This window comes from Methanobacterium sp. (assembly GCF_016217785.1).
Classification (GTDB): Archaea; Methanobacteriota; Methanobacteria; order Methanobacteriales; family Methanobacteriaceae; genus Methanobacterium.
On record NZ_JACRGA010000011.1, the window covers coordinates 57,672 to 115,342 of the forward strand.

At 37.8% G+C, this 57,671-nt stretch carries 52 protein-coding genes, 1 tRNA gene, 1 pseudogene and 1 CRISPR repeat array (2 of these 55 cut by a window edge); of the genes and pseudogenes, 31 read left to right on the forward strand and 23 right to left on the reverse strand.

The window, feature by feature from the left end; all coding sequences use genetic code 11:
• The 13 genes and pseudogenes from cas4 to HY987_RS05365 form a co-directional block, all read left to right on the forward strand.
• A protein-coding gene (gene cas4, locus HY987_RS05310; protein ID WP_292756357.1) for a CRISPR-associated protein Cas4 crosses the window boundary here: on the forward strand, positions 1-451 show its 3' portion. 38 nt of this gene lie to the left of the window's left edge; only the last 451 of its 489 coding nucleotides appear in the window; its start codon lies off the left edge, out of view; its stop codon occupies positions 449-451.
• 9 nt (positions 452-460) lie between these two features.
• Positions 461-1,432: a type I-B CRISPR-associated endonuclease Cas1b gene (gene cas1b / locus HY987_RS05315; protein ID WP_292756360.1), complete on the forward strand. Its 972-nt coding sequence runs from the start codon at positions 461-463 to the stop codon at positions 1,430-1,432.
• Positions 1,432-1,695 carry a CRISPR-associated endonuclease Cas2 gene (gene cas2, locus HY987_RS05320; protein ID WP_292756362.1) on the forward strand — a complete coding sequence of 88 codons (264 nt, stop codon included), beginning with the start codon at positions 1,432-1,434 and terminating at the stop codon, positions 1,693-1,695. Before cas1b ends, cas2 begins: the two co-directional genes overlap by 1 nt.
• Before the next feature lie 104 nt (positions 1,696-1,799).
• Positions 1,800-5,500: a CRISPR direct-repeat array (repeat unit 30 nt; unit sequence GCTTTAAAATAGACTCAATAGTCTGGAAAT).
• A 169-nt stretch (positions 5,501-5,669) separates the two neighbouring features.
• Entirely contained in the window at positions 5,670-6,116 is a 447-nt protein-coding gene (locus tag HY987_RS05325; RefSeq protein ID WP_292756364.1) for a pyrimidine dimer DNA glycosylase/endonuclease V, read from the forward strand.
• Between the two features lie 162 nt (positions 6,117-6,278).
• Positions 6,279-6,437 carry a rubredoxin gene (locus HY987_RS05330; protein ID WP_292756366.1) on the forward strand — a complete coding sequence of 53 codons (159 nt, stop codon included), beginning with the start codon at positions 6,279-6,281 and terminating at the stop codon, positions 6,435-6,437.
• A gap of 115 nt (positions 6,438-6,552) precedes the next feature.
• A complete protein-coding gene (rd, locus tag HY987_RS05335) occupies positions 6,553-6,714 on the forward strand; it encodes a rubredoxin (RefSeq protein WP_292756368.1) in 162 nt (53 codons plus the stop codon).
• A 69-nt stretch (positions 6,715-6,783) separates the two neighbouring features.
• Positions 6,784-7,296: a ferritin gene (locus HY987_RS05340; RefSeq protein ID WP_292756369.1), complete on the forward strand. Its 513-nt coding sequence runs from the start codon at positions 6,784-6,786 to the stop codon at positions 7,294-7,296.
• 416 nt (positions 7,297-7,712) lie between these two features.
• The gene (locus tag HY987_RS05345) at positions 7,713-8,399 is read left to right on the forward strand and encodes a peroxiredoxin (protein ID WP_292756371.1); all 687 of its coding nucleotides are present in this window, start codon (positions 7,713-7,715) and stop codon (positions 8,397-8,399) included.
• A 170-nt stretch (positions 8,400-8,569) separates the two neighbouring features.
• Positions 8,570-9,277 (forward strand): superoxide dismutase, encoded by a 708-nt coding sequence (locus HY987_RS05350; RefSeq protein WP_292756373.1) that lies wholly within the window; start codon positions 8,570-8,572, stop codon positions 9,275-9,277.
• A gap of 515 nt (positions 9,278-9,792) precedes the next feature.
• Entirely contained in the window at positions 9,793-11,094 is a 1,302-nt protein-coding gene (locus tag HY987_RS05355) for a phenylacetate--CoA ligase family protein (RefSeq protein ID WP_292756375.1), read from the forward strand.
• Positions 11,095-11,164: 70 nt separating this feature from the next.
• Positions 11,165-11,596: an ACT domain-containing protein gene (locus HY987_RS05360; protein ID WP_292756377.1), complete on the forward strand. Its 432-nt coding sequence runs from the start codon at positions 11,165-11,167 to the stop codon at positions 11,594-11,596.
• A 387-nt stretch (positions 11,597-11,983) separates the two neighbouring features.
• Positions 11,984-12,040: pseudogene (locus HY987_RS12740) on the forward strand (zinc-ribbon domain-containing protein); the annotation flags it as partial.
• Between the two features lie 144 nt (positions 12,041-12,184).
• Positions 12,185-13,153: a trypsin-like peptidase domain-containing protein gene (locus HY987_RS05365; protein ID WP_292756379.1), complete on the forward strand. Its 969-nt coding sequence runs from the start codon at positions 12,185-12,187 to the stop codon at positions 13,151-13,153.
• A 100-nt stretch (positions 13,154-13,253) separates the two neighbouring features.
• On the opposite strand, the gene HY987_RS05370 is transcribed toward HY987_RS05365, so the two are convergent.
• The 5 genes from HY987_RS05370 to proS form a co-directional block, all read right to left on the reverse strand.
• Positions 13,254-14,006 carry a zinc-ribbon domain-containing protein gene (locus HY987_RS05370; protein WP_292756381.1) on the reverse strand — a complete coding sequence of 251 codons (753 nt, stop codon included), beginning with the start codon at positions 14,004-14,006 and terminating at the stop codon, positions 13,254-13,256.
• 192 nt (positions 14,007-14,198) lie between these two features.
• Positions 14,199-14,966 carry a bifunctional hydroxymethylpyrimidine kinase/phosphomethylpyrimidine kinase gene (gene thiD / locus HY987_RS05375; protein ID WP_292756383.1) on the reverse strand — a complete coding sequence of 256 codons (768 nt, stop codon included), beginning with the start codon at positions 14,964-14,966 and terminating at the stop codon, positions 14,199-14,201.
• Positions 14,963-15,634 carry a 2-phospho-L-lactate guanylyltransferase gene (gene cofC / locus HY987_RS05380; protein ID WP_292756385.1) on the reverse strand — a complete coding sequence of 224 codons (672 nt, stop codon included), beginning with the start codon at positions 15,632-15,634 and terminating at the stop codon, positions 14,963-14,965. Before cofC ends, thiD begins: the two co-directional genes overlap by 4 nt.
• 244 nt (positions 15,635-15,878) lie before the next feature.
• A complete protein-coding gene (locus HY987_RS05385; protein ID WP_292756386.1) occupies positions 15,879-16,568 on the reverse strand; it encodes a hypothetical protein in 690 nt (229 codons plus the stop codon).
• A 228-nt stretch (positions 16,569-16,796) separates the two neighbouring features.
• Positions 16,797-18,203, reverse strand: coding sequence for a proline--tRNA ligase (proS, locus tag HY987_RS05390; RefSeq protein ID WP_292756388.1), 1,407 nt, complete (start codon positions 18,201-18,203; stop codon positions 16,797-16,799).
• 616 nt (positions 18,204-18,819) lie between these two features.
• Here proS and HY987_RS05395 point away from each other — a divergent pair.
• The 3 genes from HY987_RS05395 (at position 18,820) to rpiA (ending at position 21,353) form a co-directional block, all read left to right on the forward strand.
• On the forward strand, positions 18,820-19,866 hold the full coding sequence (locus tag HY987_RS05395; RefSeq protein ID WP_292756390.1) for an NAD(P)-dependent glycerol-1-phosphate dehydrogenase: 1,047 nt from the start codon (positions 18,820-18,822) through the stop codon (positions 19,864-19,866).
• Between the two features lie 219 nt (positions 19,867-20,085).
• On the forward strand, positions 20,086-20,517 hold the full coding sequence (locus HY987_RS05400; RefSeq protein ID WP_292756391.1) for a UPF0179 family protein: 432 nt from the start codon (positions 20,086-20,088) through the stop codon (positions 20,515-20,517).
• Between the two features lie 116 nt (positions 20,518-20,633).
• On the forward strand, positions 20,634-21,353 hold the full coding sequence (rpiA, locus tag HY987_RS05405; protein WP_292756393.1) for a ribose-5-phosphate isomerase RpiA: 720 nt from the start codon (positions 20,634-20,636) through the stop codon (positions 21,351-21,353).
• A 170-nt stretch (positions 21,354-21,523) separates the two neighbouring features.
• Here the strand turns inward: rpiA and HY987_RS05410 are convergent, their stop codons facing one another.
• The 5 genes from HY987_RS05410 to HY987_RS05430 all read right to left on the reverse strand — a co-directional run bounded on the left by HY987_RS05410 (position 21,524) and on the right by HY987_RS05430 (position 25,446).
• Positions 21,524-21,826 carry a hypothetical protein gene (locus tag HY987_RS05410; RefSeq protein WP_292756395.1) on the reverse strand — a complete coding sequence of 101 codons (303 nt, stop codon included), beginning with the start codon at positions 21,824-21,826 and terminating at the stop codon, positions 21,524-21,526.
• A 159-nt stretch (positions 21,827-21,985) separates the two neighbouring features.
• Positions 21,986-22,627, reverse strand: a complete 642-nt coding sequence (locus HY987_RS05415; RefSeq protein ID WP_292756397.1) for a hypothetical protein — start codon at positions 22,625-22,627, stop codon at positions 21,986-21,988.
• A gap of 136 nt (positions 22,628-22,763) precedes the next feature.
• On the reverse strand, positions 22,764-23,567 hold the full coding sequence (locus HY987_RS05420; protein WP_292756400.1) for a metal ABC transporter permease: 804 nt from the start codon (positions 23,565-23,567) through the stop codon (positions 22,764-22,766).
• An 82-nt stretch (positions 23,568-23,649) separates the two neighbouring features.
• Positions 23,650-24,396 (reverse strand): ABC transporter ATP-binding protein, encoded by a 747-nt coding sequence (locus tag HY987_RS05425; RefSeq protein WP_292756402.1) that lies wholly within the window; start codon positions 24,394-24,396, stop codon positions 23,650-23,652.
• Positions 24,397-24,561: 165 nt separating this feature from the next.
• On the reverse strand, positions 24,562-25,446 hold the full coding sequence (locus tag HY987_RS05430) for a zinc ABC transporter substrate-binding protein (protein WP_292756404.1): 885 nt from the start codon (positions 25,444-25,446) through the stop codon (positions 24,562-24,564).
• Positions 25,447-25,561: 115 nt separating this feature from the next.
• Here HY987_RS05430 and HY987_RS05435 point away from each other — a divergent pair, with 115 nt between their 5' ends.
• Entirely contained in the window at positions 25,562-25,954 is a 393-nt protein-coding gene (locus HY987_RS05435) for a CopG family ribbon-helix-helix protein (protein ID WP_292756406.1), read from the forward strand.
• 109 nt (positions 25,955-26,063) lie between these two features.
• Here HY987_RS05435 and HY987_RS05440 read toward each other — a convergent pair whose 3' ends face one another.
• Together HY987_RS05440 and dmpI are read right to left on the reverse strand one after the other, a co-directional pair.
• On the reverse strand, positions 26,064-28,172 hold the full coding sequence (locus HY987_RS05440) for a thioredoxin domain-containing protein (RefSeq protein WP_292756408.1): 2,109 nt from the start codon (positions 28,170-28,172) through the stop codon (positions 26,064-26,066).
• A 93-nt stretch (positions 28,173-28,265) separates the two neighbouring features.
• Complete coding sequence (gene dmpI, locus HY987_RS05445; RefSeq protein ID WP_292756410.1) at positions 28,266-28,454, reverse strand: 4-oxalocrotonate tautomerase DmpI; 189 nt, start codon at positions 28,452-28,454, stop codon at positions 28,266-28,268.
• A 653-nt stretch (positions 28,455-29,107) separates the two neighbouring features.
• Between dmpI and HY987_RS05450 the strand changes: the two genes are divergently transcribed.
• From HY987_RS05450 to HY987_RS05460, 3 genes are all read left to right on the forward strand, one after another.
• Entirely contained in the window at positions 29,108-29,602 is a 495-nt protein-coding gene (locus HY987_RS05450; protein ID WP_292756412.1) for a hypothetical protein, read from the forward strand.
• A gap of 561 nt (positions 29,603-30,163) precedes the next feature.
• Entirely contained in the window at positions 30,164-32,521 is a 2,358-nt protein-coding gene (locus HY987_RS05455; protein WP_292756414.1) for a PAS domain S-box protein, read from the forward strand.
• 572 nt (positions 32,522-33,093) lie between these two features.
• The gene (locus HY987_RS05460) at positions 33,094-33,456 is read left to right on the forward strand and encodes a hypothetical protein (protein ID WP_292756416.1); all 363 of its coding nucleotides are present in this window, start codon (positions 33,094-33,096) and stop codon (positions 33,454-33,456) included.
• 393 nt (positions 33,457-33,849) lie between these two features.
• On the opposite strand, the gene HY987_RS05465 is transcribed toward HY987_RS05460, so the two are convergent.
• Positions 33,850-34,494 (reverse strand): tetratricopeptide repeat protein, encoded by a 645-nt coding sequence (locus HY987_RS05465; RefSeq protein WP_292756418.1) that lies wholly within the window; start codon positions 34,492-34,494, stop codon positions 33,850-33,852.
• A gap of 368 nt (positions 34,495-34,862) precedes the next feature.
• Between HY987_RS05465 and HY987_RS05470 the strand changes: the two genes are divergently transcribed.
• Positions 34,863-35,414, forward strand: coding sequence for a manganese efflux pump MntP family protein (locus tag HY987_RS05470; RefSeq protein ID WP_367146880.1), 552 nt, complete (start codon positions 34,863-34,865; stop codon positions 35,412-35,414).
• 122 nt (positions 35,415-35,536) lie between these two features.
• Here the strand turns inward: HY987_RS05470 and HY987_RS05475 are convergent, their stop codons facing one another.
• Positions 35,537-37,033, reverse strand: coding sequence for a PP2C family protein-serine/threonine phosphatase (locus HY987_RS05475; protein WP_292756422.1), 1,497 nt, complete (start codon positions 37,031-37,033; stop codon positions 35,537-35,539).
• A gap of 192 nt (positions 37,034-37,225) precedes the next feature.
• Here HY987_RS05475 and HY987_RS05480 point away from each other — a divergent pair, with 192 nt between their 5' ends.
• Both HY987_RS05480 and HY987_RS05485 read left to right on the forward strand, forming a co-directional pair.
• Positions 37,226-38,968 carry an ABC-ATPase domain-containing protein gene (locus HY987_RS05480; RefSeq protein ID WP_292756423.1) on the forward strand — a complete coding sequence of 581 codons (1,743 nt, stop codon included), beginning with the start codon at positions 37,226-37,228 and terminating at the stop codon, positions 38,966-38,968.
• Between the two features lie 298 nt (positions 38,969-39,266).
• Entirely contained in the window at positions 39,267-39,605 is a 339-nt protein-coding gene (locus HY987_RS05485) for a zinc ribbon domain-containing protein (protein ID WP_292756425.1), read from the forward strand.
• 171 nt (positions 39,606-39,776) lie between these two features.
• Here HY987_RS05485 and HY987_RS05490 read toward each other — a convergent pair whose 3' ends face one another.
• From HY987_RS05490 to HY987_RS05520, 7 genes are all read right to left on the reverse strand, one after another.
• Complete coding sequence (locus HY987_RS05490; RefSeq protein WP_292756427.1) at positions 39,777-40,499, reverse strand: restriction endonuclease; 723 nt, start codon at positions 40,497-40,499, stop codon at positions 39,777-39,779.
• Positions 40,496-41,920 (reverse strand): radical SAM protein, encoded by a 1,425-nt coding sequence (locus HY987_RS05495; protein ID WP_292756429.1) that lies wholly within the window; start codon positions 41,918-41,920, stop codon positions 40,496-40,498. The genes HY987_RS05490 and HY987_RS05495 overlap by 4 nt, the downstream gene beginning before the upstream one ends.
• Before the next feature lie 26 nt (positions 41,921-41,946).
• Positions 41,947-42,660 carry a sulfite oxidase-like oxidoreductase gene (locus HY987_RS05500; RefSeq protein ID WP_292756431.1) on the reverse strand — a complete coding sequence of 238 codons (714 nt, stop codon included), beginning with the start codon at positions 42,658-42,660 and terminating at the stop codon, positions 41,947-41,949.
• Between the two features lie 58 nt (positions 42,661-42,718).
• Positions 42,719-43,294: a hypothetical protein gene (locus HY987_RS05505; protein WP_292756433.1), complete on the reverse strand. Its 576-nt coding sequence runs from the start codon at positions 43,292-43,294 to the stop codon at positions 42,719-42,721.
• A 278-nt stretch (positions 43,295-43,572) separates the two neighbouring features.
• Positions 43,573-43,968: a tRNA (N6-threonylcarbamoyladenosine(37)-N6)-methyltransferase TrmO gene (gene tsaA, locus HY987_RS05510; RefSeq protein ID WP_292756435.1), complete on the reverse strand. Its 396-nt coding sequence runs from the start codon at positions 43,966-43,968 to the stop codon at positions 43,573-43,575.
• Positions 43,969-44,704: 736 nt separating this feature from the next.
• Positions 44,705-45,163 (reverse strand): hypothetical protein, encoded by a 459-nt coding sequence (locus HY987_RS05515; protein WP_292756437.1) that lies wholly within the window; start codon positions 45,161-45,163, stop codon positions 44,705-44,707.
• A 427-nt stretch (positions 45,164-45,590) separates the two neighbouring features.
• Positions 45,591-46,790 (reverse strand): low temperature requirement protein A, encoded by a 1,200-nt coding sequence (locus tag HY987_RS05520; protein ID WP_292756440.1) that lies wholly within the window; start codon positions 46,788-46,790, stop codon positions 45,591-45,593.
• 980 nt (positions 46,791-47,770) lie between these two features.
• Between HY987_RS05520 and HY987_RS05525 the strand changes: the two genes are divergently transcribed.
• The 4 genes from HY987_RS05525 (at position 47,771) to HY987_RS05540 (ending at position 52,517) form a co-directional block, all read left to right on the forward strand.
• The gene (locus tag HY987_RS05525; RefSeq protein WP_292756442.1) at positions 47,771-48,085 is read left to right on the forward strand and encodes a hypothetical protein; all 315 of its coding nucleotides are present in this window, start codon (positions 47,771-47,773) and stop codon (positions 48,083-48,085) included.
• 168 nt (positions 48,086-48,253) lie between these two features.
• Positions 48,254-50,986 (forward strand): PAS domain S-box protein, encoded by a 2,733-nt coding sequence (locus tag HY987_RS05530; protein ID WP_292756444.1) that lies wholly within the window; start codon positions 48,254-48,256, stop codon positions 50,984-50,986.
• Positions 50,983-51,423 carry a response regulator gene (locus tag HY987_RS05535; RefSeq protein ID WP_292756446.1) on the forward strand — a complete coding sequence of 147 codons (441 nt, stop codon included), beginning with the start codon at positions 50,983-50,985 and terminating at the stop codon, positions 51,421-51,423. The genes HY987_RS05530 and HY987_RS05535 overlap by 4 nt, the downstream gene beginning before the upstream one ends.
• A gap of 161 nt (positions 51,424-51,584) precedes the next feature.
• Positions 51,585-52,517, forward strand: a complete 933-nt coding sequence (locus HY987_RS05540) for a PAS domain S-box protein (protein ID WP_292756448.1) — start codon at positions 51,585-51,587, stop codon at positions 52,515-52,517.
• 116 nt (positions 52,518-52,633) lie between these two features.
• On the opposite strand, the gene HY987_RS05545 is transcribed toward HY987_RS05540, so the two are convergent.
• Positions 52,634-53,695, reverse strand: a complete 1,062-nt coding sequence (locus HY987_RS05545) for an NAD(P)/FAD-dependent oxidoreductase (RefSeq protein ID WP_292756450.1) — start codon at positions 53,693-53,695, stop codon at positions 52,634-52,636.
• 211 nt (positions 53,696-53,906) lie between these two features.
• Here HY987_RS05545 and HY987_RS05550 point away from each other — a divergent pair.
• From HY987_RS05550 to HY987_RS05560, 3 genes are all read left to right on the forward strand, one after another.
• Positions 53,907-53,978: transfer RNA gene (locus HY987_RS05550), tRNA-Gln, on the forward strand.
• Positions 53,979-54,621: 643 nt separating this feature from the next.
• The gene (locus tag HY987_RS05555; RefSeq protein ID WP_292756451.1) at positions 54,622-55,002 is read left to right on the forward strand and encodes a metalloregulator ArsR/SmtB family transcription factor; all 381 of its coding nucleotides are present in this window, start codon (positions 54,622-54,624) and stop codon (positions 55,000-55,002) included.
• 306 nt (positions 55,003-55,308) lie between these two features.
• Complete coding sequence (locus HY987_RS05560) at positions 55,309-56,001, forward strand: hypothetical protein (protein ID WP_292756453.1); 693 nt, start codon at positions 55,309-55,311, stop codon at positions 55,999-56,001.
• 153 nt (positions 56,002-56,154) lie between these two features.
• Here HY987_RS05560 and HY987_RS05565 read toward each other — a convergent pair whose 3' ends face one another.
• Positions 56,155-56,925 carry a hypothetical protein gene (locus HY987_RS05565; RefSeq protein WP_292756455.1) on the reverse strand — a complete coding sequence of 257 codons (771 nt, stop codon included), beginning with the start codon at positions 56,923-56,925 and terminating at the stop codon, positions 56,155-56,157.
• A 554-nt stretch (positions 56,926-57,479) separates the two neighbouring features.
• Here HY987_RS05565 and HY987_RS05570 point away from each other — a divergent pair.
• Positions 57,480-57,671: the 5' portion of a roadblock/LC7 domain-containing protein gene (locus tag HY987_RS05570; protein WP_292756457.1), read on the forward strand. Its footprint extends 159 nt past the window's final position; 192 of the gene's 351 nt are visible here — the first part of the coding sequence; it begins with the start codon at positions 57,480-57,482; the stop codon falls past the right edge of the window.

The window sequence follows — 57,671 nt, forward strand, 5'->3', positions numbered from 1 at the left end:
TTGCAAGCGCGAACTCTGGTTTTTTGCTAATCAGATTAATATGAACTATGATAATGATGATATCAGTATTGGACGACATATCCACGAGAAAAGCTTCTCCAGAGAAAAGAAAAATGTAAATCTAGGCGATGTTTCTTTTGATTTTGTTAAAACTGGAGAAAAAAATACTATTTTTGAAATAAAAAAATCAAGCAAATTAGAAGAACCAGTTCGTTATCAACTTTATTATTATCTTTGGAATGCTAAAAAACTTGGTAAAGAAGCTGATGGAGTTTTAGTTTACCCTAAAGAGAAAAAAAGGGAAAAATTAACGTTAACTCCTGAAAAAGAGCATGAAATAGAACATATTATCAAAGATATTGAAAAAATAGTTTCTCAACCGTTACCACCTCCAGTGGTTATCAAACCTTACTGTAAGAGGTGTACTTATTATGAACTTTGTATGGTTTAGGTGTCTATAATGAAGGATCCACTCTACATAACTTCCCATGGTATTTTGCAGCGAAAAGGTAACACTCTTTATTTCGTAAATGAGGAAGGTAAAAAAGCCTTGCCTATCAACAGGATTAATGAGATAAACTGTTATGGTAAAGTTTCCTTAAAATCCGGTGCATCTTCTCTTCTGATGAAAGAGGGGATTCCTGTAAATTTTTTCAACATGTACGGGTACTATGAAGGTTCACTTTACCCACGAGTACAATTAAATTCAGGTTTAGTGGTTGTACAACAGTCCCAGCATTACAGTGATCCTGAAAAAAGGGCTGTGATCGCTGCTGAAATAGTGGAAGGAATTAAAAACAATATCCTTAAAACCCTTCGATATTATCTTAAGAAAGGAAAAGATGTTGAACCATATATCCAAGATATTGAAAAAGAAGTTATAAAGGGAGATGTAGCCCAGATAATGAGTAATGAAGGAAGGATCTGGCATAGTTATTACCAAAGTTTTAATAAAATTCTTAAAAACTTCGAGATGGACAAAAGAGAAATACGACCCCCAACAACTGAAATAAATGCATTGATATCATTTGGTAATTCTTTACTTTATGTCAGCGCTCTTTCAGAGATATATCACACCTATTTACATCCTTCTGTAAGTTACTTGCATGAACCGGCTGAGCGCAGATTTTCCCTTGCTCTGGATATTGCAGATATATTCAAACCAGTTATCGTTGAGAGGGTTATTTTTAAACTGGTTAACAATAATATGCTTACCGAAAAGGATTTTAACCATGATGTTGGTGTTTTACTCAATGAAAAGGGTAAACGCATATTTTTAAAAGAATATCAGGCTAAGCTGGAAACAACTATTAAGCATCCGGAGATTAAAAGAAAAGTTTCCTACAAGTACCTTATGAGATTGGAGTGTTATAAACTAATTAAACACGTACTTGGTGATAAGGAGTACAGAAGCTTCAGGATGTGGTGGTAGTGTACTTGTTAATTGTTTATGATGTAGATGTTAATAGGGTGAATAAAGTAAATAAATTCCTGAAGATGTACCTTCACTGGAGGCAGAATTCAGTTTTTGAGGGTGAAGTCTCAATATCTCAATTCAAAAAATTGAAATCTGGTCTCAAAGACATAACAAATGAAGATAAAGATTCTATTTTGATCTATAATCTTAAAGATCGCAAAAATTTCAAGTTAGAAGTTATCGGGATTGAAAAAAATCCCATCGAACTTATTCTCTAGTCCGCCTTTATAAGTAAACTACATTATTGAGGGTGGACAAATACATCCCTATTATTGGAGAACATTGCGCCAGTTATAGGTAAAATAACCCAAAAATCGGCGCGGCTTTAAAATAGACTCAATAGTCTGGAAATAGAAATTAAGCGTGTACGGGCATCCACATTCCCGTACGCTTTAAAATAGACTCAATAGTCTGGAAATTCCGTTCATCATAGTCCACATCAAGCTGACTGTTGCAGCTTTAAAATAGACTCAATAGTCTGGAAATTTTGGTTTTGATTGCACTGGCAATTTCTTTCTGCATAGCTTTAAAATAGACTCAATAGTCTGGAAATTCGATATTGCTTCCTTTGAAGACACCACTTACACTGAGCTTTAAAATAGACTCAATAGTCTGGAAATGTATCTGGTCCTTTGTGGCTGGGATGCTGTTTCTGGCTTTAAAATAGACTCAATAGTCTGGAAATTGGACCATCTTCACCTGTTTAGGGAATGGTAGTTTTTGCTTTAAAATAGACTCAATAGTCTGGAAATACCAAATATTTCAAGTTCCCATGACAGATTAAATACTGGCTTTAAAATAGACTCAATAGTCTGGAAATAAACCAGACGATGTGTGGGATCCTGACTGCACAGCAAGCTTTAAAATAGACTCAATAGTCTGGAAATAGGATCCCAGTAAAGATCAAACCAGTGTCACTTATGCGCTTTAAAATAGACTCAATAGTCTGGAAATGTGACCATGGCAACCACTGCATGGACAGGAGCAACACGCTTTAAAATAGACTCAATAGTCTGGAAATGCTGAAAACCAGACAAGTAAACCACCCGGTGGTTACAGCTTTAAAATAGACTCAATAGTCTGGAAATCAGTAGTGAGGAAACAAAGAGCCGATACAGGTTAGACTGCTTTAAAATAGACTCAATAGTCTGGAAATGAATATCAGTGGAAAGATGCCGAAGGGAATACTGAGCTTTAAAATAGACTCAATAGTCTGGAAATACAATGGCCTTAGGAGGATATGGTGTATATGAAATAGGCTTTAAAATAGACTCAATAGTCTGGAAATTTTTGTCCTTTATTGAAGGTGCGGCACTAAATTCTGTGCTTTAAAATAGACTCAATAGTCTGGAAATTTGTTTTAAGAAATTCCAGATTGGCTTCTTTTAAGAAGCTTTAAAATAGACTCAATAGTCTGGAAATTTTAGATGACACCAGAGTCATTCTTCAAAAAATATTTAAGCTTTAAAATAGACTCAATAGTCTGGAAATAAACCATAAATGACAATATACAATCTATAAAACAAAGCTTTAAAATAGACTCAATAGTCTGGAAATACAGTTCATCTATTTGGAATGTTAAATTTTTGTTTGTGCTTTAAAATAGACTCAATAGTCTGGAAATTATAAATGGATGAATGGAAAAGAACCAGAATCTAAAAAGCTTTAAAATAGACTCAATAGTCTGGAAATCTATATAACACTTGTGTGTGTGGCCCTTAGAGTGAGCGCTTTAAAATAGACTCAATAGTCTGGAAATATAAAAAATAGGTACATGAAGGCACTGATCCCAACAGCTTTAAAATAGACTCAATAGTCTGGAAATTATTTAACCCCCTTCTTTTTTCAAGTATTATTCTTTGCTTTAAAATAGACTCAATAGTCTGGAAATGAAAAAGATTGTATTTGTGCTGAAGATGTTATGAGCGCTTTAAAATAGACTCAATAGTCTGGAAATAAGAGTTTTTTAAATATAAAGGAAGAATTTATATTGGCTTTAAAATAGACTCAATAGTCTGGAAATATAATATATATGGAACTCATATGGATTATAGGGGGAAGGCTTTAAAATAGACTCAATAGTCTGGAAATTATTCCCCAATATCCAGTAAATCATAGGGAGTCCTATGCTTTAAAATAGACTCAATAGTCTGGAAATACCATGATGTGTGTTTGGGTGATCTAGGGGGGTCTAAGCTTTAAAATAGACTCAATAGTCTGGAAATTATACTAGGCAATCAAAACTTGATTTAAATGTTCCTAAGCTTTAAAATAGACTCAATAGTCTGGAAATTTTGAGGATCCTCAATCACCAATACTTGGGATGCTGTGCTTTAAAATAGACTCAATAGTCTGGAAATAAAATCAAAAATAGTCTACGGTGGAAAAAATGGCGAGCTTTAAAATAGACTCAATAGTCTGGAAATCAATGTCACCGGATTGTACCATCAACCGAGCAACGCGCTTTAAAATAGACTCAATAGTCTGGAAATGCACACCAGACATTTCCAAGGTCATAGAGGGATCCTGGCTTTAAAATAGACTCAATAGTCTGGAAATATGGCTGATATGTTGGACAAGTTGGATTACAAACTTGGCTTTAAAATAGACTCAATAGTCTGGAAATCCTAGTTTTTCAACAGGTAACAATCCATCACCAAGGCTTTAAAATAGACTCAATAGTCTGGAAATCTGTGAGGGTTTCGGTTAGGGTCGTTCCACTGGCCCTGCTTTAAAATAGACTCAATAGTCTGGAAATACAGGTGAAGGGATTGAAGAGGCAGATTGGGCTAAAAGCTTTAAAATAGACTCAATAGTCTGGAAATAAGAAAGAACCACGAGTAGGGAGTGTTGATAATATCGCTTTAAAATAGACTCAATAGTCTGGAAATGAGGTTGTTTGGACTGAAACAAAAACTACCGGTACGAGCTTTAAAATAGACTCAATAGTCTGGAAATTCTTCCTTTCAATGAAATATTGAAACCTATTGATATGCTTTAAAATAGACTCAATAGTCTGGAAATTCTTACAATTCAACGGAGACACTGGAAACAACTACGCAGCTTTAAAATAGACTCAATAGTCTGGAAATATAAAGAATTATATGAAAATGCAGAAGGGGTTGTATTGCTTTAAAATAGACTCAATAGTCTGGAAATACCACAATAGTTTCAGATATGGCACTGGCAGTAATGAGCTTTAAAATAGACTCAATAGTCTGGAAACCTTCCATGTTGAAAGAACATACGGGGCACATATTGAAGCTTTAAAATAGACTCAATAGTCTGGAAATACCACAATAGTTTCAGATATGGCACTGGCAGTAATGAGCTTTAAAATAGACTCAATAGTCTGGAAATTTCTCATAATTTTCAACATGTTCTTTTTTGGAACAAGGCTTTAAAATAGACTCAATAGTCTGGAAATAACGGTGAAGAAGAAATATACGATGTCTGCATAATCGGCTTTAAAATAGACTCAATAGTCTGGAAATTTTTATCAAATAATACTATGCTAAATGTAACATCATAGCTTTAAAATAGACTCAATAGTCTGGAAATTAATCAAATCTGAGATGAAAAAATATGTTTCTCCACGCTTTAAAATAGACTCAATAGTCTGGAAATATGGATGGAAAACCTGCAAATTCAACAGAATTAGAGCTTTAAAATAGACTCAATAGTCTGGAAATGGGACGACTGTCACTACTTGATCAGCAGACACAATGGCTTTAAAATAGACTTAATAGTCTGGAAATCCCATGGACCGTGAAACTGTAACATAGTCGGCAGCAGCGCTTTAAAATAGACTCAATAGTCTGGAAATTGGAAAAGTAGCTAGTGGCACGGCTGATACTGGTGGCTTTAAAATAGACTCAATAGTCTGGAAATCAGTGCTGGCGGGACAGTTTTCACTCCACTATATTCCGCTTTAAAATAGACTCAATAGTCTGGAAATCCACAGGTAACGCCCCTTAACCTCATCAGTTTCCGGCTTTAAAATAGACTCAATAGTCTGAAATATTAGGATCATTAGATAGGTTTTAAGTTCTTCGTTTCTAAAATTATTCAATAAACTATAAAGAAAGTATGACTAGGTGAAAATAGACTTAATAGTAATATATGACAATAATATCTTACAAGTTATTTTAAATTAAAAATATCTACAATAATTAATTAAATGGTGTAAATAATGAGACTCTGGAGTCTCCATCCTGTATACATGGATAGTAAAGGGTTAGTGGCACTCTGGAGAGAGGGTTTACTCGCCAGGGCAGTTTTAAAGGGGGAAACTAAAGGTTACACTAATCATCCCCAGCTTATTCGTTTCCAAAAGCAAGAACATCCCATTGTTTACCTGGATACCTACCTTAACCATGTTTACCTGGAAGCAAATAGAAGGGGATACAATTTTAACCATGAAAAGATAGGAGTTGAACACACTTCTAAACAGATCCCTGTTACTCAGGGACAGATGCTGTATGAAATGGAGCATCTGCAGAGAAAACTCAAAAAAAGGGACCATGATAAATATCAGGAAGTAAAGAAAATCCTGGTTCAAAAGGATTCACCCATCCCCAATCCCATTTTTAATGTGATTCCAGGAGATATTGAGCTTTGGGAGAAAATTACAGAATAAATAACATTAGTAACATCACCCATATGATTATTAACAGAGACGAGTATAAATACTAATGATAATTCAAGGTTAATTTCGTGAATTATTCAAAAGAATTCCTTGAATGATACCTTAATGGTATTGAATGAAATCCTTAATGGTATAATATGTAGGTGGGTAAATATGAGAAGATACAAGTGTAAGGTCTGTAATTATATCTACGATCCTGAAAATGGAGAACCCCGAACCGGGACACCCCCAGGAACAGCTTTTGAGGACTTACCAGATGATTGGCGCTGCCCCAAGTGTGGTGTTGGAAAATTCCGTTTTATTCCTATCTAAAATAAATATATTTTTTCTTGTCCCATGCCCCGATGATTAATTGCCCATACCCCAATGATTAAATGAATTTCATGAATCCATCATGAAGTCTAATAAAAAAAAGAGGTGGAGTATTATGCAAAAATACCTATGCAAACCCTGTGGATACATCTATGACCCTGAAGTAGGAGATGACATGGCCGGAATTGAACCTGGAACCGCCTTTGAGGACCTGCCAGATGACTGGGTCTGTCCCATTTGCGGTGCAGATAAAGACCTGTTTGAACCAATCGATTAAAGAATAGATTTAAAATAATTTTTTTTAATAAGAAATTTTTTTAATAATATGAGAGGGATGTGAAAAGATATGTTAGATGAGAAGATGGAAGAGGCCCTGAACTACCAGTTGAATCGGGAACTCTATTCTGGTTATCTATATCTGGCCATGGGGGCTTACTTTGAAGACCAAGATCTACCAGGCTTTGGTAACTGGATGCGTGTCCAGGCCCAGGAGGAGTTAAGCCACGCCATGAAATTCTATGACTACCTGGTGCAGAGGGGTAGCCGGGTGAGTCTGGCTGAGATCGAAAAACCTCAAAGTGAATGGGATTCACCAGTAGCTGCCTTTGAACATGTATATAAGCATGAACAGATGGTCACTGGCCTCATAAACGGACTAGTGGACCTGGCCCTGGAACTATCAGATCACGCCACCAACAACTTCCTACAGTGGTATGTGGCCGAACAGGTTGAAGAAGAAGAATCCTCCAGTGGAGTTCTCCAGAAAGTAAAATTAGCAGGAGAATCCGGCAGCGGACTCTATATGCTGGACCAGGAACTAGCACAAAGGATATTTAATCCCCCCACAGCTTCTGAGTGAGAAACTCCCTATTTTTTAAACTCACTTATTTTTTTTTATTTTCCAATTTTACCATAAATATCCCTGCATTCTTTATTCTAAATTAATTCTTAACACCAAAATTAATATCTTAAATATTCAAATTATGGTTCAATTACTACTTAACACTAAAATTATATCTTAAATATTTCAAATTACGCATAATATCATTATTGAATTTATATCTAATCATTGAAACTCTTAATATTGGAAATGAAACGTTTATTCTTCTTAATTTTATTATAATTATAATTTACCTGGAATTTATTTTTTATATTCACCCGGAAAATATCAGTAAAAAATCACAAATAGTGATCCCGCGGACTAAATAAAAAAAATTAAATAAAAAAGGGGAGAAAAATAACACTGTATAGTTATTACCTCAAGGGGGTAAACAAATGGGAGAAAAAGTTTACGAACTAAGAAAAATTAAGAAAAAAGGGAAAGGACTGCCACTTATTGGGGATAAGTTCCCCAAAATGGAAGTTCAGACCACACATGGAATGATGAAACTACCCAAAGCATTCAAAGGGAAATGGTTTGTTTTATTCAGCCACCCTGCAGATTTCACACCAGTGTGCACCACTGAATTTGTGTCCTTCCAACTCCGTTATGATCTCTTCCAGGATCTAAACTGCGAACTCATTGGACTTTCTGTGGATCAGGTTTTCTCACACATTAAATGGATCCAGTGGATTGCTGAAAACTTCGACATTGACATAGAATTCCCTGTAATTGCAGACACAGGTAATGTGGCTGATAAGCTGGGTTTAATACACCCCAACAAGGGCACCAACACCGTGAGAGCCGTGTTCATCATTGACCCCGAAGGAATTATCCGCGCCATCCTCTACTACCCTCAAGAGCTGGGTAGGAACTTAGATGAGATATTAAGGATGGTTGAAGGATTCCAAACTGCTGAAGAGAAGGGTGTGGCCATACCAGCCAACTGGCCCTGTAATGAAATCATTGGCAAAGGCCTGATCATTCCTCCAGCAGCGGATATTGAAACAGCACTGGAAAGACCAGGAGAATACAAGTGCTTTGACTGGTGGCTGTGCTACCGGAACTACTATAAATGGTAAATGGATGGCTGTTAGCTTAAAATTTAATAAAAAAATAGAATAAAGGAAAAATAATCAAATAAAGGAGTATTTATGGTATTAACTCCAATAAAGGATAAGTAAGGAATTATTGTGGCTAAAGAATGGTTTTGACATAAGGAATACATAAAGGATATAAAGGTGATGAAAAAATGTCTAAAAAAGTATATGAACTTCCTCCGCTACCCTATGGGTACGGGGACCTGGCTCCATACATATCCGAAGAGCAACTTCAAATACACCATGATAAACACCACCAGGCCTACGTGGATGGTGCAAATGCAATTTTAGCCAAATTTGACAGCCGACCAGGCATGGAATTTGATGTTAAGGCTGTGGCCAAGGAACTCTCATTCCATGTGGGTGGATTCGTACTGCACAAAATGTTCTGGGAAAACATGGCCCCAGCACCAAAAGGTGGAGGTGAACCCACTGGAACCATTGCCAAATACATCGAAAAGGACTTCGGTAGCTTTGAAAGGTTTAAAAAGGAATTCTCTCAAGCAGCCATAAGCACCGAAGGATCAGGATGGGCAGCCCTGACCATATGCAGGAGAACTGACCGATTGTTTATCACACAGATTGAAAAACACAACGTCAATGTCATACCCCACTTCCGGGTTTTAATGGTCCTGGATGTATGGGAACACGCCTACTACCTGGACTACAAGAATGTCCGACCAGACTACGTGGCTGCATTCTGGAACATCGTGAACTGGGAGGAAATAAACCGCCGCCTGGAAATTGAACTCCTTTCAAACAGTTTAAATTTGGTGGATAACCGTAGGGTACTGGACATGAAACTGGAAGAGTTTCGGGAAAACTTCGACGACTGGCTGGAATCATTTGAGAAGAAATAATTTCTTCTTTTTTTTCTCTTTTGAACATATTTTTTATTTTTAAGAGGATTAGTCTTTATAAGAGGCTTAGTCTTTATAAGAGGCTTAGTTTTTATAAAAGGCTTAGTCTTTGCTCAGAATTGAGACAAATTCTTAGGTTTAGGTATAAATTTTTATTATTGATGGCCAATTATATTCGGGATAGGGTTAATTCCTATTTTTGAACAGGGGTAGTTTCATTTTACCAGATTATTCCCTGCTTTCTACTTACCCGGACCCACTCGGAATAGATAAATACCATTTCTTTTATAATGGATTATGAGAATATGGATTTACTGCCTTGATGTTAATTTGAAATTAAGTTTGTAATGATTAGTCTAGTATAAATTTAAGACCAATTAATAATTAAAAGACTTAAATTGTAGGGTTTAAATTAAAAAGGGTTTAAATTAAAAATTAAATCATAGGGTTAAATTATATGAGTACACTAAAAAAGTTATTCATATTCTATTCATTTGTTTTATAGAGGTGTGTAGATGATCTGGAACGAGAAGGCTGAATGCATGTCAGCCCAGGAAAAGGAAGAATTACAGCTTAAAAGATTACAGGATGTAGTTAAAAGGGCTTATGAAAACGTGCCCTATTATCGTCAGAGGCTGGATGAGGCAGGATTAACCCCTGAAGATATCCAAAGTCTTAAAGACATAGAAAAACTGCCATTCACCACTAAAAGCGATTTAAGGGATGCATATCCCTTTGGAATGTTCGCAGTTGATACAGATGATATTGTGGAAGTTCACACCACCTCTGGAACCACTGGAAAACCAACTGTATCTGGATACACCCCAAAAGATATTGAAATATGGGGCGAAGTTGTTGCCCGTGCTCTTTCCATGGCCGGGGCCACTAAAAAAGACATAGTCCAGAACTGTTATGGTTATGGTCTTTTTACTGGGGGACTGGGAGTACACCATGGTGGTCAGAAGGTAGGTTGTACTGTAATACCCATCAGCGCCGGGAACACCCAACGCCAGATCGAAATAATCCAGGACTTTAAAAGCACCATCATCACCTGCACCCCCAGCTACGCCATGTACATAGCCGAAGTACTGGAAAGGGAAAAAGTCCCTAAAAAAGACATAAAACTTAAAGCCGGGGTTTTCGGGGCTGAAATGTGGACTGAAGAGATGAGAAATGAAATTGAAAGAAGATTGGGAGTTGATGCCCTGAATATCTACGGACTCACCGAGATCATTGGCCCGGGTGTGGCCAATGAGTGCATGGAAAAGAATGGACTGCACATCTTCGATGATCATTTCTACCCTGAGATCGTGGACCCCCAGACCCTAGAAACACTGCCTGAAGGTGAGAAAGGAGAACTGGTACTGACCACATTAACCAGAGAAGGCATGCCAGTCCTACGTTTCCGTACCCGTGATATCACTGCCCTGCGTAAGGGTGAATGTGGCTGTGGAAGGACCCATGTTAAAATGGATCGTATAACCGGAAGATCCGATGACATGCTCAAGATCAGGGGTGTTATTGTATTCCCATCCCAGATCGAACGGGCACTCCTCAAGATTCCGGGAATGGAACCAAACTATCAGATCATCGCCAGCAGACCAGAGCATCTGGATGAACTGGAAGTACAAATTGAAAATTCGCCCGCACTCTTCTCAGACGAGGTTAAACACGTGGAAGAAGTGAAAAAATCCATAGAAAAACATATACATGACGAAATAGGCCTCAGGGTGAATGTGACACTGGTAGAACCACTTAGCCTGCCCAGAAGTGAGGGGAAAGCAGTCAGAGTCATTGATAAACGGGAATTAAGTTAAATGAAGACTTAAATTGGGAAAATTTTAAACTTAAGTTTAGAGATGAAGGGATATGTCAGGGGATGAGAAAATGAAATTAAAACAAATATCCGTATTTCTTGAAAATAGAAAAGGAAGACTTTGGAAGGCAATTAACATCCTTTCAGGTGCCGGTGTTAATATAAGGGCTCTTTCAATAGCTGACACCTCTGAATTCGGGATACTGCGTATGATAGTTCCTGATCCAGATGTGGCACAGAAAATATTAGAAGAGAACAACTTCGTGGTAAAAGTCAACGAGGTCATAGCAGTGGAAGTACTAGATGAACCCGGAGGACTAGACGATCTTCTCAGTGTTTTTAACAAAGCCGATATCAATGTGGAATATCTTTACGCCTTTGTGGAGAAAAAAAGTGACAAAGCCATTGTGGTTATACGCACGGAAGATGTTGATGCCGGTATAACTGCCTTGGAAAAAGGTGGGATTACCATATTAAGGGCCAATGAAGTTAATCTCCTTTAAATAAGGGTGTTCTCTTCCACTCTTTTTAATTAAACCTTTTTTATAAATAACTTCATTTTCTAATAATAATTGTTCTCAAAAATTTCTTTTTTTGATTCCAACTAAATTTGTATAATGATTCCTAACTTTGTATAAGATTCTAACTAACTTTTTTTAATTCAATGGTTTTGTTAATAAAATTGTTCAATAATTCTCTTTTTTCATAATAACGAACCGTGTGAGTCTGGTATAGATAGAAAAAATTAATAAGTTACCGAAATAATTTATTTACTAAATGATATTGAAAATTAGAATAGAAGAAGGTCATGGAATGATTTTAGTGTATTACAAATAAAAAAAAGGAATATCTTAAGAGTGATGAACTAAGGAGGGGTTTAAACGAAATGTCCTTATTGCGGTGCTAATAATCCTGAAAATGCTAAATTCTGTGAAGAATGTGGGAGGAGATTAGTTCCTGAAGTTGAAAATCAGGGTAGAAATTCTGGATTTACAACTCCAAGTAATGGGAAGGGTGGAGTTCAAAATCAAAAAGGAAAAATCCCACCTAAAAAATCAAAGTTAGGTAAAAGGGAAATCATTATCATCGCAGTGATAATACTGGGACTTTTGGCAGTTGTGGCCTATATAGTATACCATCCCACAGCTACTTCCCCTCAAAATGCCACAGTTTTCATTGTATCTGCTGTTTCTGGTGCTGCTCAGGTTACTGATCCCACCGATAACAAAACCTACGATGTGACTGTTGATTACTATGGAATTTCTGCGGGTTCTGGTTTTATCATCACCAGTGATGGTTACATTGCCACTGCTGCCCATGTGGTGGGTGATCCATGGGAGATCACCAATAATGGTGTTATCCGGAAAATGACTGATGATGATCTGAAATATTACGTGGATAAGGCAGCCATCTACATTTTCCTGCAAAAGGCACATCCAGAAATGATCAGTAGTTTGAATGAATCACAGTTAGACACCCTTACCAACCAGTTTATGGCAGCAGGTGCTGTTAAAGCCACTAATTACACACACAACATATATATCAGAGGACCCACATTCCCGGAAAGTGCCAGTAACCCTGTAGATGCACAGTTAGTGGACATGGGTAATTCGGACACTGAAATGGACGTGGCTCTCCTAAAGGTTAATAAGGCCAGTAGATTACCTTATCTCCCTATAAATAATCAACAAATAACAGTAGGGGAGAATGTGCGTATTTATGGATATCCCACAGAACAGTTCGCATTTTACGGTGACATGGATACTGAGGGAGGTAGTAAAGAACTCTGGAATAGTATCTACACTGCCAGTCTTACTAGTGGAATTGTAAGTGCTGAAAGGCCCTCATCTAAAGGCACCACCTACTATCAGACTGATGCCGCGGTGGATAGTGGAAGCAGTGGTGGTCCAGTATGCAACTCCAATAACCAGGTTATTGGAATTCTGGTGCAGGGATTTGAAAAACAGGGATTCAACTTTTTCCTACCCTCCAAATACATAACTGAACTATGTAATGAGAATGGGGTTAATGTGGGAGGAGGATCATTCCTCCCCTTTTAATCCAATCAAAAAAAAATCTCTTTTTTTATTCAAAACTTTTTTTAGTAATTCAGTTTCCCGAATTTTTTATTAACCAATTTCTTTTATTAACCAAGTTTCCCTAAATTAGTTCCAGGTACTTGTTCTTAATCCGGTCAAATTCTTCCTGGGTTATGGCACCAATATCCAGAAGTTCTTTGGCTTTTTTGATCTTTAGCACTGGATCTTCAGCAGGTTCAGTGGTTTGTTTTGTTTCCGGTATTTCCTCTGTTTTAACTGCTGCAGGTTGTACTTCAGGAATTACTTCTGCAGGGGCAGTTTCTTCCTTAGATTCAACTTCAACAATCTCCGCAGGGGGCACTTCTGCAGGTTTATCCTCAGATGTGAACTGTTCAGGAACCTTGATTTCAGGTATAACTGATTCCGGAGGAGTTTCTGTCTCAGGGGTTTCAGTTGTGGGGGCTTCTTTTTCCCCTACCATATCAACTAAGGGTTCCAGAGGTTTTTGCCCTGCATCTTTTTCCTCAAATTTATGGCCACATATGATGCAGAACTTGGCATCTAATTTATTTTTCTGATTACATGAAGGGCATAGTTTATAATCCTCTGCAGGGGCAGTTTCAGGGGTTGACACGGGAGTAGTAACTGGAATTTCATTTACAGGTGTAGTGGTACTCTCTCCAGGGGTGGGAGTTAATTCCTTAGATAGTGATGCTCCACATCCCACACAAAACTTGGCACTGTCCGGATTTGGTGTCTGACATTCAGGACAAGTGATTGATGATGATGTAGGGGGTGTCTTCTTTACTTCGGAGAATGTTTCGCCCCTTTTTTTTGCTTCTAATCTTCTTCTTATCTCCTCGCTGGAAACCATAAACACACCTCGATTATTTTAATCATTATTTCATTAAAGTTCAATACTGTATATTTTATCTATTCAATATTAGACTAGTTTTACTATCAATACTTAGACTAGTTTAGTACTAGACTAGTTTTTCACTATCAATACATTAGACCAGATTATTATAGGCCCATATAATGACATGATCATTAGGGGTAATGGATTTTATGGTTGGTTTAATCTCCATATTTGATTCAAAGTACCATGTGAACCGTTTTCTATGGCCTTTTTAGTGAAATATGATGCTTGTTTAAGGGATTCAACCAGTGATAGTCCTTTAACCAAGTAAGCAGTCACTGCTGCGGAGTAAGTGCATCCTGATCCGTGGGTATTGTTACTTTTAAGGATTTCACCATCAATAAAACCTAAAGATTTCTCATTTAAAGAACTTTGATAAAAAATATCCCTACCATTCAAATGACCTCCTGTAACCACGGTAGGGCATAGTTTCCCCAGTTCACAGGCCGCCTTACAGGCATCATCCTCATCCTTTATTTCCAGTCCAGTGAGGGCCTCTGCTTCATGGATATTGGGTGTGGTTAACTCGGCCACCGGTAAAAGATGTTTCTTCAGGGTTTCCACCAGGTTGTCCTGAGATAAAACACCACCAGAACCAGCCACCAGAACCGGGTCCACCACCAGTTTTAAATTGTACTCCTTGACCTTGCTGGCCACCATTTCCACCATCTCTGCTGAGTATAACATTCCAGTTTTGGCGTAATTTATATCTTCCTCTGCCAGTATCAGGTCTATTTGTTTGGCCACAAAATCAGGGTTAACCGATTCCACACTCTCCACCTGTTTCACATTCTGGGCAGTGAGTGCGGTGATAACTGCAGTGGGGTATACTCCCAGTGCCTGGAATGTTTTCACATCTGCGAGGATTCCTGCACCTCCAGATGGGTCGAAACCAGCAATAGAAAGGGCTATCATTTTCTTTCCACCATCAAACGCTCAGTTCCATGGTTTGATTTAACCTCCAGACCAATGCTTTTGAGGAATTTACGGGTTTGGGTTCCAAAACCGTGGATCATTATCTCACCCAGGTCTTCAGCGGTGTTCACATCCAGGGAAAGGTAAAAAGAGTCATATATATACCAGGGCATCCCAGCATTTTCCGCTTCTTTCAGGTGCTCAAAAAAGCTCCAATCTCCAAATTTCATCTTAATATCCTGAGTAGGACATAGTAAAGCATTGGTACCACCACCCTTGGCCGGGGCAATGACCAGTGGCCATTTAACTGACAGTTCAACCATTTCCTGAACCTGATCTGGATGGATGAGGGGGACGTCTGAGGGTACAATAAGCACCTGACTGGCATGCTGAGAACACCACTCCACTGCCTGGGTCAGGGCACCGTTTAGATCAGTTTTGCCCTTCTCAGAAAGACAGGTGACATCTAAATCCTTAACAAAATTAAGCACATCTTTATCTGAACTTATAACCACCACCTGATCCACACTGCCCTTTATTGCCCCTATAACATCCATCAGCATGGCTTTAAGAAGATTTTCTCTCTCCAGTGGTGTGAGAGTTGGTGATAGCCTGGTTTTTGCCTCAGAAAACCTGGAAACAGGGATTATTGCATATGTATTGGTCATGTCAATCAATTTGTTTAGGTTAATCGTTACATGAAAATCTAGTGAAATTTCAGTTAAACTAAATTCATTTATTAGGTTGAATTTTAGGTGAATTTCACTTATAACTAATTCATTTTATAGATTGAATTCATACACTAAATTCATTTTATATGGAATTTCTTATTTAATGAAAATCATTTTTAGATAAAATCATTTTAGATGAATTTTTCATTTTAATGTGAAATCATTACAGAAATTCTTTTTATCATATTCCAAGATTGTTCTTGAACCACTGCCGGAAGTCACTGATCCAGGTGTTGGCACTGTTATCTGACTCTGCTGTGAAGGAAATATTTTGAATTCCCTCGGAGGTCAGGTTGAATCGGCTCATCACATTCTTTTTAGCAATGTCCAGTTTTTCCTGGAGCTGGTAGTATTTTGTTTTCTGATTCTGTACCACTGCCATTGCTTCGCCAGTGTAGACATCAACATCTCCTTTGCTTACAATGATCCAGATCTGCATCTGGGATTGGGTGGCGTTTTGAAGATCTGAGGGGTTTGAACTATCAATGATCTGTTTGATCTGGCTGGATGCGGTGCCTGATGGGTTGAGTGTGGTTCCAGGAACTGCTTTTTGATCAGGTTCGATGCAGTATGCCTGTACAGTGTCATTGTTGTTGGGATTGATCTTTTTATCTTCAATGATAACCAGATCCTGTGATTCCTTACTTTTGAGGAGGGTTCCTTTATCCACCACCAGTGGTTTGGTGCCATTATTTTTAATGGTGACATTGTGGGGTATGGTTCCGGCAGCTGTATTTTGAATAATTTCAACCTGTTTAGTATCATAGGCCTGTTCCAGTGTTATTCCACCGCCAGAAAGGAAACTCATGGCTCCACATCCTGCTGCAAAGACCACCACTACCATTATCAGTAAGATCAACCGTATGTTCATATACAATCTCCTTTAACATCAATGATGTTAAATCTATTGCACTAAAATTTCTATCCAAGTTCTATGGCTATTTAACATTATATTTTTATAGAGCATTCAATTTGATTCCATGATAACATTCATGAGGTTAATCCCATGATGCGATTCAGGGTTAATCCCATGATGCATTCAGGGTTAATCCCAGGATAATACTTACACGGATTTATTACTATTTCTCAGTTTTTTTTATCAGTATGTTTTAGCAAGAAGAGCCACATGCCGGGCATCTTTACCGCATTCTATGCATTTACCTTCAGTTACTCCTTCCTTCACACCCAGAATATCAACGGTTACGTATTCTTCAATTTCCTTACCGCATGATTCATCCCCACACCATAAGAAGGATACAATCCCTTGTTGGTTGGTGATGATGTTTTTGGCTTCTTCCAGTGTCCCTGCAGGGCGGATGTTTTCCTGTAATTTGTCCCATGCTTTGTCTTTAAGATTGCAGGTTACATCGTCAAGAATAGTGTTTAAATCATTGATGAGAGTTTCTTCATTGTAGTCAATGGTTTCTTTCTCCATTGTGTCCCGGCGCACTAGTACCATTTTCTTATTTTCAATATCCCGTGGCCCTATTTCCAAGCGGAGTGGTACTCCTCTCATTTCCCACCCATAATACTTCTTACCAGCTCGGATGTCCCGGTCATCCAGGTGAACTCTGAGTCCGGCTTTTTTGATTTTATCCTGCAACTTGTTGCAGAAATCCAGGACTTCCTGGGCATTCTTCTTGAATAGTACAGGCACTATAACTATTTGATATGGTGCCACACTTGGTGGTAGGTTCAGTCCAGATGAATCTCCATGAACACCGATGATAGATGCTATTACCCGGTCTGACAATCCGTAACAGGTCTGGTAAACGTATTCATGTTCTCCTTCTGCTGTTTCATAGGTAATGTCGAATGTGTGGGCGAAGGTCTGGCCCAGGTTGTGTACTGTACCAATCTGGAGGGTTTTACCATCTGGCAGGAGAGTGTCGAAGGCCATGGTGTAATCAGCACCAGGGAACTTATCCCATTCTGGGCGTCGGGTGACAACGTAGGGTATTCCCAGCTGGTCAAAAAAGCTGCTGTATATTTCAATAGCCCGTTCCACTTGTTTGCTGGCACCATCAGAATCTGCGTGGATGGTGTGGGCTTCTTTGAAGGTTGTTATTTCCCGAACCCGGATAAGTGGTCTGGTGTGTTTAGTTTCATAACGGAAGGTGTTGACCACTTGGTAATACTTCATGGGAAGGTCAGTATGGGAGCGCACCCACAAAGCAAACATGGGGTACATGGCTGTTTCACTGGTGGGTCTGAGGGCCAGTTTTTTATTTAAGGGTGTTAAACCTCCATGGGTAACCCAGTAAACTTCTTCTTCGAACCCCTTAACATGTATGGCCTCTTTAGCCAGTTCATCCTCAGGTATGAGCATAGGGAAGAGTACTTCTTCATGATCCTCATCTAAAATTTCTTTAAGTAAGGAAAGGGCATATTTTCTTATTTTAAAGCCCTGTGGCTGCCATACGTGCATTCCCTTAATTGGGTAGCGTGTGTCGATTATCTCTGCTTCTTCCAGGATATTGTGGAACCATTCACTGAATTCGGACATTTCTTCACCATAAACCTATTAATTGGATATTTGGATTTTTTTTGTATAAATTTTTTTTTTGGATAAATAATTATTCCTTAACTCAATTACTTCTTTATTATTATATAAAAGAGAGACTTCTTATTCTTTCTTATTATTACTTATATGTTACTAATATCTCTATTCCTGTTTTATATCTTGAAATTAAATTTACAAAAGTATTCAAATTAGAGTTAACGATTAATGTTTAATATTAAGGCCATAATAAATGTTTTGAATCAAAGGATAATAACTCAAACAAAAAGATATTATCCTGAACCATCCTCAGTCTGTCAATCTTCACCACTTCCATGATTAACCACATTTTTTTCCATTCATACCAAACCATCTCCTTCTAGTTATGGAGGATAAAATCAAAAATTATTTTATCTGTTAACCTAAAGATCATTATGTATATTCTAATTTATTTAGGGCTGAAATTGACGGGAAATGTTTAATTAATTGTTGGATGAAAAATACTCGGAATATCATATATATTATCAATCAAAATGTATCTAATCCTGCTGAAAACATATGAGTAAATTTTAATTCATTTTTTGGCTGGAAAAACAATGGATATTTGAAAAAGGAGATATACATGGATTTTAATCGGGTGAAATTGCCCCGGGAGATCCACAGTGGACCCGGAGTAATCAAGGAAACAGGATCCATTTGCAAGGATTTAAAGCTCAACAACAAGGTACTGGTAGCCAGTGGCCCGCGGACAATGAAAATCGCCGGGGAAACAGTTATCAAGAGCCTTCAGGATCATGATTTTGATGTGGAAACCATAATCATAGAAAAACCATCCATGGATGCAGTTGAAGAAGTTCAGGAACGTATGAACAATATGAGTGCTGTTCTGGGAGTTGGTGGTGGGAAAGTGATCGATGTTGCTAAAATGGCATCCACCCATCTGGGAGTTCACTCAGTGAGCATTCCCACGGCAGCTTCTCACGATGGTATTTCTTCTCCTCGAGCTTCCATCAAAAATCAGGGAGGAAGTGTTTCTCTAGAGGCCGAACCACCAATGGGAGTTATTGCAGACACCCAGATCATCAGCCAGGCACCATTTCGCCTCTTAGCGGCAGGATGTGGAGATATCATCTCCAATTACACAGCAGTCCTGGACTGGAAACTAGCACATCGATTGTTAAACGAAGATTACAGTGATTCTGCAGCTGCTTTATCCCTTATAACTGCTGAAATGACTATAAAAGCGGCTGGTGATATAAAAGAGGGTCTTATTGAAAGTGCGGCCATTGTGGTCAAGGCACTCATATCCAGTGGAATGGCAATCAGTATTGCCGGTAACAGCAGACCAGCCAGTGGAGCTGAACATAAATTCAGTCATGCACTGGATCTCTTAGCACCACAACCCGCTCTTCACGGTGAACAATGCGGAGTTGGAACCATCATGATGATGTACCTCCATGGTGGGGACTGGGAATTCATCCGTGATACCCTAAAAACTATTAAAGCCCCTGTAAATGCACAAGAGCTTGGAATAGAACCAGAATATATTATTAAAGCCCTTATGAAAGCCCATAGTATTCGGAAAGAGAGGTATACAATTCTTGGTGACAGGGGCCTCACTGAAGCTGCAGCCACTAAACTGGCACGTAAAACAGGAGTTATTGACTAAAATGGTAACTTAAAATATTACACCAAATGAACTTAATCAAATGAACTTAATCAAATGAACTTAATCAAATGAACTTAATCAAATGAACTTAATCAAATGAACTTAATCAAATGAACTTAATAGATTGACACTAAATATTAATATCCAAAACTAATTTAATATCAATTATTAAACAACAAATAAGGCCGGGAGATTTCAATTCCATGGAGTGGATAGATAATGATAACCCTCATCGGAAACAATTTAGCAGAAAAAGGACTTAAATTCATGCATTATGGGGCAGCCAGCCAGTGCGATGAATGCCGCTTCAAAAAAACCTGTATTGAATCCCTGGAAGAGGGTAGGATATACCGTATCAGAGAGGTTAAAAACACAGCACATCCCTGTATGGTTCACGATAGTGGTAAAGTTAAAGTGGTGGAAGTGGAGAAAGCTGTGATAAAAGCTGCTATTGATTCAAAACGTGCATTTGAAGGTTCTAATATTGTTTTTAATCCCCCGGAATGTGATGAAGATTGTTCAATGCGTGAACTCTGCTTTCCAGAGGGCCTTTACCCTGAAGATAAATGCAAAATCGTGAAGAAAATTGGAAAACCCGATGAAAAGTGCCCTAAAGGATTGAACCTTAATATGGTCATGCTTAAGTACTAAAACGGTTAAAAAAGATGTAAACCACAGTGGGAATGGATTAATATTTGGATTTGTATTAATGATTAAATTGATTTAATGATTAAATTGATGTTTGTAATGTTAAATGGAGATAATATATGCATCCGAAAAAAGAAGTTGCCTGGGAAGCTGCCCAGCTAGTAGATGATGCTAAAAAAGAAGTTGCTCACGAAGCAGCAATGATGGTCTCTGACGGGCAAGTTCTGGGACTGGGAACAGGATCAACTGCTCATTACTTTATTCAGAAACTTGGAGACAGGATCAAAGAAGAAGAAATTGAACTTATGGGAATACCCACCTCATACCAGTCTTTTTTCCTAGCAAGGGATTGTGGAATACCTTTAACCACCCTTGATGAACACTTGCCAGATCTGGCTGTGGATGGTGCCGACGAAGTAGACCCTGAATTAAATCTCATAAAAGGTGGAGGAGCAGCTCACACATTAGAGAAGATCGTAGACTCTGCAGCAGGGAAATTTCTGGTTATTGTTGATGAATCCAAACAGGTTAAACGACTTGGAGATTTCCCAGTGCCGCTTGAAGTGATACCTGCAGCATACAGGCCTGTTACTGAATGGGTGAAAAGTGCTGGTGGTATACCATCCCTGAGAATGGCTCAAATGAAAGATGGTCCCGTGATAACTGATAATAATAATTTTGTGGTGGATGTTCAGTTTAAAGAGATACATAACCCACATGAACTGGAGATAGCGCTTAACAGCATTCCGGGTGTGGTGGAAAATGGTGTATTCGCAGGGATAACGGATCAGGCACTGGTTGCCACTTCTAATGGAGTTAAATCCTTTAAAAAGGGTTAAATTCCATCAAAAGGTTTTAATTGAATCTTATTCTTTTTTAAAAATTTCATTGTTCTAAATTATTTTTTTACTAAATTATTTTTTTAGATAATTTTTAGAAATATTTTTTTGGAAATTCCCTTATTTAGAAATCCATTAGTTGCAGATATAATTTCAAAAATCCCCTTATTTTAGATATAAAAACCAAATAATGCCGTGATTATGTTAGCCGCCAAGGAGATGGACAATGCTCGAGGATAATCAATTTCCAGTAATAATTTTAAAAGAACAGTCTCTGCCAGGAAAACAGCAGTTTCAGTTAAAAAGAAACTGGGATAAAGGTAGATATAAGTGAATGTGGCCAGGGGCAGAGTGATTGAGTTAATGAGAAAAGAGTAAAATAATAGTTTTAACGGTTCTTTCCGGATGAATAACCATATGACTAAGAATTCAATGAATAAGGTTAATATCCAGGCAATAATAAGGTTGTACATTGTGAGTATACTATTTGAATATGGGCTTTTTTAGCCCTAGTATTCATGTTCTTTAATTTTTGTTCCATTTAAATCATTGAATCGCCATTTTAAATTCATGGCCACTTAAAATACCCCTTCAATGCCCACTTAAATATATAACCCGAGTCTATGAATGGCTTAATTTGTTGATCTGCGTCTGATAATAAGGAATAATATGAGGGCCAATGCTAGAATGGGCAATGCAATGAAGTAAACATAGGAATCCCATGATTGTCCGGAGATAGTGGGTTCGGGTGTCTGATTCTGACTCTGGAAAGGTGCTTCAACTTTATGACCACTACTGTAGGTGTAGATGACCTTCTCTTTTTGTATGTCCAGGTTGTTTCCCTGAATTGAATCGATATTAAGGATAATAAGAGCACTTTGGAGGGGGTTTGCCTCATTTACGGTTCCATAACTACCTTCCAGTTTAAGAGCAGAACGTGCCACCCTGGTGTCGCTAGTTAAAAATTCACTCACCTGAGTATCATTCATCTCATTTACCTGCATCTGGTTAAAAACTGCCACAGGAACAGCATAAACGGAACATGTGCTTAACTTGTAAAAACTGAACTCTGATGAGTTTAAAACTTCCATAGATGGATTAGGAGTTCCATGAAGAATAAAAATGTAATCAGGATAATTCTGGATGTTGGATAATTGATAACTAAATGGTATGTTCTTTTCTCCAGGATTTATAACATCAGCTGATGATATTCCGGTGATTGATACCAGAATTATCAGGAAAATTAGTACTCTGCTTAAATTAGATAACTGCATGATTATGATATGAGCGATCTTTTATATATTTTTTTGATGAGATTTTAAGTTTGATAATTTTTGATGGGATTAGTTTTATAATTGCAAATTCTGTCCAAAATTAATGGGTCATCCAAATTATTTTATTTTTGGATGTTTATTCCATTAATTTCTGTATTAACAATGAAACTAAAAATCCAAGCCCTAAAACCAGGACAATGGTAGCCCCTGAAGCCAGGTTGAAAAGGTACGATATATAGAGGCCACCGGTGGTGAGTATCATTCCCAGGATCACTGATAGTATCATCATCCGTCCCAGATGGTAGGTGTACTGTTTAGCAATGGCTGCAGGGATGGTTAAAAGAGCAATAACCAGGATCACTCCCACCACCTTAATCATCACCACCACTGATAATGCCACCAGGGATAATAAGAGGAGGTAAATAATAGTGGTGGGCATGCCCATCACCTGACTGAATTCTTCATCAAAGGAAATACCCTGAAACTCCCTCTGGAATAAAATGACCATGATGATGATTATAATATCAAGTATAAACATTATTATCAGGTCATTGACTGGAACGGTGAGTATGCTTCCGAAGAGGTAGCTCATTAGATCTGGAACATAACCCGGGGTGAGGTTAATGAATATAATTCCAATGGCCATTCCCAAACTCCAGAGTATTCCAATGGCAGTGTCTTCACTGATTTTAACCTTTTTACTGGTTAATCCCATGAGGAGGGCAGATATTATACTGAAGGGTATTGCTGCTAAGATGGGGTTTACTCCCAGGAAGTATCCCAGACCTATTCCTCCAAAGGCTGCGTGGGATATTCCTCCGCTTATGAAGACTATGCGTTTAACAACCACATAAGTCCCCACCAGTCCACAGGCCACGCTCACCAGAACTGCTGCCATGAAGGCGTTCTGCATGAAAGAGTATTCAAGTATTCCAGTCACTTTAGATCATCTCTAAATTGTAAATTATCAGGCAAATGTATGAAAATGTTATAATTTTAAGATAATGATTAAACTATTGAATTTAATGTTTTTTCAATACTCTATGGGGAATTCCATGACTTATAAGATCAATTGGACATTTATAAACTGCTTCCAGGCCTTTCTCCGAGTCTTCCACAGGCCCATGGTAGTACAGTCTCTGATTGAGACAGGCAATGCTTTCAACCTGGGTGGAAACAGCACCTACATCGTGACTTATCAATACAATAGCCATCCTTTCCCGAAGTCTGGATAAGAGTTTATAAAATGAATTCTGCATTTCAGGGTCTATGCTGGCCATGGGTTCATCCAATAGTAATAGTTTAGGGTCTCTTACCAGTGCCCGGGCAATGAAAACCCGTTGCATCTGCCCCCCTGAAAGTCGACTCATCTGACGGTCCTGTAAGTTCAGCATGTCCACCTCTTCCAGGGCTTTTTTTACCATGTTCCGGTCATCATCAGAATATCCCTTGAAAAAACCATGATATCTTCCGGATAATACTGTGTCAAAGACGTTTATGGGAAAATCCGGGTCAAATGATACGTGCTGGGGAAGGTAGCCAATGGGGTTGTGGGGATTTCCGGGTTTGTTTCCAAATACCATCACCCAACCCTGGTCTGCTTTCAAAAGTCCCAGTATGACCTTGAGAAGGGTGCTTTTACCCCCACCATTGGGGCCGATTATGGCTAAAAAATCATTCATGCCAATCTTGAGGTTAATACTTGTGAGAACTGGCTGATTATTAAACGTTACAGATACATTCTCCATTTCAACAGCATTATGAACCATGTTATCAGCATACTCCGTTTATTCAGTATAAATTAGTATCAACCATCTCATTTCAAACCATTTCATTTCAAACCATTCAGTTTTCAGCCCATTCTACAAAACTTAGCATCAGCATAACTCCTCATAATATTAACTCCTTAATATTATACTCTCCATAATATTACTTTAAGTACCTGCAAATGCTCCTACAACCTTTTTCATGTTTTCCAAGTAGTTCTGGCTGAGTGGATCCACCACCACCACTTTACCATCAATTTCACTGGCAATTACTTGGGCATTGCTGGTAGAAAACTCAGGAGAGACAAATATGACCTTAATATTTTCATTACGGGCAGTGTCCACCAGACTGGCTATGTTCTGTGGTGTGGGTTCTTTCCCTGCTTGTTCTATGGATATCTGCTGAAGATTATAATCCCGGCATAAATAGGCCCAGGCAGGATGATAAACCATTATTTTTGTATTGTTCTTTCCAGATAAGGTTTGGGTGATGTTTTTATCAAGTTCATCCAGTTCTTTTAGATATTCATCCCTGTTTTTGGTGTAATAATCCTTATTTTCAGGATCAGCCTGTACCAGGCTCTGGTAAATGTTTTCCACCATGACTTTCGCATTTCGGGGTGAAACCCACACATGGGGATCACTACCTTCCTCGCCTTCTGCAGTGTTGGGAACCAGCTGGATTCCTGCAGAAGTATTAACCAGTTTCATTTGACTGTTCATACTGGTCAGCTTGTCCATCCAGGTGAGTTCAAATTCAATACCTGAACCTACCTGGAAGTAGAACTGGGCGTTCTGAACCTGTTTCATCTGGTTGGGAAGGGGCTCGTAGGTATGTGGATCTGCACCAGGAGGTACCATCACCGTTACATTCACCCTGTCTCCACCTACACGTTTTAGAAACTCTTCCTGAGGCCCCACCGTTACCACAACACCTATTTTCCCATCAGAAGATCCAGTGGAGTTTCCAGTGGAAGTGTAGAAGTAGGTAACTGTAATTAAAATTAGAATTAGTATTGATATAGATGTAATGAGAATTTTTTTTCTTTCCATCAAGTGGCACCGGAATGGGTTTTTATATAAATTATAATATGCTTTTATTAATATTTATAAATTTTCTTAATAAAAATTAGCAAGGTTTTTATATTATTTTATTAATATTAGGGCCATGGCCATAATCAGCGTGTCCCTCAGTGAAAAACTTCTCCAGGAAATCGACGCCCTCAAGGATGAAGTTGGATTTTCTGGTCGTTCAGAGGTGTTTAGAGCCAGTACTCGTCTTTTAATTGCAGATAATGAGGAAAAAAATAAGTTAGAGGGTTATATCAATTCCATACTGATTTTAATCCATCCTAAAAAATCAGAGGATAAAGTCACCCAGATCAAGCACAATTTTGAGGATATCATCAACACCCAGATACACAGCCACTTGCATGGAAATCAGTGCCTGGAACTATTTATTCTGGAAGGCGATGCCGGGAGGATGAGAGAACTTTCCCGTCTTTTAAACCGCAACATCAAGTTTTTATATTCCAAGCTGGTTCCACTGCCCCAGGAATAAAAAAGGATAAAGAAATAATTTCTTTAACTAAATTTCTACTTTTAACCCGGTTTTCACTTTCAGTCTTTTTATAAAGAGCTATTATATTAACAGATTTAAATGAATCCCATCATTTCAAAAGATTAATTAACTCTTCGGGGGTGTTAACAGGGGCATGGCAGGTTCCATTACCACAAACATATGCTGTGGCTTTATTGTTAATCATGGGTTTAGATTCAGAAGATCCAATAATCTGATTTATCAGTACATCATCACTGGATCTGAGTATTAACATGCAATTTGGTAGATATTCTTTTTGCAGGATATCTATCATGACTTTAGTATCTGCACTGTCTCTTTCCCCAGTGATTGATATTTCAAAGGAAGGACCCATCTTCAGAATAATTGCCGAAAGGAACATTGTAAATGCAGATGGTGATTGCCCTATAATGGGAGAGAAATATCTTTCCAGTCCATTGGAAATCTCTCTGATCTGAATATCCTCAGTTATCATGTATAATTTCTCCAGGTTCATCATCATCACTGAATTCCCAGATGGTAATGCCGTGTCATATGCCTCTTTTTGCCTTACCAGGATTTCCTGAGCATAATCAGGGGTGAAATAGAACCCTCCATTATCAGGGTCCCAGAAATGTTCCAGCAGGGTTTGGTTGAGTTTAAGGGCAGTTTTAAGATATTCTGAATGGAAAGTGGCCTGGTAGAGTTCCAGCAATCCCCAGATGAGGTAGGCATAGTCATCAAGATTACCCTCCACTGCTGCCTCCCCGTCACGCCAGCGGTGACGTAGCCGTCCTTGGTGATGGAGTCTGGTCATTATGAAGTTCACAGCTTCAGCTGCTGCCAGTAAATAATCTTCCCTACCAAATACTCTGCCTGCTAAAGATAATGCCACAATGACCAGTCCGTTCCAGTCAGTGAGGAGTTTGTCATCTTTATGAGGATGTACTCGCCCTTCACGGGCCTGGAAGAGTGTTTCCCTTGCACTCTCTGTTTTCCACCATAATTGCTCAGGGGACATTTCCAGTTTTATGGATAGCTCGTCCCAGGTTTGGCTTTTGTGAAGTATGTTTTTACCAGTTTTTTTACCTGTAGCTTCGTCTTTGAAGTTTCCGTTCTCTGAAACTGAGTGAATCTCGGAGAAAATTCCCCCTTCCTCTTGACCCAGTAGCTGGATGATTTCACTCCATGTCCACAGGTAGAACTTTCCTTCTTCACCTTCACTGTCAGCATCCTCAGCAGAATAAAAACCACCTTCAGGAGATTTCATGTCTCTTAAAAGGTATTCAAGGACTTCTTCGGCTGTTTCCCTTAATTTGATTTTTCCGGTTGCCTGATAAGCCTCGGTGTAAGCAACAACCAGAAGGGCCTGGTCATATAACATCTTTTCAAAGTGGGGGATGATCCACTGCCGGTCCACAGTGTAACGATGGAAACCAAACCCAACATGGTCATATATTCCCCCATTTCTCATGGCTTCCAGTGTTTTCTCTACCATGGTTAAGGATTCATCTTCATCTGCGTGTTTCCAATGCCGGAGAAGGAAAAGTAGATGGTGGGGTGTGGGGAACTTCTGGTAAGTTCCAAAACCAGCGTATTCCTTGTCAAAGTTTTCAAGTAGTGCATGGTAGGTCTGTTTTATTATTTCTTCATCGAGTTCTTTCCCTGATTTTCCCTGTGATCCCTGGGATATTTGTTGGAGTGATAGGGTAAGGTCTTCGGCTGATTTAAGGAGATCTTCCCTCTTGTTTTCCCAGAGATCGTGAACATTTAAGATAAGGTCCCTGAGGCCAGTTCCCCTGGGGCCGGTGTCCTTGGGGAAGTATGTTCCTGCAAAGAATGGTTTAAGATCCGGGGTCATGATAATGGTGAGGGGCCAGCCCCCGCTGCCGGTGATCATCTGGCACACCGTCATGTAGATGCTATCAATGTCTGGTCTTTCCTCCCGGTCTACCTTAACTGGTATGAAGACCTGGTTCATTAGGTCACCAATTTCAGGGTCCTGGAAAGACTCCCGGGCCATAACATGGCACCAGTGACATGTTGAGTACCCAATTGATAGGAATATTGGCTTGTTCTCATCTTTGGCCTTTTTAAATGCTTCATCACCCCAGGGGTACCAATCTACAGGGTTGTCTGCATGCTGGAGCAAGTAGGGGCTTTTCTCATTTTTAAGATGGTTAGGGCTATTTCCAGATTCTGGGGAGGAGTTTTTTGACATATTAACCGCCAATTATATTAATTTTTTTAATTTCAGTCACATTACATAAGTCAAATTACTATATTTTAAATCACAATTAATTTACTATTGATTTTACTGTTCACGATCGCAGAGCAGGATGTCTCCCACCCCTACATTCTCGGATTCTACTTCCCGTATTATGATCACCATGGCTTGAACTGGAAGGTTCAGCACTTGACTGGCAGTTTTGGCAAATGAACTTACTAACTCCCTTTTTTGCTCCGTGTTCATTGGTGGAGCATCTATGGTTATAACAGGCATAAAATATTCACCTCCATTTGGTGATTATAGATTATACTTTTTGAAAGTCATAAAATTTATGGAACTAACAGTGGAATATGAACTAACTAGAAACAAATTTATTCATCTCCCCATTGTATGATGAAGTTTTTCCACAGATTTTTATGACCACCTATTTTATGATAATTAGTTTCACTATTTTTCATTCACTATTTTTCAGGGTATTCATCACTCAAAATAAAGATCCCACTCAAAATAAGATCCCATTATGCCCATCAGTTATTTGACTATGATTAGTCACCTGATTTGACACCGTAATGGCTATAACCATTTGATCAATTATGAATTTTTGAGAAATCCACCAATCTCATCCTTTTGGTATACCTCTAACAGTGAAGATTGGGTCATTAATAATATTTCCAGACAGTGCCCAGGAGTGCCTGTTGAAACTGTTAAATCTGGATGTATTTTTTGACTTGAACCTTGAATCAATATAATTTTGTAGTATTAATATAACAGACACATATCATTAATATTAACTCATGAAAAATTAAATTGTAAATAGGAATATAATTCATATAGATCCTATACATCCACATTGATTGCAATCCATTTAATGAAATTAATCTTAATGTCAATTCCATTATGATCCCCCGGAGGATTAGGAGACTTCTATGAAAGATAAATCATCCCTTGAAAAAGAAATCCCAGAAATTAGAGAACCGGAAGGAGTATCATCTGAAAAAGTGAATTCAAATGATAATCTTGAGGGGAAAAAATTATTTTCGGATGATAAAATTCGAATCAGAGAACTGGAGAAGGATTTATCCCAGAAAGAATCTGAAATAATCTTCTTTAAAGAGAAAATAACCAACAATCAGGAGATCATTTTGGATGTGATTGAAGAAAAGAAGCTGCTTAAAGAGCAGATAAAAGATTTCCAACTCAAAGAACTGGATTTAAAGCTCAATAATTACATGGAACTCCAGCGTAATCATCATAAAGTTGAACACCGATTATTTGTAACTAAAAATCATCTGGAAGATGCACATTTGGAACTTGAGTTCAGGGAAAAAATCATAGCAGAGCTTGAAAACCGCGGCTTAAGAGATTATATCTTAGGAAGATTCCCAAATAGTTACCAGGAATATAAAAAGCGAGATCGATGATTTCAGATCAGAAATAAGTTTTTAAGTTAGATATCGTTCTTAATCTAGTTATAACCATATGTAAAATTTATAACCATATGTAAAATCTATTTTTCTTTCTTATTCTTCATGATGATTTGCGGATAAAAACATTTGCAAAAAATAAAAAATGTTAAACTAGTACAAAATATCAGAACATATATAGCCTAAATCATCTAAATAGGGGTGATTCAAGATTTTTGTGATATGAATATACAAAAAAAATATAAACATGTTTTTTCACGATAAAGTATTATATTAGCTTCGTTAAACAGAACTATAACGAAGTACACTAATTATGTATAGCATTAATCTGGAATTAGTGCTGAATTTTGAAATAAAATTTTAAATATCATAGTGGGCACGTAATCTCTGAAAATGTGACGTTACTTACAAATGACACCCATGATATTACCCATAATAATATTAATTACTTAAAAATTATCATAATATTCAAGCTAGTTTTCATTATTATAATTTTCCATTTAATCCTCATTAGCAATTAATAACTTATAGTATGACCAAGTGGAACTGGTAATTACCATGTCCGGAACAACAATAATTCTCGCCATGGATGATGATTCTGAAGCCATTAGAATTAACCAGATACTTTCCTCAAGTAATTACCACCCACTCACTGTGCTAAATTGGAAAAATTCCCAGTGGGAGAAAATCAACTGGGAAAAAAAGAACCAGTTGTTAATTTCAGATAACAGTACTCCAGATCTGGTTGATTCCACGACACTTGATTTAAATTCAGTTGATTTAATCCTAATAGACGATGAATTAAAGGATAACACATATTTTAAACCTATTTTAAAAGAATTAAATAATTCTAACAGTGCAAAATCTATTCCTGTAATTTTAATTACCTCTAATTCTGATTGCAATGACACCGAAGGTATCGATCTAAAAGAAAATGAGATCTACCTATCACGACCATTCCACAACCGTGAACTTCTATTAACCTTTGAAATAGCTTTTTACAAGAAGAACATGGGAATAGCACTAAAAAAAAGCGAAGACAAATACCGTAGTCTAATTGAAAATGCAGATGACCCCATCGCCATGATCAACTACCATGGAGAATTCCTCCTGGTGAATAAAAGTGCTGCCCTTTTCTTTGGATGCGAGGAGGAACAATTCCGAGGAAAAACCATGTGGGAAATTTTTCCCAAAAAACATGCCGATTCCCAGATGAAAAACATAAGAACAGTAATTGAAACGGGTAAAAGCCATATTTTTGAAAGTGTAACCCTCATCAGAGGCGAAGAATATTATTTCAGTACCAATATTCAGCCCATGCCTGTAAAAAGTGGAGAACCCGGAGCTGTGCAGCTTATTGCTCGGGATATTACCCCCTTGAAAAAGGTGCAAAATGCTCTTGAAAAAAGTGAAGAAAAATTCAGGGAAGTGTTCAACAATGCCAATGATGGAATATCCCTCCATTATGTTGATAACGGGTTACCGGGTAAATTTTGTGAAGTAAACGATGTAGTCTGCCAGAGATTGGGTTACACCCGGGAAGAACTTCTTCTCATGAGCCCTAAGGAGATCATTAACCAGGAAACCAAGGAAAAAATGCCAGAAGTTATGGAAAAATTAAATTTCGATGGTAGAGCCACCTTCGAGGCCGTGCAAATTACTAAAAATGGGAAATTGATTACAACCGAGATCAGTAATCATCTTTTCAATTTGCAGGGAAAAGAAATGATCATGTCCATAACCAGGGATATTTCCGAACGTAAAAAATCTGAAAACCAGTTATTACGTATACTGGCAGGAATAGAGGGCACCGAAGATTCCATTGGAATAGCAATGCCCGATGGATCCCATTTCTATCAAAATCAATCCTTCAATAAACTATTCGATTATTCGATAGAGGAACTCAACACCCCCATGGGACCTGTGAAACTGTTTAAAGATAAAGAACTGGGAAGATACATATTCCAAACTATAATGAATGGCAATAGCTGGGATGGGGAACTGGAAATGACAGATAAATCAGCGAGAATTTTCCCAGCATATATACAGGCCAATGCCATTAAAAACAAAAATAATAGAGTTATAGGTTTAATATATGTCTTAAATGACATCACTGAAAGGAAAAGGGTGGAATATGCTTTAAAAACAAGCGAAGAAAAGTTCCGGAACCTGGCTCAAACCGCAGTGGATGCCATCATCATCATTGATAGTGAAGAGAAAATTGTGTTCTCCAACAGCAGCCTGGAAAGAATTTTCGATTACAGGGAAGAAGAAATACTGGGAGAGTACCTGGACACACTCATCCCACAACGACATATGGAAGATTTCCAGGTCAAATTAGACTTTTTCCATCAACATGATCGGGAAATGGGAAATGTTTTTGAGTCATTTGGCCTCAGAAAAGACGGAAGTGAGTTCCCACTGGAAATGTCCCTTAACACCTGGAAAGCAGAAGGAGATGTGTACACCACATTCATCATTCGGGATATAACCCAGAGGAAATTAAATGAATTTAAAATGAAAATGAGGGGGGATATATTCCAGTTAATGTCCCAAAACATTGAAGAGGTTTTCTGGATCATCGACCCCCTCACTGGACAGATAATTTACATGAGCCCCTCCTACCAGAAGATATGGGGTCAAACCATAGAAACTCTTTACCAGAGCCCCCGTTCATGGATTGAATCCATTCACTCGGATGATAAAGATAAATTCATCTCTTATATCTTTGGAAAAAACGGTAGAACAATCCAGCACAGGGAAAAAGTTGAATGCAGGGTGCTACGTCCTGATGGAGAAGTGAGGTGGATAAAAGTCAGGGCATTCCCAGTGATCAATCAAAACAAGGAAATCTACCGCAGGATTGGTATAGCCACTGATATTTCAAATATCAAAGATATCGAAAAAGCCAGGTAAAAAGATAATAAGTTGGTTAAGGAGCTAAAATAGATATTCACCACGATCTATGATGTATTATTTATATTGGTGGTGTTAATCTATTTGGATAATACCTATTTTATAAACATCCATCTTTTTTGTGATACATTTCACGTTTTATGCTTTAAAATTATAATTGTTTGTGACAAGAATGTATAATTGAGGCAATAATCCAGCAGGGTAATGAACAACATTACCATGAAATGTGAATATTGACCAAATAATATTTATTAACAGTAATACCCAAATAACTGGATATTGCCTTATCCACCGCCTTAACGGACCCCTGTTCTGATAAAAGGAGAAACCCGCCGCCTCTCTCTTTATCAGGACATCTTTTTCTATTTATTAGTGATATTGAAACAGTGTTTTTCCCATAATTCATATATATTCCATTGAACTTAATTGAATATCTTGTTTATTTGATATAAGTAGATGAATAAACTATATTTAAATACCAATTTAATTTTGAATAATTTTATACTGAACAAGATTAATTACTGAATAAGATTAATATTTAGAATATGACATCTCCAGATAATGAACCCAGAATGGTTCTTTTTACACTGATCTGCCCGGAATGTGGTGTTGCAAACCCTGATAATTCACTAAATTGCATGGTTTGCGAAAGGGATCTCAGCAACATAGTCCTGTTTTTAGAGGATGACTCATTTGACCTAGAATTAACCAGCGAATGTTTAATTGAATACCGAAAAAACTTTTGGGGTACTGATAGAACAGGCAAAGTTATAATCTACCCTTTATGTGAAATAACCAATATTGAATATGGATCACCAATTACACGATTTAAATTTGATTATAATGGTGAAAGACATGTGATACCACTAAAGAAAGAGAATATGAAAAGATTAAAGGAAGTTCTTCCTAAACTAATTGCCAACAACCCTTATTAATATATTTGAAATTCCCAAAGGGAGGATCCAAATTTCTGAAGACTGCAAATCATCCACAAAGGTTTTCAGATTAACTCCCTTCAACCGAAACATTTAAATAATGGAATAAGAGTACATGTGTATGTGTGTGTAGTACACATACAACCCCATAGGTTTCAACCTAACCTTTAACTCTATTTTTGGTTGGAACCAGAAACATGCTTCCAGAGATAAGCCATTTTTCCCCCCTACAAACCCCCTTAATCTCTGGAAGCTCCTTTTTACACCATAAGCCCATATTTATACCTAATTAAATATAATATTACCTAATAATATAATCTCTTATTAGTGATAATTCTATTATTAGTGACTATTATAGGCGTATAATGACCATTTAATAGTTTTAATGATTATTCATTCCTTTTTAGTAGTCTCACCAGTTTTCATTTTCAAATCAAATATCAGGGCCCATGCTTCTTCAACTTGCGGTGAAAAAGTGGAAGATGCCAGTTCTATGAACCTTTCCAGTGATTTGATTGCCTCCAGGTATTCATCCAGGAAGTTGTGTGCTGAACCTTTACCTGCCCATGCCTGAGCATTATTTGGATTCAACTCTGTGGCTCGAGTAAAAGATTCCAAAGCCTCTTTGAATTTCTTTAAACCGAAGAGCGCTGACCCGCGATTGTTCCAGACTTCATCATTTTCTTCTTCCAGTTCCAGTGAATGATCAAAGGAATTTACAGCCTCCTCAAACCTGGCCTGTGATGCATATAATACTCCCAGATTGGACCATGCCGGGGCATTGTCCGGTTCGAGATCAAGAGCCACCTCAAAAGACTCCTGAGCTTCATCCACTAATCCTACACGCGAAAGTGCAACCCCCCGAATGTCCCATATCTTGCTGTTATCAGGGTCCAGTACCAGTGCATCATCAAAATATAAAAGAGCAGCCTTATAACTTCCCTGAGTGAAAAGCTCATTACCCTTCTCCAAGAGAGCAATTTTCTCTTTCTGATTCTTTTTTTCGCCTTTTTCAAGGTTATTATCCGTAGGATTCAATTAAAATCACCAATAAATTTTCAATGTTATTTTAAAAAAATTCTTAAATAAACAATTCTAGGATGTATGGTTTCTAACATTGAATAATGCCCTTTATAGGTTAATCTTTTTTTCCATCGGATTTTTAATTAATATTTTTCCTTTAATAATTTATCAAAAAAGTTCCTTAATATTTATCAAAAAAAACATTTATCAAAAAAACCCTTGTTTAAAAGAAACGGACTAAACTAATTGATTTAGTCTAAAAATTTAGATTATCCCTAATGGTAAATCTCACATTATCTGCTCTTTATGTGGGGTTTTATGAATTTAAAGGCCTTATTTACCAACCATAACGCATATAAGTAGTGGGTGTACATGAATTAGATATGGATATTTTTTCGATGTTTTTTCTAGCAGTTGGTCTGGCCATGGATGCTTTCAGTGTATCCATCACCAGGGGAATGCTTCTGAAATGTAATCTGAAGTATGCCCTCACCATTGCCATATTTTTCGGTGCATTCCAGGCTTTGATGCCTGTAGCTGGCTGGCTGGCAGGGGAACAGTTAGCAGTGCTGGTTGAGCTCTGGGCGCCCTGGATTGCTTTCATCCTACTATTAATAATCGGAGGGAAGATGATCTATGAGGGCTTATCACCAGAAGATGATGACGTGTGCCAGGTTTTCTCCCTTAAAGATATTTTAATTCTGTCAGTTGCCACCAGTATTGATGCATTTGCAGTGGGTGTAACCTTCGCATTTTTAAACACCCCCATTCTCCTGCCCATCGTGATTATAGGGCTGGTAACCTTTGCATTATCATTCCTGGGAGTTTATCTCGGAAAAAGAGTAGGACACCTCTTTGGAAGTAAAATTGAAGTTTTAGGAGGTTTGATTTTGATAGGAATTGGATTCAAGATCCTCCTGGAAAACCTAATTTGATAGATCTCCCGAACCCCCATTCATCTTTAATAAGGAAAGGATAAAATCAAGGAAAGGATAAAATTTCCTTAAGGAATTAATAAATCAACTTCTAGGCAATGATCAACCTCAAGGACCAATATTCAATCTGCTTTTAGAATCGCCAACACCAGGTCATCAGGATTTACTTCTAGGGAGATGGTTTTTGATTTTATCTCTTCTAAAATCTCTGCTGGTGAAAGATCATGATTTTGGATAACCATCTGCTCTAATACTTCTTTCCCGGAAGATTCTGGACTTTCTAAAACCTGAATTACGCCATCAGTATAGAATAAGAGCAGATCACCACTTTCAATCTTTATTTTGTGTTTTTCAAGCTGAATATTTTCCAGTCGGCCCAAGGATTTAACCCCCTTTGCAAGCTCGCTTAACTGGTTTGTTTTGTTCCTGAAAATTAATGGAGGGCTGTGGGCTGCGTTAACATAGTTGAAACAACGATTTTTAGTGTCCAATTCACCGTATAGAATAGTAATGAAAATTTCAGGACCAATATCAACTGCAATTAGATTGTTTAAATATTTTAAAAGGGTTTGGGGGTTTTGATTTTTTGCTTCTCCCCTGATTATGGTTCTAGAAAGAGCCATGAGTAATGATGCCGGGAAGCTGTCTCCAGTAACATCCGCAATCACAATACCTGTTTTTTCAGGGGATACTGGTATGAAGTCATAGAAGTCCCCTCCAACCTCATGTGCAGGGATGTTCAAAGCTGCAACACTAAAACCGGGAATAGAAGGTAGTTCTTCAGGTAAGAAGCTCTTCTGGATTTTACTGGCCACCTTTAACTCATGTTTTTTACGTTCCAGTTCATCAAAATAAAGGTCACGCTGCTTGATTGTTTCCCGTTCCCGGAGGAGGTTGGAAATGATGAAGGCAAATATGAACATTCCCAATGCATTGGAGACAATTATGGGTATGGTGAGCTCCTCCACCACTGCCAGTGCCTTGGAGTAGGGTTGGGCAATGGCCAGGTTAATGAGAAGGTGCAGGGATTCCATTAAAACTGCAAAAACCACCGCCCAAAATATTCCCACGAAGCGGCGTTTATTAATGAGGAAGATCAGACCAGCGAATAATCCGGCCAGTATGGTGGAAAGGGCACAGGGGACAGCTGTAAAACCACCCAAACTCAAACGGTACAATCCACCAATTAGACCAGCACCCAGTCCCACGATAGGTCCCCCAATAAGACCTGCCACCATGGGGCCTAGATCCCTTACATTGGCCATGGCCCCGAAAACATCCACCCCTGAGTATGTTCCAAAGATAGAAATTGCCCCAAAGATAACAATAAGTATGGCCTGGTTTTTAATGGTGAATTTTCCCTCCAGAACCTCTGTGAACACATTTAAACGACTCACAACATAAGCGATGACCACAATTACACATGCTTTTTCTACCAGAACCAGGAGACTGTGCTGTACTGAGGACATTGGCATTTCATGAAATTGTAGAATTAAAAGAACACTGACACTGCCTATGATAGCCATGATGGCATGAATGTACATTATAGGGACTTCTTCATCCCCTGCCAGATAATTCCTGATCTTGTAGATTCTGTCCCTGAATGTGTTTTTTGACATGACCTTTGAAACTCCCTTATTGTGATAACCGTGCAACTAAAATTAGTATAATTATATGTGACAGATGGATCTAATCTCATTATACATTTTCTTTAATAATATTAAAAGGATTCTATATAAAAAATAGGCAACCCCCTATCTAAACTTAGATGAACTTATATCTAAAACTTGAATTTATGTATAATGAGTGCCATGGCAGATAAAGAAAAACTAATTTCAATTCTAAAACGAATTGATGGAAGGGGTTACAAAGCATATCTGGATTTAAAGGGTAGCTATGATTTTGGTCTTTTTTCACTTTTCATTGATCATGTGCAGAGAGATCCCTTCGCCAGCCCCTCCCTACTGCGGGTGGAAGTTTATGAAAACTCATTTCCTGACAAACTATACCATAATCCTAACCGTAAGATTGCACTAGAGGATTACATCTCCCGGGCCTTCAGTGAAGGTATAAAGAAGTTAGCTGGTGACAGGAGAGGAAGTGGGAAAAGTGGGATTTTACACATTGATCATGGTAATCAGGAGATACTCCAGCGCAGCAGTGTGAACATCAGTTCAGATATCCTGGAAATACGTTTTCAGGTGGGTTTACCTGCCAGAGGCAGGAGGGTGATGGGCTTTGAAGCTCAGAGGATCTTGATGAAAATTTTACCGGAAATTGTTAATAATTCCTGTTTTTATGAGAATCTCACTTCAGCTGAATTAACCCAACATATTCAGTGCTTTGAAGATACAGAATATATTCGCAGCCAGCTTAGGGAACAGGAATTGGTGGCTTTCATTGCAGATGGCGCTATTCTTCCGCGTGAAAGCGGTGTTTCAGATAAACCACTCATAAATGCTGTGTCATTCAAATCACCATCTTCCCTCCAAGTAGCTATGGAAACAAGTAAAGAGTGTTCTGTTGTGGGTATGGGGATTCCAGAAGGTGTGACTCTTATTGTGGGTGGCGGTTACCATGGAAAGTCCACCCTGCTCAGGGCAGTTGAGCTAGGAGTGTACAACCATATTCCTGGAGACGGCAGGGAACTGGTAATCACCAGGGAGGATGCTGTTAAAATAAGGGCAGAAGATGGGCGTTCTGTTGAAAAAGTGGATGTTAAAAGCTTCATCCACCATCCTCCTGGAATTGGAGATACTACAAAGTTTTCCACGGAAAATGCCTCGGGCTCCACCTCACAGGCTGCCAACATTATCGAAACGTTGGAAGCAGGTTCAAAACTCCTTTTATTCGATGAGGACACATCAGCAACAAATTTCATGATCCGGGATGAAAGAATGCAACGTCTGGTCAGCAAGGATAAAGAACCCATCACTCCATTCATTGATCGGGTTAGTGAGCTTTATGAAGATCACGGAGTTTCATCGGTACTGGTAATGGGTGGATCTGGTGATTACTTCCAGAAGGCAGATACAGTTATTATGATGGACCACTATCAGCCCCATAACGTTACCCAGGAGGCTAGAAAGGTTGCAGAAGAAATGCCCATTAATAGGGAAACTGAATCAAAGGGCAAATTCCATTACCGGCAGCGTTACCCTCGCCCGGAATCCATCAAACCATATAAAGGAAAAAGACTGAAACTGGATAGTAGGGGTGTTTCTAACCTGATTATTGGCCCCGAAACAATTGATCTTTCCCAGGTAGAGCAGTTGGTTGAATCCAGCCAGACACGGGCCATTGGCTACGCTCTTTACCAGTTCCATAAAAATTATAAACAGAAATCAGACGGACCTTCCAGTAAAGAGGATTCTAAAACAGAGGATTTTAGGATAGAAGATGTTCTGGACTATCTGGAAAACTGTATCAACAGGGAAGGGCTTGATTTCCTTGCACCACCAGGCAGGAAGCAACCCCATAACCTTGCCAGGCCCCGTAGATATGAAATTGCTGCAGCTATGAACCGTCTACGGACATTAGCTGTGCATAGTTGAGGAATCAGTTAATTGATTGGAACTATCCGTCATGATTAGTTTGGAACTATCAGTTCATGATTAGCGGATATGAAGAATTGGAAGATTTGGCACCTAAGCTAGATATATACACCTTGAGACGGTTGGGAATGATGTTTAGAAACACTTTCAACCTAGTATCCACCAAAATAAATGGAAAAATACTAAGGCTAATGAACCTCTAATAAATACTAAAGAATGTATTGAATTATTATATCGATTCAGTTAATAATCAGAAAAATTGTTAAAGAAAAATTGTTAAAGATATAGGAGGTATTCTATGGTTTACTGTCATAATTGTGGTACAAAGAACGAGGACGATGCTGAATTTTGTTCTAAATGTGGAGAGCCCCTGCGAGATGTGAGGGATGATTATGAGGGAAGGCGCCGCCATCACCACCGTGATGATCGCTACTACCGCCAGAGAAATGAATGTTTCGGACTTCCCCATGGTAACATAATTGGACCTCTTATAGGTGGAATTATACTAATTTTAATAGGCCTTGCTTCATTTACAGGATTCCAAAACATTTGGACATATATCTGGCCCGCTATTATCATCATTATAGGCCTATTGATTATAGTAGGTGCAATTTACGGTTCCCGAAGAAAACATTGATCCAATTATCCACAGATAAAGAGGGGTGAATCAAGCCCCTATTTTAGAGATACTTTAGGAATACTGGCCTATTTAGGAATACTAGCCTATTTGGGAATACTAGCCTATTCATGGATACTGCTTGAACTTATCCCCTATTTTATTTATGGATACAGATTGAAACTTATTTTTTTATTCGTAAATACAGTATGATTTTTCTTCACAATTCCGACAGATAATTTCATGATTGTTTTCTGAAGCAGCTATTCTGGCTAATATAAAGAACAAAACCAGAAGAAGGAAATAAGATTCAATTAAGAGATTTTCTTTAACTGTATCCAGACCAATCAGTATCATTACGGATCCAGTGACCAGTGCCATGTTAGAAACAATTTTCAATTTTTTCCCCAGTTTTAAAAAGATTATTAACATCAGGGCCAGGAAAACCATCACCAGTCCTGTCCAGAAAGAGATTTCCCCATAGATTAGGGGTAATCCATAAAAATAATAAAATAAGATTCCAATAACTGCCATAATAGCCCCGATTAGTAGTCCTGAACAGCCGGGACAGTATTTACTCCCCCTGATAATGATGGTGTGGGATTCAAATTTCCCACAATCCGGATGATGACCTTCAAATTGCATATTATTCATTTTTTCAGGATCTAAAGATTTTTTATCAAATTTTTTAAATTCCAATAATCCCTTACATAGTTTGGGATAAATTGCTGCCAGGATTCCCAGAAGGCATATGGCAATAAAAATAGATATAATCAGTGGTTTTTGAAAATCATATAATATTTCAGATTCAGGGGCCCATAGATACATGGCCAGCAGGAGGAAAAGGCCTGAAAACGAAATCACTGCCAAAACATTACGACTGAGATAGGATTGCCCGACAGTTTTCCGGTTCAATATAAATCCCTCAATGCTTGCAGGAGACCCTGACCTGCCATATAACGATAAGTTTGCCGTTTGAATTTATTCCGTGAAAACACTCCTGAAATTCTTCTCCTCATACTACCATAAAAACTCCGGTAACACTGGTATAACTCTTCCTGGACTTCCATTCGAGTGAGATGTTCAGTGGGCATAACTGCATGCACCATATCGTAGTTGGCCCAGTTATTATCTTCCAACCATCCTTGCTTACTGGCAGTTTCATAGAGTGGGGTTCCAGGGAAGGGGGTTAGGATCATGAAAATTGCTAAATCCGGATCCACGTAGTTAACGAAATCACGTAATCCCTGTATGGATTCATGGGAATCCTTCCGATCCCCGGTGATCAGTGTTGCCTGGGAAAAGATATCGTTTTCCTTCAAAAGATCCATTGAAAGCTTTGCATCACTGGCTTTAATCCCCTTATGGTAATCCTGAAGCACCTCATTATCATGCCGCTCCAACCCGGCCATTATCCAGTAGTTACCTGCTTTTCTCAGTTTAGGGAGGTTGTGTTTATTTTTTATAATTTCGTCACTTCTGGCCTGCATAAACCAGGTTATATCCTCAGAAAGTCCCCTGTTGATAATTTCATCACACAGGGCACTTGTTCTCTTGCCCAGTCCCAAGTTGTCATCAGTTAACCACAGGAAGCTGATCCCGTACTCGTTGTAGATGTGTTCCATTTCATCGGCAATTCTAGCAGGGGATTTTGGTCTCCATTTACCTCCCCAGTGCTGCCACTGTGAGCAGAAAGTACATTTATAGGCGCACCCCCGGGATGCTTCCACCAGGGCATATCCTGCACCAGTATAGGCCATCATTTTGAAGTTGTATTTCTTCATGTGTTGACTGACAAAATGATAACCCGGGAATGGAAGGTCATCCAGGTTCTTGATGAATGGACGGGGCGGATTGTGGAAGATTTTAGTGCCATTTCTAAAGGAAAGTCCTTTAACATCTACTGGTGACTGGTTATTATCCAGACCTCTTACCAGTTCATAGAGGGTGACTTCTCCCTCACCTCGCACCACAAAATCAATTTCAGGATAGGTGGAGAGACTCTCATCAGCCAGTGCCGTGAAATGCTGACCACCAACCACTGTTTTTACATCAGGATTAGCTTTTTTAGCTATTTCCACTGCCCTAAGGACAGTGAAGGTGTTACATGTTGCCAGGGCACTGAGGACCACCACATCTGGTTCTGCCTGTTCCAGGTGATGCTGGAGTTTCTTCCACCCAAAGCCTTCAGCCTGGGAATCCACCACCTGAATATCCCAAGTATCATTCTTAGACTCCAGATATGCGGCTAACTGGAGTATCCCCAATGGTGGGGGCATGTATTCACCCATGACAAACCAGAATACCTTGGGTGGTTCCACAAATAAGACTTTCATTAAATAAACCTCTCCTATTCCTTGCACTATATTCTTTGATCTGTTTCCTGCCAGCTGTAACGTTCTTCCTTCCAGGGGTTACCATGATTATGATAACCCGTGGATTCCCAGAAACCTCTTTTATCCTCTGCCATGAATTCCAGTCCAGTAACCCATTTGGCGCTTTTCCAGAAATAAAGTTGAGGCACCACTAATCGCACGGGTCCTCCGTGTTTGGAGTTTAAGGCTTTTCGGTTGTGATGGGTCGCCAGTAGCACGTCAGGTGCGAAAAAATCTTCCAGGGAGAGGTTGGTGGTGAAATTTTTATGAGCGTGTACCATAACATATTTGGCTTCAGGGAGTATTTCCACCAGTTCTTTAATGGTGGATGTGCTTACCCCTTCCCATAAATTGTTTAACTTGGACCAGGTAGTGACACAGTGTATGTCTGAGAAAACTGTAACCGGAGGAAGAGATATGAAATCCGTGTAATCCAGTTCCATCTCTTTTCGAACCAAACCCCATATTTTCAGCTTCCATTGGGATGGATCGATTTTTGTAACTGAACCTGCATGTAGTACTGGCCAGCTTTTATCTTCGTGTTGACCTGGAGGAATCCTAACTTCCCTTTGGGTATCCGGACTAATAACCACATTTTCATCATTTAAAATAGATTCAATAGCACGTTCATCTAAATTAGTGCTTAAATTCCCTTTAAATATCTCTTTTAAGGTTTTTTCAACAATATCCACCCCCCCCATCCAGTTGAAATGCCCTATTATCCCTGAAGGTTGTATCCCTACGGTTTCAAACCCCCGTTTAATAGGTCCACACGGGTATTTCTTTCCACTGGGCTTTAAATGTCTTTAATATTTGGATTACAAGTGATGAATTGAAACGGTCCACCATTAAAACGCCTTTGCCCAATTTCAATGCATTGATTTTGCTGATTATCCCAGGATATTCCTTGACAATTCTCTCCCCATCCTTTTTGTAGGTGGATATTCCACCATAAAGTGCCCGGTTAAGTTTATTCCTATCATTCTGGTTCATCTCGGTGGTGTCATAGGTCAGGATAATACGTGACTTTAATTGCACACTTTCTGCAGTTATATCTACCGCCTTACCATGGAGGAGAACACCTTCCCCACTCATTGCTGCATTAATCTCGGGATTATTCCCCAACTCTTCAAGGGTGATCTGTTCCGTTCGGAATTTCCCAGCCACCAGATCATTAACTTTCTGGATAGAAGATTCTGATTTAACAGAATGAACCACAATTAGATCAATATCATTTAATGTTTTGGAAGCAGCAGCACCAGGGTACATTACAGATACGACCCCTTTTACCTTCTTTATTTTCCTGGTGAGTTCTACGGCTAATTTAAAATCCATTATCCCCTCTCCTCCTAAACTAAGCGTGAAAAGCCACTTAAATAAATCATCATAATTTATTTAGGTAACTGGAAGAATCACATAAAATCCTCTCTGTTATATTGATACACTAAACCATAAGTAAGTTTCTTTATAATCACTAACTATAAAAATACTTAAAAATTTTTAAAAAAAATATCTAAAAAGAATTATTCTAAATGGATATTCTAAATGGACATTCCAAAACGGATTATGGTGGGAAAAATGAATTATGGTAGATAATCGAATATAAGCAAATTTTAGGGGCAGTCCAGTTCCCGTACGAATGGTTTGATATCCAGGACAGGGGACTGGTCAAGGGCGTCAAGCCACCTCACAGTTAGGATATTCCCTTCTTTTTCCACAAGTTCCACCATACACAATCCCAGGGGATTTGGCCTCACCGGTGCTCTGGTGGAAAAAACCCCTCGTTTCTCTTTTCTCCCGTAAGGAACCACCTTGAGAGAAACTGAATCAGCACGATCCATCCAGTAAATCACCATCAAATTCTGGTAATTCTCGATTCCTTCCAGTGCCTCTTCATAATCTTTGAAAATAGTTATCGTACTCAATTCATCAGAAAAACGACCCTGATGAGGAGATCCCTTCTTATCCTTGAAGGGGGAATTAACCAAACCTATGGCATTCAATTTCATGATGGTAACCTCCCACAAACCCATGGTATTCAGTGCGATTAACCAATAAAAATTCACTGCTAAATTCCAGAATGTTGGATTTATTTTAGTTTCAGATTAAATAAATAGATTATGAAGTTTAAATAAGATTATGATCTAAATAGATGGATTTAGAAAAGGAGTTATGGATTATTTTTGAAATGATTTTTTTTAAAATTTAGGTTATAATAACTGATTAACAAGTGTTAAAAGATGACTGTCATATCAATGGAGAATCCCGCAGGGATTGTAGAATGGGGAGTTTGGTTGGGCCCTGCGGGTATAATTTTAGGGAGGCAATTAGTAAGATATTGCTATTGCTTCTCCATTGATCGTGGTTTAATAAAGTATTTGCACATTAAGCTTGTATAACATCCCTTATATAAGTTACGGAGACCTAATTAAATTTATATTACAATATTAAGGCCTAATAACAAAAAAATTATTTCCTGAGAATCTTTTTGCCAATGAATAGTTTTGATGAATAACACCTAAAATTGATGAACCCCCAACACTGATACTAGGATTGAATAATACTGATACTACGATTGATACTAAATTTTCAGAAGGTGCCCTTAATACGGAGTTATCCACTAAATTTATCAAAGCATAATCAAATTCAAAAAGTCTAATTCATGATAAAAGCAATTTAATAGAAAAAATAATAAAAAAGGAAATAGTAAAGTTATCATTTCGGTCCTTTAATTGAGTTATGCACCTATATGCTTGTTTTAATGGATAAAGTTACTGCATACTCATTATCAGTTATGGTTTTAAGAGATCCAGGGTAAGGATCAACATTCACCAGTTTAACGGAGTATCCTGCAATCGTCTTCTGACTCTGGGTTTCATTTGAATTTAAAGTGAGGTTAAAAACATCTTCATGGCTTTGGTCTAGCTCTAAAAGGAAAAGTGCTTTAACCTGTCCGGGCCAAACACAAACCGTTCCTTCAGGACACCTTGAATCCTCAGTAACATTTAAAAATGTTATTTTTATATTATCGGGTTCAACAATGGCTGTTTGGTTTATGTTAAGCTTGAAAGATGTATTCAGCGAAGTATAAATCGGATTGCTGTGAGTGTTATAGATATCCAATTGATCTGCATAAAAAACACCAACGGTAACAATTAATATCATCAAAATGAACAATACCAGATAAATTGCTTTTTGTTTCATTTTATCAGGATATTTTAGGTTTTAAGTATTTAATAAACAATTTCATCAATGGCAGATAATAACAAAAATCAGTGCAAATTAGTTAAATAATTTTTAAGACTATTGACTGGTGTCATTTTTAGATTGACCCTCAGCCAGAATTTTTTTAATATTAAGAAGTCTTTCACTATTTAAAGATTTTATGGTGGATTTTTCAGGATTATCTTTACTTAATTTTCTTAATATACCAACACCCCCTTCTGGGAATAATTTTATTTTCACTCAATCTTAAAAGTTAATGTGACATAATTCACAAAAAAATAAAATTGACAGCTTGATTTTTACATACGTAAAGTAAGTTAAAATGAAATTTAAAAAAACTAAAATCAGTTGAAAAGCTAGTTAAAAGGTTGTAAAATGATATTTTAGTCTAATGAATATTCCATTTTCAATATATATCACACATAAGTTCCTCTGGAGGTTCTCTAAGAGATAGTATAACTTTAACGACACATATGAGAGTCAGTAATCCGAGAATTAGTGATCCTGGGAGTATTGACCCTAAAAATCCAGTGCAGATGACCAAAATTATCAGGATGTAATAGGGAATTCTAAAATAGAGTAAAACCCTGCTTACGCACTCGTGCCAGTTGAAGGAAGATAAAAATATGAAACTCAGTGCAGTTAATGCCAGGGCCAGGGACCCACAGAGAAGCCATACTTCTGATGAGGATAGAACACTCCCTAATCCATGGGATATGACGTGTTTTACTCCCATGGCAGTGGCAACAATTCCCAGTAAAAGTGGGAAGTGTGCATAGAGCCATAACTGATATCGGCCAATTTCTTCACCTTTTTCCTCAACACGAGCCTCTGCACCCCGGGCTTCTTCAAAATATCCCCACCATATACTAAATGCAACAATGAACCCCATGAGGCCAGTAATTCCAGTTTCTAATGTTAAACCCAGTGTTCCAATCAAAAATACAATACCCACCACTGCTTCACCAATGAGGATAATGGTTAATAGCCCAAACCTCTCCGGGAGATGAGTGGGATGGAGAGGGAACTGTTGATGTATTTTCCCGGCAGTTAGAGGTGTTAAAAGATCTACCACTATGGCCATTCCCCACAACAGGAAACGCCAGGGTGCAGGTGTGAATGCGGAAACTCCCCAAAGCCCGGCAGCAATTCCAAACCCAATACTGTAATGGTGAGTGAGTGCGCGGGCTTCCGGCACAATTCTCCCGGCCCTTAGGTACTCTGCAACTAGCATGAACCTTAAAATTGCATAGGAAATAGCGAACTCCGGTCCTGTTGCTCCAAGGGCATCTTTAGTATTTATAGCCATGATGGCCACCACGATCATTTGCGCCATGGTATAAAATCTGTGCATGAAATCATCAACACCAAAACGGCTGAGGTAGATGGTATGGCCAAGCCAACCCCACCATATGGCAAAAAATAGGGGAATGGACTGGAGGAATGTGGTAAAAGAATAATTGGAGTTGAGATTTGAGGCTAAAAGGGACACTGCTGCCACGAAGATGAGATCAAACAGAAGTTCCAACCAGTTAGAATGTCTTTCTTCCGATTCGTCTTCAAAATATAGCCGTGGAGGTTTGATAATGTCCCTTCTGAGCTTCATTATTTTAAACCCCATAATAAATTCATTTATTTTTAGATAAATAAGGATTATATATTTCTTTTAAATAAAATATTCCTTTATATATTTCATTTGTAATTTTTACATATTTAAAATCGTTTTTAGTTATATTTTCCAGGAGGTATGAAAGGATGTTATGAATTATTATGTAATTCAATTATCTGTTTTTATAAAGTAATATTATTTTTCCAATGACAATATTATTTTAAACCCCATTAACGTATTTCAAAACAATAAATACTGTTTTTAAAGAGTATTGATTTTCACCAGTTTTTAATTTGAAAATTACCCGTACATAATATAAGAATTTTTCTCGAAAATTGAATGTATTATAAATTAAAAAGGTTTAGATTAAAATCAAGATTTATTTGAATATTAAAAGAGATTTCAGGGAGTTATTGGTTATTTTTTTAGTATTTTTATTATTTTCTAATACATTACCCTATCCCAATACAAATATTTAAATATCATGTTGTCATAAGATGTAATTAGGTGAATTAAACGACCATAAGAATCATATTATGATCTTATATGATCATAATATGAACCTTGAAATTCATGCCTTTACAACCGCCTCCGTAAGGACATGACATGGCATCGTCCCAGAGGCCATTTAGGCCTCAGGGACCTTATTTCTCCTATATCTCTGTTTTTTCAATGCCTTCTTTTAAGTGTTGTATAATCCCTTTAGTTATAAGCTATTTATAGTAATATACAAACTATTTTGTCTTTAAATTCATGTTTTGTAATCCAATAGTAATTTTATCATTAAAAACCTCTTCAGTGATACTAATAGTCATTTTATGGGGTTTTAAAATACATTTTATCATTTTGAAAAAATAAAAACAGACGGGAAAAATAATATATTAAATTTATATTAATATTTAACTTATTTTTATTATAAAACAATATGAAAAGATTTATGTATCATGGTGTTTTAAGATGGATTAAGGTGATTGAATATGACTGAACATAATAAACAAAAATACACAAGTTCAATGGATGTGGTGGATAATAACGGTGATCTCCTGGGAGCTGTGTGTGTTACACCATCAAAGGAAATTGGTAAAAGAGATATCCTGTTAATGGATGAAAAGGCAGGAACACAATCAGTCAGAAGCACTACTGAATTAATCAACATGCTCTCCAAAAAAAATGTGCCTTTTGATGAAAGAAAAATGGTATTGGATTTTTTAGCCGAAAGACTGAGAGTTTTAGAACAAGAATTAGCAATCAACACTTTAAAATCATTGAAAGAACCCAAAAACAATAAATAGTGGCATTGATATTTTTTTATCAAAAAACCTCCCATAAAATCAGACCACGAGCCCTCAAAAAGCTAAAAAGGGCTATTAAGAACTAAAAAAACCAGCCTAAAACATAATAATCTCCCTTAAAACCCATAAATCAACATTATACTCATTTACAATTAAAATGAATTATAAATGAATCCGGAGGAGGGGTCTAAGTTTACCGGGGACACTAATCAAACTACGCAAGAAAATCCAGAATTAATTGGACTGGATGCTATAATCAACTGTTCACCATTACCTCAATTTGTGATTAACAGGGATCATAAAGTTATCTACTGGAACCAAGCACTGGAAGAATACAGCCAAATCAATGCCAGTGATGTCCTCGGGACAGATAAACACTGGAAAGCATTTTACAACTCAAAAAGACCATGTATGGTTGATTTATTGGTGGATGAGGATATTGAAGGGCTGTCATACTGGTTTTCTGATAATTGCAAAATGTCCCAATTGGTTGAGGGGGCTTATGAAGTTGAAAAATTTTATCCCAAGATGGGTCTGAATGGTAAATACTTACATTTCACTGCATCCGCTATTAAAGACCATGATGGTAATGTTATTGGTGGTTTAGAATCATTTGAAGACATAACTCAGCGTAAATTGGCTGAAAAGGATCTCCAGGAAAGTGAACATAAATTCCGGAGCCTGGTTGAAAATCTCAATGTAGGAGTTTACCGCAACTCAACTGATCCTGATGGTTATTTTATCCAGGTGAACCCTGCATTTGCCCGAATGTTTGGATATGACTCCACCAGTGAAATAATGGAAATTAAGGTTATGGATTTTTACAGGGACCCTCAACAGAGAAGACTGTTTTTAGAAGATTTAAAGAGGGACGGATCGGTTACTGGCCGGGAATTACATCTTAAAAAGAAAGATAACCAGCCCATATGGGTTTCAGTATCAGCACAAGCACATTATGATGGAAATGGTTCCATTAACTGGGCTGATGGGATAATAGAGGACATTACCCATCGTAAACTTGCTGAAAAAACACTGCTAAAAAGTGAGAAACGATACCGTTCCATTGTGGAAAACATCAACGATGGTTTCTGTATCCATGATTTTCAGGGGAATATAACTGACTGCAATGAAAACTTCGCCTTGATGCTTGGTTCGACTACCGAAGGGATGATTGGAACCAATCTGGATGAGTTTAGCAGCACTGAAATGATGTTTGAAAAGAATAATGTGATGGGGGAACTAAAAAACAAGGGAATCGTTGAATTTGATGCGGATTTTAAACAAAAAGATGGCACTATATGCTATTACAACATCAAGTCAAGTATTGTTTCGTTTGAAGGCAATGGTCGGGTGCATAGTTTCCTTAGAGATGTGACCAAACGTCGCGAAATGGAAGAAATACTCCATCAAAGTGAAAACACCGCCCAGAAACGTCTCTTTGAGATTGAGGCTATTTACAATTCAGCACCAATAGGATTATGTGTTTTAGATCGAAAACTGCGATTCGTGCGTATAAATGATCGTATGGCGGAAATAAATGGTTTTTCCTCAGAAGAACATATTGGAAAAACTATCCATGAAATAATACCGGATCTAGCTGAACAGGCTGAAGAAGCAGCTAAAGAAATCTTCGAAACAAAAAAAACAGTTGGAAGCAGGGAATTTAATGGTGTAACTCCTGCCCAACCAGGTGTTCTCAGGACATGGTTAGAAAAATGGTACCCTCTTAAAGATTCTTCCCATGAGATTATAGGCATTAACGTGGCAGCACTGGAAATAACTGAAATTAAAAAGGCCGATAAAGCCCTTAAAAAATCTGAAGAAAAATTACGTCTGGCTATTGAAGGCGCAGACGCAGGAATGTGGTTATGGGATCTTGAAAATGACATCTTTGAATGGACTGATCATTACAAAAATATTTTTGGAATAAATCCGGATCCTAACATGTCTTACAATGACTTTTTAAACTCCGTGCACCCTGATGACCAGGAAACAGTTAATAATACTACTCAAAGGACTTTACAGTACGGGGAAGATTTTAAAGTAGAAATGCGGACTATCTGGCCAGATAGATCAGTGCACTCGGTTTATTCCATGGGAAGACTGTTTTACGATCTGCAGGGGAAGCCTAAAGAAATGATAGGTATTGCCATTGACATCACCCCCAGCAAAATCGCAGAACAGGAACTCCAGGAAACATTAAAACAGTTGAAAAGATCCAATGCAGAACTGGAGCAGTTTGCCTACGTGGCAAGCCATGACCTCCAGGAACCTCTTAGAATGATAACCAGTTTTCTACAGCTCCTGCAACGTCGTTATGAACACCAACTTGATTCTGATGCCGATGAATTCATCCAGTTCGCTGTGGATGGAGCTGCCAGGATGCAGGAACTGGTAAACGATCTTTTAGCCTATTCCCGGATTGAACGTAGAACTGGTAAGTTTGAAGATGTGGATACTGAAGATATTCTAAAACAGATAACATTTGACTCCCGACTGTTAATTGAAGAAAATAATGCAGATATCAGTTATGATAACCTTCCTGTGGTACACGCTGATTATCCTCAGATGGTACAGGTTTTTCAGAACCTCATTAGCAACTCCATCAAATACAATAACCAGGAAAGCCCCATCATTCACATCTCTGCAGAAAAAAAGGATAGTGACTGGGTTTTTAAAGTTGAAGATAATGGTATAGGGATTGATCCCAAACATGGAGAACGGGTATTCAAAATATTCCAGCGTCTCCATGGACGGGAAGAATACGGAGGAACCGGTATTGGTTTAGCCATTGTTAAAAGGATTGTTGAACGACACGGAGGGATGATCTGGTATGATTCCCAGCCAGGCAAAGGATCTACTTTTTATTTCAACATTCCCCAGGGAGATATGAAATTATGAAATATAAACTAGTTACAGCGGTGGAAGTGCTGCTGGTTGAGGATAATCCTGGAGATGTGCGTTTGATCCAGGAAGTATTCAAAGAAGCAAAAATTAGAAACGTGCTACATGTGGCACGAGATGGCGAAGAAGCAATGAAAATGCTTCACCTGGAAGGCGAAAATCCTACCCGGCTTCCAGACCTGATATTGCTGGACTTGAACTTGCCAAAAAAGGATGGGCGGGATGTTTTAAAGGAAATTAAAAAAGACGATAGCTTGAAATGTATTCCAGTAGTGGTTTTAACCAGCTCCATCCGGGATGAGGATCTGATTGAAACTTACAAAAATAACGCCAATTGTTACATAGCAAAACCAGTAGACCTGGACCAGTTAATCAAGGTGGTTCAAAATATTGGCGAATTCTGGCTGGACATTGTAAAATTACCACCCCGATGACAGGATTTATAATTTGGAACCAAGGAAATGATAACTCAGAGTAATACAATAATGATAAAAGAAATCATTAAAGATAATAATAAGAGATAAAAAGATCATCTGTAAATAAAAAGATCATCTGCCATAGATGTAAATGATTAAAAGAATAATTAGGCGATATTATGAGAATTAAAGAACCTATTAACGTTCTCCTGGTAGAGGATAATCCCGGAGATGCGGTGATTATAAATGAAATGTTCAGGGAGATCCCTCAGATTCAATTCAATATTTTCCATGCACAGCGTCTTTTGGAAGGACTAGATGCACTCGGTGAAAATGATTTTCATATAGTCCTACTGGATCTTCAATTACCCGACAGCCAGGGTATTGAAACCTTTAATCATATACACAATCAGGCACCAGAAATACCCATAATAATACTCACCGGACTGGAAGATGAGGATTTTGCCATAGATATTGTGGGTGAAGGTGCCCAGGACTATCTGGTTAAGGGACAGGTGGACAGCAAGTTACTGGCCCGATGCATAAACTATTCCATTGAACGAAAACACATAGAATACCAGTTAAGGGAAAGTGAAGAAAGGTACCGTTTAATGGTGGAAAAAATACATTCGGGAGTTTTTTTTGTTGATTCCAGGAATCAGTTAAGCTATGTAAATAAACAAATGGCCAGAATGCTGGGTTTTAAGGTGACTGAAATGCTCAATAAAGACATTTCCCAGTTCACCAATCCCGAAGGAGAGTCCTGCTTCAAAAAACACTTACAAAAAATCAAAAAAGGGCAGGAATACCGGAAAAAATTAGCTCAAACCTATGAATTGGAATTCTTAAACAGGAACGGTACCAGTATCTGGGTTTTAGTATCCACAAACCCATTGTTCAAGCCTAACGGCGAATATTTAGGTGCGATTTCTATTATGACCGATATCAGCTCGAGGAAGGGGATTGAAAAATCGTTGATGGATGCCATGATTGAAAAAGACCGGGACTTCTTTTTGATAATGGGGAATATGGTGGAAGCTATGAAACCCCTCATTCACAATAGCAATATGAAAAGTCAGGTTATGGATGAATTTGATGATAAATTCACCTAAGGATGAAGTGATACTGCAATTTCAATTAAATTTCTTAAATAACCATCAATGATTTCTTAGAATAACCATCTTTCTTAGAATGACCCATCAATGCTGATCCCCTTTAGATCCCCTACCTATAATTTTAGATTATCATATCTTCTTTTCATATGAAACCGTGCCAAAGGATATAATAATCGTTGCAACCAGTTAAAATTATGGAAGGCACCAACATAATTCAATGGATCACTACTACCATATACCCTATCCACGATCCAGGAATAATCTCCAGTTAATTCCCATAAAAATCTATTAACAATACTCGACTTCAGTTTATTTTTAAATTCCTTTCGTGCCATTTCCCCATAATCTTTATTATGGATAAGGGCCTTTGCAGCAAGAAACCCAGAAGTAACCGCACTTCTTATGCCAAAACCCCATAAAAGATCCTGAATTCCTGCAGCTTCACCCACAAATAACCTTCCCTTCCTTTTGAAAATATTCTGATTGGAAAAACAGCCCACACCCCCGGAAGAATATATGTTTGTGGATTTCAGACCAGTTAATTCCTTAAAAACCTTTTTTGTATTGCTGAAGCACTGGTTAAGAAGATGGAAATCATGGAATAATACTGTGGAAATAGTCCCATATCCTCCAGTCACTAAAAGATAGGAGTAACCCTTAAATGCCAGATGATCATTGACCAGGGCCAGGGCCACATCATCCATATCTGTCTTGAAAACAACACCCCTGGCTGCAGCGAATATTTCCCTGGCAATGGGACCGGAGGCAATAATATTCACATCATCATATGGAATTGTCTCACCAAAGTGAATGTCAACCCCCAGATCCAGTGCCTGCTCCTTTAATCCATGATCCAGAGTTCCCTCCAGAGGACCCCTTTTCACCAGATAAAAAGCAGGTCGGTCCAGATGGAAATTCCAAAACTTATCTCCATCAGAAAGAGTAAAACTTTTAAAGGGAGTATAATCAAAGTTAAACTTGATATTCATCTTTTTAAAGCTTTTCAGAATATCTTCATTCACTGTCCAGTTTTCCAGTCCCTGAAAATCTCCCTTGAAACGCTTGCCCACATCTTGATTCTTTTCATAGACAGAAATCGGGAAACCCTCCCTGGCAAGATTAATTGCAGCAGATAAACCTGCTGGACCTGCACCGAGAATGGTTACCCTTCTCATAGCTAAAAATTTGTCAGAAGTTAATAAAAAAATTTTTTATAAAAAAATATAATAAATCATAATATCAAAATGGGATTATGATTATGAATGTTATGTTGTTATGAATATTATGGTTGTTATGAATATTTAATCAATAGAGTTTGAATATTTACCCGGAAAAATCCGTCCATAAGCTAAAAGTTTATATTGTAAAACAGCAAACTATTGTCTTAGTCCCTTGGTGTAGTGGCAATCATGTGAGACTCTGGATCTCGCGACAGCGGTTCGACTCCGCTAGGGACTATCCTTTTTTCATATCCTTTGCAATTTTTTTATGTCTATTGGAGTCATAGATGCCTACCTATTTCATAGATCTAAAAAAAAGATAAATCTCGTCTTAATAAGATAAATCTCGTCTTATAAGATAAATATCGTCTTATAATCTAAAAAAACCAGATTTCTTCAGTTAAATAATGATTATTATAAGAATTTAGTTATAAATTATTATTGGAATTAAAAGATAATTGTAATAATTTAATCTGAAACTAAAATACGCCCTATAACTGAGATTATGGAATACACCCATAACTGAGATTATGGAATACACCTATAACTGAGCATATACACCTATAATAATTCAACCAATCTTAAAAGATAAACTCCGTAAAAAGGTAGTATAATAAGAGTCTAGCTATACTTGCTGTTTGGTTAATGATTTTTCATTGTTGATTAATGAATGATTTTTCATTTTAAGGTTTTTAGTGTCATTTGGGATTTTGCAACCCTTCATCATCACCCATTATACAACCATCACTACTTATTACACAAACCATCACACCATTTTACACAAACATATAAACGAATAATTGAACAATCTAAAATATAATAAACAAATATGAATGCTGCTTTAAAATCATTGGTTTATACATTTAACAGAGGATTCTTAAATGAAAGGTGAAGATGTTTGTGATGTTCAATGCATCAACGAAGACTCAGTAAAGGAAGTTAAATCACAAATGCTCGATGATGAAACCTTTCAAATGATTTCTGACAATTTCAAAGTACTCAGTGATCCCACCAGATTAAAAATACTCTACGCCCTCATACTGAAAGAAGTTTGTGTCTGTGACTTAGCTGCAGCCCTGGAGATGACAGACTCTGCAATATCACATCAACTCAGACTATTAAGGCATAGAAATCTGGTTAAATTCCGTAAAAAAGGAAAAATGGCCTATTATTCCATTTCAGATCAGAGAGTTATTGACATGATCCAAATGGAATCAGAACTCATACCACTAAATAAAATGGAATCAAAACTCACCCACTAAATAAAATAGAAATCAAAACTCATAACACTAAATAAAATAGGAGTCAAAATTATACCATTAATGAAATAGGATTCAAAAACTTACCATTGATAAAATAAATGAATTATAAGCTAAATTTTTTAATTGATTACATGCATAATTTATAAAAAAATAGAGAGAATAATAAAAAAAATATCATATGAAACTATAAAAAACAGTCATATATAGTAGAATGGGGCTTGAATTGCAAGAATTTGGGGGGATAATGAATATTTGGAATAAAAAGGAAATGTTTGATAATAATTTCCTATTTAAAGAGGTAATTTAATGAAATGGTATTTAGTTATACTGGCAATTTTCCTGCTGATAGTAGGTTATGCATATGTTTCGACCATGAATGGTCCAATCACACCAGAAGGTAGACTGGCATTTGTAAAAGTCGCCAATCCGGACATGTACCCGGGACACCTTCACTCCCAAATGCTGGCTAGATATGCCAATGAAAGTGGTTCCAAATCCATTCTGGTGGTGCACTTTGCCGGTGACTCCAATTACCGTTGCTACAATGAAAGTGGTGTAGAGATACTGGAACTGGCCTTCGTGGACACACAAGGTACCGGTGCTGAAGGAGCAACCAACTACTGGGATTCACTTAAAATAGCATTATTCGGCGCTCCAGAAGGAAGGTACCAGTACAAAACAGATGGTAAGGTATTCACCAACCTTGATGATGCCCTGAACTATCTATACGCCCTTGCCAAAAAGAACGGTCAGAACGGCCCAATACCCATGTACTGGCACGGAACAGCCCGTAAAGACAATCCCATGTTTGCTCAAGGGTGCGGATTCCCATTATACTTTGACATTGTACGAAAACAATACGGAATCATACCAGCCTATGTTTACACTTTAAGAGGAATGGTGATGCCCTACTTCAAAGACCCCTATGCCACCTTTGAACTGCAACACGCCTCAGAACTGCAAAACTACTACCAGGAAGGTATGATAAACTTCAAATAAAAAAAAAGGCAATGAAAGATGATTCACTCTCCTCATAGGAGGAATCATCTGGTTATTTTTTTAAAAATCCCCGAATTTATTTTTAAACTAATATTTTTAACCAATAATTTTTTTTAAACCCAATAATATTCACTCAATTACCTTAAAACTCAATTAACTTCTTTTTTTGTCCATTCCCATTTTCTCCAATGCTTCAAATATAAAACGGGGCCTGCATCCATATTTTACAATGCATGATCTAACCTCTTCTTCCTCCACATCCGGGAAATTGTTTAGAACTATTTGCACAGTTTCATCTTCAGAATAGGATATCCGGATTAACTCAAAAAAAAGGTTCATTAAAAAAACAAAGATCTGCGAAAGTATGCTGAAATCAGTGAGTAGATCGTATTTCACACCCCTGAACTTGATCATGAATGCTGTTTGTATCACCACGTTAACCTTCTCCAGATCCCCCCGGTGTTTTAAATACTCCCTGAACACTTTTAAATAAAATGGAAATGCTTTGATCCCATTATTTTCTGTCCAAAGGCTTAATCCAAACTTATTCTCATCTAAAAATTCAGAGTCAAGGACTTTATCTGCCAGTAACACCGCATCATATTCGGCAACTTTCTGATAAATTTCTTCATCGGTTTTAACCCCCAGATCCAATCTGAGGGTTTTAAAAAACTCACAGAACACTTCTGAAGAATTCATATTCATGTTATCCAAAAAAAGGGTGGGATCGTAAACATTAAGGTCCAGGATCTTCAGGGCAGAATAGATATTGGCGGATTTACCAGTACCAGGAGTCCCGATTATTAAAACGAATCTCCCCTTCCGATTTTTCAGACTGCGGAACATACGATATATCTTCCGAAACGACCTGGTGAATACAAAGTCATTACTGTCCCCTTCTGACTGTACCCTATATTCTGCCATGTTATTATTATGAGTCCATTAATATAAATCCACTTATCATTGATTTACTCACTTAAGGGTAACTGAATCCAGATAGAATAAGTGAATGATCCCAATCAGGACCACCCCAAAATAATAATTTAATACTCTTTAATAATGTATGTTTTTGTAATTTACAGCTAATATAAAAGAAATTTAGAAATAAAGGAAATATTTCCCACTGCAATCAATATTAACTCCCCATATCATCTAAATTTTTATTCTTAAACTTTATTTACCCAACAATGATTCTATAAATCTAAATTTATATGTTATACTTACTATTAAACCTTTTTTTTGGACGGTTTTTTATAAAACTTTATATTACCATATTATGGATTGATATTCATGGATATCCTTGGAATATTTGAAATTCTTTAGTTTTAACCATATATATTCTCAAAATATCAGTTCCAAAAAGAATACATTCCATGATGTTCATTGAAAATAGAATTCAAAGAAGAAAAAATCTCCAATAAAGCCATTTAGGATTTTAAGATATTTTAAGGGGTTTGTTGGAAATTGGAGCGGTAAACATGATAGGTCGAGTGCTTAAAGATTTAGGTAGAATTCAAGGAGTAAACGGATCACTGGTTGTTGGAAAGGATGGGTTAATCATTGAAAGAGATGTTTCTTCAGACATTGATTCAGAACTGGTAGGGGCCATGTCTTCAGCTGTTTTTGGTACAGCAGAACGATCCTCAGAAGAGATGAAACACGAAAAACTC

Bases quoted from the DNA above. Each gene is read 5' to 3' on its own strand.
- tsaA (WP_292756435.1), bottom strand. From the start codon at position 43,968: ATGAAATTGAATGCCATAGGTTTGGTTAATTCCCCCTTCAAGGATAAG.
- HY987_RS05560 (WP_292756453.1), top strand. From the start codon at position 55,309: ATGAAATGGTATTTAGTTATACTGGCAATTTTCCTGCTGATAGTAGGT.
- cofC (WP_292756385.1), bottom strand. From the start codon at position 15,634: ATGACCAATACATATGCAATAATCCCTGTTTCCAGGTTTTCTGAGGCA.
- HY987_RS05460 (WP_292756416.1), top strand. From the start codon at position 33,094: ATGGTTCTTTTTACACTGATCTGCCCGGAATGTGGTGTTGCAAACCCT.
- dmpI (WP_292756410.1), bottom strand. From the start codon at position 28,454: ATGCCTGTTATAACCATAGATGCTCCACCAATGAACACGGAGCAAAAA.
- HY987_RS05385 (WP_292756386.1), bottom strand. From the start codon at position 16,568: ATGAACATACGGTTGATCTTACTGATAATGGTAGTGGTGGTCTTTGCA.
- HY987_RS05435 (WP_292756406.1), top strand. From the start codon at position 25,562: ATGGCCATAATCAGCGTGTCCCTCAGTGAAAAACTTCTCCAGGAAATC.
- HY987_RS05535 (WP_292756446.1), top strand. From the start codon at position 50,983: ATGAAATATAAACTAGTTACAGCGGTGGAAGTGCTGCTGGTTGAGGAT.
- HY987_RS05470 (WP_367146880.1), top strand. From the start codon at position 34,863: ATGGATATTTTTTCGATGTTTTTTCTAGCAGTTGGTCTGGCCATGGAT.
- cas1b (WP_292756360.1), top strand. From the start codon at position 461: ATGAAGGATCCACTCTACATAACTTCCCATGGTATTTTGCAGCGAAAA.
- HY987_RS05325 (WP_292756364.1), top strand. From the start codon at position 5,670: ATGAGACTCTGGAGTCTCCATCCTGTATACATGGATAGTAAAGGGTTA.
- HY987_RS05415 (WP_292756397.1), bottom strand. From the start codon at position 22,627: ATGCAGTTATCTAATTTAAGCAGAGTACTAATTTTCCTGATAATTCTG.
- HY987_RS05455 (WP_292756414.1), top strand. From the start codon at position 30,164: ATGTCCGGAACAACAATAATTCTCGCCATGGATGATGATTCTGAAGCC.
- HY987_RS05330 (WP_292756366.1), top strand. From the start codon at position 6,279: ATGAGAAGATACAAGTGTAAGGTCTGTAATTATATCTACGATCCTGAA.
- HY987_RS05565 (WP_292756455.1), bottom strand. From the start codon at position 56,925: ATGGCAGAATATAGGGTACAGTCAGAAGGGGACAGTAATGACTTTGTA.
- HY987_RS05480 (WP_292756423.1), top strand. From the start codon at position 37,226: ATGGCAGATAAAGAAAAACTAATTTCAATTCTAAAACGAATTGATGGA.
- rd (WP_292756368.1), top strand. From the start codon at position 6,553: ATGCAAAAATACCTATGCAAACCCTGTGGATACATCTATGACCCTGAA.
- HY987_RS05520 (WP_292756440.1), bottom strand. From the start codon at position 46,790: ATGAAGCTCAGAAGGGACATTATCAAACCTCCACGGCTATATTTTGAA.
- HY987_RS05410 (WP_292756395.1), bottom strand. From the start codon at position 21,826: ATGTACAACCTTATTATTGCCTGGATATTAACCTTATTCATTGAATTC.
- HY987_RS05370 (WP_292756381.1), bottom strand. From the start codon at position 14,006: ATGGTTTCCAGCGAGGAGATAAGAAGAAGATTAGAAGCAAAAAAAAGG.
- HY987_RS05540 (WP_292756448.1), top strand. From the start codon at position 51,585: ATGAGAATTAAAGAACCTATTAACGTTCTCCTGGTAGAGGATAATCCC.
- HY987_RS05450 (WP_292756412.1), top strand. From the start codon at position 29,108: ATGAAAGATAAATCATCCCTTGAAAAAGAAATCCCAGAAATTAGAGAA.
- HY987_RS05555 (WP_292756451.1), top strand. From the start codon at position 54,622: ATGAAAGGTGAAGATGTTTGTGATGTTCAATGCATCAACGAAGACTCA.
- HY987_RS05400 (WP_292756391.1), top strand. From the start codon at position 20,086: ATGATAACCCTCATCGGAAACAATTTAGCAGAAAAAGGACTTAAATTC.
- HY987_RS05345 (WP_292756371.1), top strand. From the start codon at position 7,713: ATGGGAGAAAAAGTTTACGAACTAAGAAAAATTAAGAAAAAAGGGAAA.
- HY987_RS05440 (WP_292756408.1), bottom strand. From the start codon at position 28,172: ATGTCAAAAAACTCCTCCCCAGAATCTGGAAATAGCCCTAACCATCTT.
- HY987_RS05430 (WP_292756404.1), bottom strand. From the start codon at position 25,446: ATGGAAAGAAAAAAAATTCTCATTACATCTATATCAATACTAATTCTA.
- HY987_RS05515 (WP_292756437.1), bottom strand. From the start codon at position 45,163: ATGAAACAAAAAGCAATTTATCTGGTATTGTTCATTTTGATGATATTA.
- HY987_RS05355 (WP_292756375.1), top strand. From the start codon at position 9,793: ATGATCTGGAACGAGAAGGCTGAATGCATGTCAGCCCAGGAAAAGGAA.
- rpiA (WP_292756393.1), top strand. From the start codon at position 20,634: ATGCATCCGAAAAAAGAAGTTGCCTGGGAAGCTGCCCAGCTAGTAGAT.
- HY987_RS05505 (WP_292756433.1), bottom strand. From the start codon at position 43,294: ATGGATTTTAAATTAGCCGTAGAACTCACCAGGAAAATAAAGAAGGTA.
- HY987_RS05530 (WP_292756444.1), top strand. From the start codon at position 48,254: ATGAATCCGGAGGAGGGGTCTAAGTTTACCGGGGACACTAATCAAACT.
- thiD (WP_292756383.1), bottom strand. From the start codon at position 14,966: ATGATAGCCCTTTCTATTGCTGGTTTCGACCCATCTGGAGGTGCAGGA.
- HY987_RS05485 (WP_292756425.1), top strand. From the start codon at position 39,267: ATGGTTTACTGTCATAATTGTGGTACAAAGAACGAGGACGATGCTGAA.
- HY987_RS05500 (WP_292756431.1), bottom strand. From the start codon at position 42,660: ATGGGGGGGGTGGATATTGTTGAAAAAACCTTAAAAGAGATATTTAAA.
- HY987_RS05340 (WP_292756369.1), top strand. From the start codon at position 6,784: ATGTTAGATGAGAAGATGGAAGAGGCCCTGAACTACCAGTTGAATCGG.
- HY987_RS05395 (WP_292756390.1), top strand. From the start codon at position 18,820: ATGGATTTTAATCGGGTGAAATTGCCCCGGGAGATCCACAGTGGACCC.
- HY987_RS05495 (WP_292756429.1), bottom strand. From the start codon at position 41,920: ATGAAAGTCTTATTTGTGGAACCACCCAAGGTATTCTGGTTTGTCATG.
- HY987_RS05360 (WP_292756377.1), top strand. From the start codon at position 11,165: ATGAAATTAAAACAAATATCCGTATTTCTTGAAAATAGAAAAGGAAGA.
- proS (WP_292756388.1), bottom strand. From the start codon at position 18,203: ATGTCCGAATTCAGTGAATGGTTCCACAATATCCTGGAAGAAGCAGAG.
- HY987_RS05475 (WP_292756422.1), bottom strand. From the start codon at position 37,033: ATGTCAAAAAACACATTCAGGGACAGAATCTACAAGATCAGGAATTAT.
- HY987_RS05525 (WP_292756442.1), top strand. From the start codon at position 47,771: ATGACTGAACATAATAAACAAAAATACACAAGTTCAATGGATGTGGTG.
- HY987_RS05545 (WP_292756450.1), bottom strand. From the start codon at position 53,695: ATGAGAAGGGTAACCATTCTCGGTGCAGGTCCAGCAGGTTTATCTGCT.
- HY987_RS05425 (WP_292756402.1), bottom strand. From the start codon at position 24,396: ATGGTTCATAATGCTGTTGAAATGGAGAATGTATCTGTAACGTTTAAT.
- HY987_RS05350 (WP_292756373.1), top strand. From the start codon at position 8,570: ATGTCTAAAAAAGTATATGAACTTCCTCCGCTACCCTATGGGTACGGG.